Raw genomic sequence first — 55976 nt, forward strand, 5'->3', positions numbered from 1 at the left:
GGCCGGAACCGGCAGAATGGTTGCTCAGCCACTGGTGACCGAGGTCGTCGGCGGTGGCGTTAGCTTTCACTAGTTTGCTGTCGACAATCGAGGATACCGGCGCAGACAGCAGGCTCAGCACAAACGACGGGCTGACATCTGCCGTCCAGCTGATTTTCACATGCTGGTCATCGATTTTAGTCAGGAAGGTATCGACGTTTTTATCGGTCCAGCCCAGTTGCGTCAGGATGAACGATGGTTCGAGATTCAGCTTCACCACGCGTGACAACGAGAAGATCACGTCGTCGGCCGTCAGCGGATTACCGCTGGCAAAGGTGGCTTTCGGTGACAACGTGAAAGTCAGGCTGCGGTTATCTTTGCCGGTTTCCCAGGAGGCCGCCAGCGTCGGTTTTAAATCGATCGGGTTGTTCGGGTCAGACTGCACCAGACGCTGATAAATATTATTGAAAGCCTGAACCGTGGTCAGTTCGAAGCCCTGCGCCGGATCAAAACTGGAAGTGTCATCAATGGATTGTGCGATAACCAGCGTATCCGGCGGCGTGGCAGCCTGGACAGCGAAAGTAGCCGCAATAGCCGTAAACAGGACGGACGGTAATAAAGCTTTCATCAAGACAGACTCTCCAACGTAGCGAAATTGCTAAGATTTTGTTGAGTGTAAAGTTTCTTCAACCTACCAGAAAGTCTGATAAATACTATCGTTATGCGAATTTTGCATAACGTTATCTGATTGGTTATTAAAGAGGCAGGACGGGGGATGGGGGCGGATTGTTACTGTACAAAACAACGGGAAATACCCACTTAACGGGCAGGGAAAAGACAAGCGCTTAAAACGGGGATTTTTAATCAGACGGGCTGTACGCAATACCCGCACAGCCGGTCACACCAGACGAGAATTTAACTCAGTCCCGGGACATCAAAACCGGGAGACACAGACAACAGCAACCGCACCTGTTTAACCAGTTCACTCATGCAGTCGTCACGCATGCCGTAGTTATTCAGCTCTTTTTCCAGGGCAAACAGATATTGCGCATTGGTGCCGAGGGGGCCGCTGGCCTGCGCAATCAGTGGCGCAATAACCTGATAATCGGTATCGGCCTCATATTGCGGATGCGAGGGATCCATAATGAACACCAGCGCCGTCACCTTGCGGCCATCGTCGAGATCCAGTTCGCACCAGGTCGGGCGATAACAGCCGGTCAGCATTTCGCGCTTCCACAGCAGTTCGAGTTCATCGAGAAGTTTGTCTTCCGGCAGACGGAACGCCAGACCGGTGGTTTTTCCGCCATCCCGCAGCGCCAGCATACGGCCGGGTTGCGCATGGGTTCCGCGCCCGGAGGTCAGACGCAAACAGAAAGCACGATGATAACCGTGCAATGTAGCAGGACGCGCCTCTTCCGAATCAAAAACCGGGTTCCACATCAGTGAACCGTAACCAAAAATCCAGACCGGGCTGTTATCGGGGCGACGCGCCAGCGTGCAGCTCAGAGAGGCGGCGCGCTGTTCAGGGGTCAGCAGCATCGATTCATCAATGCTGCCGAATGCTGTTTTGCAATCTGCGTTACGCAGGAAATCTCGAGTTAACATTCATTCCCCCTTCGGTACGACTTACTTTTGAACATGCCATGCTGTTAACGCTGTGTTCTCCGTTATCGTGGGTTTCATCTTGTGAGGTTATCGGACAGTTTTCGCCTGAGCTTCAGGCGGCGGGGAAGATTTATTAGGAAGTTTCGTATACCCCTGCTGGATGAAACCTTATTCGTTTCTTTCGTTGCAATCAAGGTTGAGAGCGATCACAAAACGAAAATAAAGTGATTATTTTATGAACATTGCATGAATGTTGATATTTCAGAAGGGAATACATCAAAAACAGCGGGAAAGCGCGGGGCAGAACGGGCGTTCTGGCAGGTGCGGGATCTCCCTCACCTGCCGTTAACATCAGGATTTCTTAGGATGCCACTTATCGTCATCCCCTTTTTTATATCCGTGTTTCACCGCGGCCCAGGCCACTTTATGCGCCGTTTCCTCCCGGGAGTCATCGCCCTGCCGGTCTTTAGGTTTTTTATACTCATCCCATGCACTGTTAAACGCTTCCTTATAGATGTCCTGCGCATGGGCGGGAAGCACATTGCGCACGGATTCAGGCAACGCTGAGCGGTTCTGATAAGGCATAGTCGTTCCTTTTTCATTGCGTTCATGGCTGTGACAGTCTTTGTGTGCACGTTTGCGCACAGCGTTAAGTCTAGCTGCTACCCTCAAAGGACTCTGCCAGATTATTCTCGTTATCGGGCCGCTGACGACACGCTTTCACGCCAAAATAGTGTGGGTATCATCATTATTTACATAAATTGACGCATAGCCTCCATATTCATACAAACAATAAGTAAGCTCTTGTTTTAAATTGACTTAATATTTTAACAACACGAGTTAATTATGTATTTTTAGCCAGTTAATCAACAACAGGCAGCCATAAACAACAGCTATGATATTATTTATGTCTTAACCACAATATTATTCTGTTAATAGATTATTTTATCTACTATACTTAAAGGGTTACACCTTTATGCTGCTATGCATTTTGCTGACAACTGACAGGCGGTTGTTATTACGTGAGCGTTTATAAGGAGAATAATCATCATGGTGTCTTCACAGGAACATCCAAAAATCAAAACCCGCCATCAGGAATACTCCCTGGTTTTTCCCATCGCAGCCCTTATCGTTCTCGTCCTCTGGGGCAACAGCAGTAACTTTGCCTCGGTTGTCGGCATCAATTTAATTGCGCTGGTCGGTATCCTCGCCAGCGCTTTCAGCGTGGTACGTCATGCCGACGTACTGGCACATCGTCTGGGCGAACCGTACGGGTCGCTGATCCTCAGCCTTTCCGTCGTCATCCTCGAAGTCAGCCTGATTTCGGCCCTGATGGCGACCGGCGACGCCGCTCCCGCGCTGATGCGTGACACCTTGTTCTCGATCATCATGATTGTGACCGCCGGTCTGGTGGGCGTGGCCCTGCTGTTGGGCGGGCGCAAATTTGCCACGCAATATGTGAATCTCGGCGGTATCAAACAGTACCTGATGGCGATATTCCCGCTGGCGGTGATTGTGCTGGTGCTGCCTGCCGCGTTGCCGGCGGGCAATTTCTCGACGCCACAGGCGTTGTTTGTCGCGGTGATTTCCGCCGCCATGTACGGCGTATTTTTGCTTATCCAGACCAAAACCCATCAGAGCCTGTTTATCTACGAGCATGAAGATGAAGGCGAAGAAGATGGTCACGGTAAACCGTCGTCAAAAAGCAACCTGACACACACGCTGTGGCTGATAGTCCATCTGGTGCTGGTTATCGCGGTGACCAAGTTCAACGCCAATCCGCTGGAAAGCCTGCTGACAGAACTGAATGCACCCGCGCAGTTCACCGGTTTTCTGGTCGCGTTACTGATCCTTTCACCGGAAGGTCTGGGCGCACTGAAAGCGGTACTGAAAAATCAGGTACAGCGTGCGATGAATTTATTCTTCGGCTCCGTGCTGGCGACAATTTCACTGACCGTACCGGCGGTGACCGTCATCGCCACCCTGACAGGTCAGGATCTGATTTTCAGCCTTGATCCGGCGAATATTGTGGTGATGCTGGCGGTGCTGATTTTATGTCAGATTTCCTTCTCCACTGGCCGTACCAATGTATTAAACGGTACGGCACATCTGGCCCTTTTCTGCGCCTACATGATGCTGATAATGCTTTAAATCTTCATCCTTCGGGTTGCCGCCTTGATGCAACCCAAATGATTTTGATTTAATGAAGAATGATAAAAGAAAGGCCGCTCAACTGAGCGGCCTTTTGCATTTTGATGGGGGTTTATGAATAAGCGTTCAACGTTCTCTGGCACAGCTCGGAACGGACGCAGTCCTGCTTACCAAACTTAATGATGCCGACCATCTCGTCTTCTTCGAAGCGGGATAGCGCATCGCTGAGCCCCGATACTACGCCACGTGGTAAATCGCACTGGGTAATATCACCGTTAACAATCACCGTCACATTTTCACCGAGACGGGTCAGGAACATTTTCATCTGGCTGGCCGTGACATTCTGAGCTTCGTCCAGAATAACCACTGCATTTTCGAAAGTACGCCCGCGCATATAAGCGAATGGCGCAATTTCAACCTTTCCTATTTCCGGTCGCAAACAATATTGCAGGAATGATGAACCCAGACGACGTAACAGAATGTCGTAGACCGGACGGAAATAAGGGGCAAACTTCTCAGAAATATCACCGGGCAGGAAACCGAGATCTTCATCGGCTTGCAATACCGGGCGCGTCACAATAATCCTGTCGATTTCTTTGTGAATTAATGCCTCTGCCGCTTTCGCAGCGCTGATAAATGTTTTGCCGCAACCGGCTTCACCGGTGGCAAAAATTAACTGCTTATTCTCTATGGCTGATAAGTAATGACCTTGAGCTTCAGTACGCGCTTCGATGACGGACGTATCGCGGGAGTCGCGAGCCATGCCGATCGATTCCAAACCGCCCATCTGTACCAATGACGTCACAGATTCTTCCTCGCGCTGGCGGTGACTACGTGAATCACTACGAATAACACGTTTTGCTTCACGACGAGCTTTGATCACTGCTTTCTGTCTTCCCATAGTGGCACCTTACAGTTTGATTCACTTAACGCTAAGGCATAATGCCCGCACGGTTATGTTTCACTCACAAATGAGGTTTTGGTCTCCTTTTAGACCAAGTGAAGCCAATGAATAACGTGAAGAGGAAAAGAAACCAAAGGGATTAACGGAAAGTCTTTTGGTTTTTTTCTGTTCACGAGGAGGCATTGTCAAAAGTGTCAATAATGACAAACCGCTGACCCATACAATGAAAATTCCAGAATAAAAGCCAGTGATATTCACATCATTTTGGTCAATATTTACGGGGTCAGTTAAAGAACAGGGTTGAGGTTGAGTGGATGAGTTTTTTTGCAGCAAGTGGCAGGAAAAAGCTGATAGTAAAGGTTGAAATATTAGAGAGTCGGAAGCCTGGCCCTCGTTTGCATTTAAGCGACAACAACGAGTGAATGAGAGAAGTGTGTTATTTTCGATCAACAGCCCAAACATGGACTTTACCATTCGCGCTCCCCGCAGTGTTATTAACGGCACCTGCCGTACACCTTGTGAAAACTACCGCTTATAAATGTCAGTATAATGACAGCTGAAACATTTGCGTTACCAAAATGTAAAAAAGTTTGTGGCTGACGTCAATAGGATCATGAGGATCTTTTTCAGATCCTCTTTACCTGTACTGAATTTCTCTCAGCTCAGCAGATTATTTTTCTTTTCATTGAGGAAGTCACTGTTAATGCCTCCCCCTTCGCAGGGGGAGGCGCAGTGTCAGGCTTCTATCAGCGACTGGCCTAGATAATGCTTTTCGTCCGGCACACCCGGCAACGTGAAGAAAAAGCCGCCGCCGTTAGGGCGGATATATTCTTCCAGTGCTTCGCCGTTCAGGCGTTTCTGCACGGTCAGGAAACCTTTTTCCAGGTCGTGCTGATAACAGACAAATACCAGTCCCATTTCCAGTTGCCCGGAATTAGTCACGCCCAGGGAATAGCTATAGCCACGGCGCAACATCAGGCTGTCTTCGGTGGCTTTAGTGCGCGGATTCGCCAGACGGATATGCGCATCGAGGGGGATGGTCTTGCCTTCCGGGTCTTTTTCGTAATCCGGTACATCGTGCTCTTTTTCCATCCCCAGCGGTGCGCCGGTCGCTTTGTTACGCCCGAAAATAGACTGCTGCTCCTGCAGCGGCGTGCGGTCCCAGGATTCCACTTTGAACGGGATCAGACGCGTGACCTGATAGCTGCCGCCGACCGTCCACGCCGGTTCGCCCTGACCGTCTGTCACCCAGATGGCTTTATCCATCAGCGTTTTATCTTTGGCATCCGGATTGGCCGTACCGTCTTTGAAGCCCAGAAGGTTAATCGGCGTTTCTTTACCCTGACTGCGTGCCGCGTGGGACGAAATAAAACCGTCCCGACGCCAGCGTACACTGAGTAAATCGGGGGTGTATTTGATGATGTCACGCAGCGCGTGCACCACGGTATCGCTGTTATTGGCGCAAATTTGCAATGACAGGTCACCGTGACAGAGTTTGGCATCCAGTGAATCATTCGGAAAACGCGTCATGCGTTGTAATTTCAAAGGCTTATGCGGTGCCAGTCCGAAGCGCTCATCAAACAGGGAATCCCCGACGGACAGCGTCATGGTCAGGTTGTCCGGGTAGATTTCTGCGCCCATTACCCCTGAATCCATGGGCGGGAATTTCGGATCCATTGAAGGTGCGGTGCCGCCTTTGGTCAGAAAGGTAAACCGTGAATCAAGCAGACGGAAAAGACGCTCCAGATCAGCTTTGCTGGTGGCCAGCACGTCAAAGGAAACCAGCATCATCGACGCCTGTTGCGGCGTTAAAATCCCTGCCTGATGCTCGCCATAATAAGGTTGTCTGCCCCAGCGTTCATCGGGGGAAACGGTGCCTGGCGTGTATTCTTTCTTTGCTCCGGGTGTTTTCTCAGCCTGCGCCGTGGTTGCGCCGCCCAGGGCAAATGCCCCGCCTAACAATCCCACGCCCTTGAGTAAACTGCGGCGGGAAGAAGAAACGTCGTTCTGATTATCGTTTTTGTTGCTCATTGCCATGCCTCGGTGTGACGCGCCTCCCCCTGCGCAGGGGGAGGCGCTAAAGATATCAATCTAAACCAAGCACACCGCGCAGTTTGGACAAGTCTTCCGCCAGCGTAGTGATAGGACCTTTCATTGCGTTACGGTCCGCATCAGACAGTTTTTCGTAATTCTCGTAACCGTCTTTGGTTTTGTATTTATCCAGCAGCGCATCAACGGTTTTGAAGTTGGCGTCGATTTTATCCAGCAGCGGTTTGTCGGCTTTGACCAGCAACGGACGCAGCAGGTTGACAATTTTCTGTGCGCCATCAAGGTTGGCCCGGAAATCCCACAGATCAGTGCGGCTGTAACGATCTTCTTCGCCGCTTATTTTGCTGGCGGCCACTTCTTCGATCAGGCCCGCTGCGCCGCCGACCACTTTACTTGGCGGGAAGGTCAGGTCTGCGATACGTTTTTGCAAATCAACGGTATCGGTGTACAGCTTGTCAGCAAACGGTCCGGTGCCCTGGGTGGTTTTGTCCGCGAAGAGGATTTTCTCCAGACGGTGGAAACCGGTGAAGTTCGGATCCTCGGCTTTTTTCTCGAAATCATCTTCACGGGCATCGATGCTGCCGTCCAGATCAGAGAACAGCTCGGCAATCGGTTCGATGCGCTCGTAGTAAACGCGGGTCGACGCGTAAAGGGATTGGGCTTTCGCCAGATCGCCCTTCTTCACCGCGTCCGTAAAGGCTTTGGTATGTGCCACCAGTTCAGCCACCTGCTGAGTCACATACACTTTGTATTCCGCAATCGGGCCGACCAGCGCCATGGCGTCAGGCTTGCCGGAAGCGGCCGTACCTTCAGCAGTGACCGTCAGTTTGCCTTTCGGATTGCTCAGCAGGCCGCAGGTCATGTCGTATTCGCCCGGTTCGAGGTTAGCCGTCATTTTCTGCGTGAAGCCCGGCGCCACGTTTTCACGTTCTTCCACCACCATCACGCCTTTCAGAATTTCCCATTCCAGGTTTTTCTGGCTGTTGTTATGGATAACAAACTGGGTTTTACCGGCGGGCACGGTGAGCGCCATCGGTTCACATTGTTTGTCGTTAACAGCAATTTTAACCTGACGAACATCAGCAGCCAGCACACTGGCGCTCAGCGCGAAAGCCGGCAGGGACAACAGTACAGTCTGTAAAGCTTTACGGCGAAAATGTGGCATGTACAACTCCGTGACAAAGGCAAGATGATGAAAGGTTTAAGGATCAACGTTGTGTTTTTTGCCCGGCAGAGGCCGGCGCGACCACAGGCGATTTACCCTGTGGTTTAAAGAACAGGAACAGTGCGGGGATCAGATACAGGAAATACACCGCAACTTCACTGACCGTCGGGGCCTCCTGATAGCCGAACATCCCTTCCAGCAACGTGCCGAATAAAGAGTGTGTGGATAATGTACCGCTCAGATCAAAGGCAATGTCCTGCATACGGTTCCACAATCCGGCTTCGTGGAAAGCGCGGATAGCCCCCGCAGCCAGCCCGGCGGCGACAAACAGAATGAACAGGCTGGTCCATTTGAAGAACTTCGCCAGATGCAGTTTCACCCCGCCGTAGTAGATCAGGAAACCCAGCACAATGGCTGCGCCGAGCCCGAGCATTGCGCCGATCGGCGCTTCGATACCGACGTCTTGCTGGAAGGCTGCCAGCAGGAAAAACACCGATTCCAGCCCTTCACGCGCAACCGCAAAAAACACCATCGCGACCAGCGCCCAGCCCTGACCGCGACCGGAATTCAGCGCATGATCAATCGCCCCTTCCAGATGCACTTTGATAGACCGCGACACTTTGCGCATCCAGAACACCATGTAAGTCAGGATGCACACCGCGACGGCCGCGACGATACCTTCAAACAGCTCCTGCTGTTTTTGCGGAAACTCACCGGTGGTGGCGTTGATGAAAAGACCGAGCGCCAGACACAGTGCGGCGGCGATGAAAACGCCAATCCAGACCACACCGAGCCACTGCCCGCGTTGCGTCCGTTTGAGGTAGCTGGCAATCAGGCTGACGATCAGCGCCGCTTCCAGCCCTTCGCGAAACATAATGAGAAACGGAACGAACATGACGAGCTCCCGAGCCCTCCATTCTGACGAACAACAGAATGTATGAGGCCTCTGTAAAGAAAAGTAAAAAGAAACGATAGTGATTATCATTCTTGCCAAAAGAAATACAAGAGGCAACCGATCCTTTTTTTGAAGGGGGGTTCGGTAAATACACATGAAAAAATCAGGACGGGAAGCTTATGCGGCAGAAAATGCTGAAAACCGGGGCCTGAATGCCCCCGGTCTGAGTGGTATAAAAGTAAACTATCCGTTAAATAGTATTATATTCCGCTTCGGCGGCAGTGAAGCGTTGTTCCACGGCGGCGGAAGGCTTACGCCCCGTCAGGCTGACAATCCAGATAGCCAGTGAAGCGAAAATGAAGCCGGGAATGATTTCGTACAGTTCAGCCCAGCCATATTGTTTCCACAGGATCACCGTCACGGCCCCCACAATCATGCCTGCCAGCGCACCGTTACGGGTCATACGTTTCCACATTACGGAAATCAGGATCACCGGTCCGAATGCCGCGCCGAAACCGGCCCAGGCATAACTGACTAAACCAAGAACACGGTTTTCCGGATTGGCGGCCAGCGCAATCGCGACCAGCGCCACAACCAGCACCATCGCACGACCAATCCATACCAGTTCGCGCTGGCCTGCCCCTTTGCGCAGGAAGGCTTTATACAAATCTTCAGTAATGGCGCTTGAACACACCAGCAACTGACAGCTCAGGGTACTCATCACCGCCGCCAGAATAGCGGACAGCAAGATACCGGCAATCCACGGATTGAACAGTATCTTCGCCAGTTCGATGAACACGCGCTCACCGTTTTGCGTCACGTTGCCCGCTTCGCCCGGATTATTACTGAAGTACGCAATCCCGAAGAAACCGACCGCAATGGTGCCCGCCAGACATAAAATCATCCATGTCATGCTGATACGGCGTGCGCTGCGGATAGTATGGTGGGAGTCGGCCGCCATGAAACGCGCCAGAATGTGCGGCTGGCCGAAATAGCCCAGTCCCCAGCCCAGCAGTGACAGAATCGCCACCAGATTCATGCCCTTGAACATATCGGTGTATTCAGGGTTTTTGGCATTGATCACCATCATGGAGGTATCAATGCCGCCAACGGCGAGGATAACGATAACCGGTGTGAGGATCAGCGCGAAAATCATCAGGGTTGCCTGCACGGTATCGGTCCAGCTGACCGCCAGAAAACCGCCGATGAAGGTATAGAGGATGGTCGCCGCCGCGCCAGCCCACAGCGCCGTCTGGTATGTCATGCCGAAGGTGCTTTCAAACAGACGCGCACCGGCCACAATCCCTGACGCACAATAAATGGTAAAGAACACCAAAATCACCATCGCGGAGATAATGCGCAGCAGCTTGCTGGAGTCTTCAAAACGATGCGTAAAGTAATCTGGCAAGGTCAGCGCGTTATTATTGGCTTCGGTGTGCACACGCAGCCGCCCCGCCACCAGTTTCCAGTTCAGGTACGCCCCGATGGTCAGGCCGATGGCAATCCAGCTTTCCGAAATCCCGGAAATAAAAATCGCCCCCGGCAACCCCATTAACAGCCAGCCGCTCATGTCGGAAGCCCCGGCGGAAAGCGCCGTCACCACGCTGCCTAAACTGCGCCCGCCCAGAATATAATCATCGAAGTTTTTGGTTCGTAGATACGCGATGAGCCCAATCAAAATCATCCCGAAAATATAAACACAAAACGTCACCAGCATCGGTGTGTTCATTGTCATTCTTTTCTCCACTTTCTTATTTTTTGCGATGTTGTCCGGCACCTGTCTGTTCTGAGGCACTCCACCCGAAGTGCTGCCAGAAACCTGCCGGGGCGAGATGATGGCTGAAACCTGGCAAGGTTGCAGCAAGACTCTCCATATTTTTACGTAGTCACTGACTTTGTGTGGTTTTTATTCAAAATTACTGTCGGGCCGGATACTGGTGTAGCCTGATCCACTTTTCAATATTTTTAACAATTCAAATACACAAAATTAACCCTCCATCACAGTTATCCGCAATACCGGTTGTACTTTGCAGGGGGAAAAGTTGCACCCGATACAACCTCCGGTATTGCCGTCTGGAAAATGCAGGCAAGATCCGTGCCGTTATCTTATTGTTAAAAATGCCAGATGAATCACAACGGGCATACTTCATGCATTAACAGGGTTGCACAAGGTTGCAACATAGAAGATATTGCTCGGCATAAAGATAATGAATTCACCTGAAATTTTTCATATGGAGTGTTTGCGCATGGGTATGACCACGATGGGCGTGAAGCTGGACGAAGGCACACGCGACAGGCTGAAAGAAGCGGCTCATAAAATTGACCGCACGCCGCACTGGCTGATCAAGCAAGCGATATTTTCCTATCTGGAACGACTGGAAAATGGCGACGCCCTGCCGGAAATTCCGGCGCTGAATGGCGCTGCGTCTGAAGGTATGGAAGATGCCGCTGCGCAACCGCTTCAGGAAACCCATCAGCCGTTCCTGGATTTCGCCGAGCAGGTCCTGCCACAGTCTGTCAGCCGTTCTGCCATCACCGCCGCCTGTCGCCGCCCTGAACCTGAAGCCGTGTCCATGCTGCTTGAACAGGCGCGTCTGCCTGCCCCGCTCAATGATGCTGCGCTGAAACTGGCTGCTGACATTGCCACCAGACTCAGGAACCAAAAGAGTGCAAACGGCCGCGCCGGTATGGTGCAAAGTCTGTTGCAGGAGTTCTCCCTGTCTTCTCAGGAAGGCGTGGCGCTGATGTGTCTGGCGGAAGCACTGCTGCGTATTCCCGACAAACCGACACGCGATGCGTTAATCCGCGACAAAATCAGCAACGGTAACTGGCATTCGCATCTGGGCCGCAGCCCGTCGCTGTTCGTCAACGCCGCGACCTGGGGTTTGCTGTTCACCGGTAAACTGGTAGCGACCCACAATGAAGCGAGCCTGTCAAAATCCCTGAACCGCATCATCGGCAAAAGCGGCGAACCGCTGATCCGCAAAGGTGTGGACATGGCAATGCGCCTGATGGGCGAGCAGTTCGTGACCGGCGAAACCATCGCCGAAGCGCTGGCCAATGCCCGAAAACATGAAGAAAAAGGCTTCCGCTATTCCTACGATATGCTGGGCGAAGCGGCGCTGACAGAGAAAGACGCGCAGGCCTATTTGCAGTCTTACCAGCAGGCGATCAATGCCATCGGTAAAGCCTCCAACGGTCGCGGCATTTATGAAGGCCCCGGCATTTCTATCAAGCTTTCCGCCCTGCATCCGCGTTACAGTCGTGCGCAATATGAACGGGTAATGGAAGAGTTGTACCCGCGCCTGCTGTCGCTGACCTTGCTGGCACGCAGCTACGATATCGGCATTAACATTGACGCCGAAGAAGCAGACCGTCTGGAAATCTCCCTCGATTTACTGGAAAAACTGTGCTTTGAACCGGAACTGGCGGGCTGGAATGGCATCGGCTTCGTGATTCAGGCCTATCAGAAACGCTGCCCGATGGTGATTGATTACCTGACCAGTCTGGCACAGCGCAGCCGCCGCCGTCTGATGATCCGCCTGGTGAAAGGCGCGTACTGGGACAGCGAAATTAAGCGCGCACAAATGGACGGTCTGGAAGATTATCCGGTTTATACCCGCAAGGTTTACACCGACGTCTCCTATCTGGCCTGCGCCCGTAAACTGCTGGCCGTGCCAAACCTGATTTACCCGCAGTTCGCGACGCACAATGCCCACACCGTGGCGGCGATTTATCAGCTGGCCGGTAATAACTATTATCCCGGTCAGTACGAATTCCAGTGCCTGCACGGCATGGGTGAGCCGCTGTACGAGCAGGTAGTGGGGAAAATTTCTGACGGCAAACTGAACCGCCCGTGCCGTATTTATGCGCCGGTCGGTACGCACGAAACGCTGCTGGCCTATCTGGTGCGTCGCCTGCTGGAAAACGGCGCGAATACTTCCTTTGTTAACCGTATCGCTGATGCCACGTTACCGATCGATGAACTGGTTGCTGATCCGGTTCTGGCGGTCGAAGCGCTGGCCGCCAGCGAAGGCCAGATCGGATTACCGCACCCGCGCATCGCCCTGCCGCGCAATCTGTATGGCGACAAACGCGTGAATTCTTCCGGTCTGGATATGGCCAGCGAGCACCGTCTGGCCTCTCTTTCCAGCGCCCTGCTGCAAAGTGCCAGCCATCCGGTAAAAGCGCAGCCGATAATTGATGCGCCAACGGACGACGGCGAATTCCTGCCGGTGCTCAACCCGTCTGAAAATAGCGATATCGTCGGGTATGTTCGGGAAGCGACAGAGGCGGAAATCAGCCGTGCGCTGGATGCCTCGACCGCTGCCGGTGCGATATGGTTTGCGACGCCTCCCGAAGAACGTGCCGCCATCCTGCAACGCGGTGCAGAACTGATGGAAGCGCAGTTGCAAAACCTGCTTGGTGTGCTGGTGCGTGAGGCAGGAAAAACCTTTAATAACGCCATCGCTGAAGTGCGTGAGGCCGTGGATTTCCTGCATTATTACGCCGGGCAAATTCGCGAAGATTTCGCCAATGACACACACCGTCCGCTGGGGCCGGTGGTCTGTATCAGCCCGTGGAACTTCCCGCTGGCGATCTTTACCGGTCAGATTGCTGCCGCGCTGGCCGCCGGGAACAGCGTGCTGGCAAAACCCGCTGAACAAACGCCGCTGATCGCTGCGCTGGCCGTCGGCATTCTGCATGAAGCCGGGGTTCCGGCTGGCGTATTGCAGTTGCTGCCAGGCCGCGGTGAAACGGTCGGTTCGCAACTGGTCAATGACGAACGCGTGCGCGGCGTGCTGTTTACCGGTTCGACGGATGTCGCGGGTATTCTGCAACGCAACATCGCCGGTCGTCTGGATCCGCAGGGACGTCCGACGCCGCTTATCGCCGAAACCGGCGGACTGAACGCCATGATTGTTGATTCTTCCGCGCTGACCGAACAGGTGGTCATGGACGTGGTGGCCTCGGCCTTTGACAGCGCGGGTCAGCGTTGTTCCGCCCTGCGCGTGTTGTGTATTCAGGACGACGTCGCCGACCATACGCTGCAAATGCTGCGCGGTGCGATGGCGGAATGCCGCATGGGCAATCCGGAACATCTGAGTACCGACATCGGGCCGGTGATCGACGCCGAAGCGAAAGCCGGTATCGAAACACATATCGATGCGATGCGTGCCAAAGGTCGCACCGTATACCAGGCTGCGCAGGAATTTGCCGCTGACCAGCAGGAATGGAGCCATGGCACTTTTGTTAAACCGACGCTGATCGAGCTGGAAAGCTTCGATGAGATGAAGAAAGAAATCTTCGGGCCGGTGCTGCACGTGGTGCGTTATGCGCGTCAGGATCTGGATAAGCTGATCGGTCAGATTAATGCCGCCGGGTATGGCCTGACGCTGGGTATTCATACCCGCATCGACGAAACCATTCATCGCGTTACGCAGCAGGCGCATGTCGGCAATATGTACGTGAACCGCAATATGGTGGGTGCTGTCGTGGGCGTGCAACCGTTTGGTGGCGAAGGCTTATCAGGCACGGGGCCGAAAGCCGGTGGTCCGCTGTATCTGTATCGCCTGCTGAGCAGCCGTCCGCAAGACGCCGTACAGCAAACCCTGTTACGTCAGGATCGCGAACTGCCGCTCGATACCTCCGTGCGCGAAGCCTTGCTGGCACCGCACCGTGCGCTGCAACAATGGGCGGCAGAACAGAAGCACCGCGAGCAGTTTGTCACGGTTTGCGAACGTTTCGCCCAAACCAGTCAGGGCGGCACCTTGCGCACACTGCCGGGGCCAACCGGCGAGCGTAACACTTACGCACTGTTACCGCGCGAGCGTGTTCTGGCACTGGCCGATAATCAGGAAGATGCCCTGATCCAGCTTGCCGCTGTCACCGCGACAGGTTGCCGTATTCTGTGGCCGGAAGCACCGTTGCAACGTGATTTGTTCAACATCCTGCCAGAAGCGGTGCAGGCGCGAGTCGATTTCGCCAAAGACTGGCAGAACGATGCGCAGGTATTTGATGCGGTGATTTATCACGGTGATGCGGATCAGTTGCGCGAGCTTTGTCAGACCATTGCGCAGCGTCCGGGCGCCATTATTTCGGTACAGGGCTTTGCGCGCGGCGAGGACAATATTCTGCTGGAACGCCTGTTGCATGAACGTTCACTGAGTGTGAATACGGCTGCCGCGGGGGGAAATGCGAGTCTGATGACGATCGGGTAAGGGTGTTTTGCTCCTCCCCCTGCGAAGGGGGAGGCTGGGAGGGGGTTTTAAGGGCTGACACCTGATCAAAGCATACTTCAACTTACTGATTTTGCATTAATACCCCACCCCAACCCTCCCCTTCGCAGGGGAGGGAGCGGCCCGGATCACTTGCAGATCTTTCTGTTTCCCTTCGCAGAAAGGGACAGAAATCAATGTGCTAAAAACTTCTCCAGAAACTGTTTCGTCCTCGCATGTTGCGGATTTGAAAACAGCTCTTTCGCCGGTCCCTGCTCGACAATTTTGCCCTGATCCATAAAGATCGCGCGGTCAGCCACGTCACGGGCGAAACTCATTTCGTGGGTCACAATCACCATCGTGCGGTGCTCAAGTGCCAGGGCGCGGATAGTGTTGAGGACTTCGCCGACCAGTTCCGGATCCAGCGCAGACGTGGGTTCATCAAACAAAATCACTTCAGGGTTCATTGCCAGTGCGCGGGCGATGGCAACACGCTGTTGCTGACCACCGGAAAGACGGCGCGGATAGGCATTTTCCTTGCCGTTCAGTCCGACTTTCTCCAGTAACTGACGCGCCGTGGCGATGGCCTTTTCTTTCGGCTCGCCCTTCACAATCACCGGCCCTTCAATGATGTTTTCCAGCACGGAACGGTGCGGGAACAGGTTGAAGTTCTGGAAAACAAACCCCACCTGCTTGCGCAGTTCACGGACGTTATTCTTCTGTTTACTGATAGGTTTACTGGCATCAATTTCGATATTGCCGACTTTGATCGTCCCGCCGTCCGGCTCTTCCAGCAGGTTAATGCTGCGCAATAAGGTGGTTTTACCCGAGCCGCTGGGGCCGATAATCGCCACGACTTCGCCGGAATTCACCTGCAAATCGATACCGTGCAACACCGTTTGTCCGTGGAATTTTTTAGTCAGTTGCTTTACGTCAATAGTGCTCATGAAGGCTCCTGATCCTGACGGTTAACGCGGTCTTCCAGACGGTTTTGCAGGAAGGATAAAACGGTCGCCAGCACCCAATAGATGATGGATGCCGCCAGATACATGGTAAACACTTCCAGCGTGCGCGAGGTGACCAGTTGCGCCTGCCGGAACAGCTCCGGCACCTGAATGGTGGCCGCCAGCGAGGTATCTTTCACCAGTCCGATAAAACTGTTCCCGAGCGGTGGCAGCGCGGTACGGGCCGCCTGCGGTAAAATCACGCGGCGCAGGGTTTGCCACGGGTTCATGCCGATACTGGCCGCCGCTTCCCACTGCCCTTTTTCGATAGACGAAATCGCCGCACGCAGGGTTTCAGAGGTGTACGCCGCCGTATTCAGGGAGAGGCCAATCATCGCCGCCGGGATTGGATCCAGTTCGATGCCAAACTGTGGCAGACCGTAGTAAATCATAAACAACTGGGCGATCAGCGGCGTGCCACGGAAAACGGAGACGTAAAAACGCGATAACCATGACAGTGGCCAGAAATGCGAAAGGCGCATCAGCGCCAGCACGAAGCCCAGAATAAGACCGAACACCATCCCGCCCAGACTGAGCTGGAGCGTAAACAGTGTCCCTTTCAATAAAAATGGTGCTGAATCCAGCACCAGTTGAATACTTTCTTGCATCCGATAAGAACCTTATGGATCAGTTCGTAATGAGCCGGAGCGCCAGTCTGACGCTCCGGTTTTACGGGTATTATTTTGTGACGTCAGCACCAAACCACTTTTCAGAGATCTTCGCGAGTGAACCGTCTTTCTGCATTTCAGCAATCGCTTTGTTGATTGCGGCCAGCAGTTCCGGGTTGTCTTTGCGAATGGCCACGCCAGATTCCAGACGGGAGAACGGTGCACCTGCAACGGCTAAGGTATCACCCGTTTTCTTCACCAGATCCAGTGCTGCCAGACGGTCAACCAGAATGGCGTTGATACGGCCTACGCGCAGATCCTGATATTTAGTCGGGTCATCATCATAAGTACGGATGTCCACGCCCTGCACATTCTCGCGCAGCCATTGCTCGTAGTTGCTGCCCAGACCCACGCCGACTTTTTTGCCTTTCAGATCTTCAGGTTTAGTGATGGTGCCTTCCTGACCTTTTTTGGTCAGCGCCTGAATACCGGAAACCGTATATGGCGTGGAGAAGTCATATTTTTTCTCACGCTCAGGCGAAATGGTCACCTGATTGATCACCACATCAATACGTTTGGATTCCAGCGAAGCCAGCATGCCGTCCCATTTGGTCGGTTGCAGTTTTGCTTTAACGCCCATGTGCTGCGCCAGCGCATCCGCGAACTCGACTTCAAAACCGGTCAGTTTGCCATCTTCACCCTGGAAACTGAACGGAGGATACGTCCCTTCCAGTCCGACGATTAAGGTGCCACGATCTTTGACTTTCTTCAGTAACCCTTCGTCAGCAAAAGTATTGCTGATCATGCCTGCTGTCAGCGTGACCGCAACAGCACCCAGAAGTAAACGACGACGCAGTGTAGAAAAACCCATATTCACCTCAGTTATAGTTAGTTATAGAACGCTATATCCCCTACGAATTTGCGCACAGTAGCACCCGCCGCGCCAGTTATCAGGAATATAATTCTATAATCTTAGCTCAAAAAAGCATAAGCGGATCTTAGAGCATTAAACCTGCGGATGATAAGCAAACAGTGCCGGTGCGCCGCCGGTATGAATAAACAGGATCGGGCCTTCTTCCGGGAATAACCCGCGCTCAATGCCATCGAGTAAACCGGCCATCGCTTTGCCGGTATACACCGGATCCAGTAACATCGCTTCCTGCTCTGCCAGCAATTTCACGGCGGCAGTCCCGGCTTCATTAGGCTCACCGTAACGTGGCGCAAAATAATCATCCCACAAGATAATTGACGGCGTTTTCTCACCCAGTTGCAATTGTGTTGTCACGTCCCGGGCAATGGCTTCCACTTTCGGACGCTGGGCATCGGCACTGCGTGACACCGTCACGCCAATCAGCTGCGTATCCGGCATGAGATGTTGTAAGGCGACCGCCAGACCGGCGTGCGTACCGGCACTGCCCGATGCCACCACCACGGCACTGAAATCGACAAAACCGGCCGAAGACTGCTCGGCGATTTCCAGTGCACACTGCACGTAGCCGAGTGCGCCGAGCGCGTTAGAACCGCCAACCGGCACGACGTAGGGACGAAAACCTTGGGCTTCCAGACGTTCGGCTTGTTCTGCAAGCTGCGCCATCGGGTCATGAAGCGCGTCACACATCACCACTTCTACATTGAAGAGATCCAGCAGCAGACGGTTGCCGTTGCTCAGATAATTGGCTTCGGTGGTGCCGATCGGGTTTTCCAGCAAGGCCACGCATTTCAGGCCCAGTTTCGCGGCTACGGCAGCGGTCTGGCGCACATGATTTGACTGAATGGCACCGGCCGTCACCAGCATATCCGCGCCTTCTGCCAGCGCGGCAGCGGCCAGATATTCGAGTTTGCGCAGTTTGTTGCCGCCCATCGCCAGCGGTGTGATGTCATCGCGTTTGATGTAAATGTCACGCCCTGTGTATTCGGAAAGACGATGCAGTTTTTCCAGCGGCGTGGTGCTGCCCAGTAAATCGAGACGGTCAAAGGCTTCCAGCCGGGTTTTAAGCAAAGAAATTTTAGCAGGCACAATGTTCCCCTGACGCACAGCACAGCGCCGCACGAAGTTGTTATCATTAAAATGGGTGAGATGCAGAGACAGATTATTGAGTCAGTATATAAAGAATTTATAGAAACTGCGGACAGATTCAAGACAAAAAAACAGGCCCCCGGAGGAGCCTGTTTGTGCATTGCATGTCAGTCTGTCTGAGATCCGATTACGCGGATTTCTGCCAGGCCAGATACTGGTCGTATTTGCGCAAGGCAATACGGTAGTTGTCATGACCCGCCACCGGCAAATCACTGATGATCCGCTGGTGGATACTGTCCCCTGAAAGCTTTTCCAGAGGATAGTTGTTTGCAGAGAGGATTTCATCCAGACGGCGGAGGCGGACAACATATTCGCGCACCGTGCTGTGATTCATCTCAGTCTGCTCAAACAGGTATTGCTTAAACGCCATGATGTCAAAATATGACGAATGGCTGTTACAGCTTATCTCACTGCAAAAACGACACAGAGCGGTCAGTTCCTGCGACAGGTTTTGCCACACGTCATCATCAATAGGCTGGTCCATCTTGGCGATGGCCTCTTTATTGATGATTTGCCCGCGAAACACCAGTGCCATCCTGTCGAGTTCTTTTGCACACTGTGAGCAGTGAGTCTGACTGTGTTTAAAATCTTTAAGATAACGGCTTAAAGGCCTTGTTTTGATTCCCGCTGGCATAAATTTATTCCTGATAAGGGATATAAAATGTATAACCGGCCAGGAAAAAGCGGATCAGTGGTCGTTAGCCAGACGCGTTCGCAAACGCTTAATCGCCTGACTGTGGAGCTGGCTTACCCGGGATTCCCCGACGTCCAGCACCGCCCCGATCTCTTTTAAATTCAACTCTTCCTGGTAGTAAAGCGTAAGTACCATCTTTTCCCGTTCTGGTAACGCATCGATAGCTTCCATCACCCGGTGGCGTAGATTGCCTTCCAACAGATGATGTAACGGGTTGGCCTCTTCGTGCCCTTCCATCAATGCCTCGGCAGTATCGCCGTGCTCTTCGCGCCATTCGTCATAAGAAAACAACTGGCTACTGTTCGTATCCATTAATATCTGGCGGTATTCCTCGATGGGAATATCCAGCACCTGCGCCACCTCTCCTTCACTCGGCGGTCGCCCTAATTTTTGTTCTGCGTTATGCATCGCCTGTGACACTTCACGCGCATTACGTCTGACGCTGCGCGGCACCCAGTCGCGGCTACGCAACTCATCAAGCATTGCGCCACGAATACGCTGAACGGCATACGTGGTAAACGCCGTGCCCTGCATCGCATCAAAACGTTCAACCGCATTTAACAGGCCGATCCCCCCCGCTTGCAGTAGATCATCAAGCTCTACGCTGGCGGGAAGCCGCACCTGCAAACGCAGGGCTTCATGGCGCACAAGCGGAACATAGCGCTGCCATAAAGAATTTTTGTCTATCACGCCGTCGGCGGTATACAGATCGCTCACTGTCGTAACCTGGCAAATTAAGGGTCAGTATGATTGTGCCAGTGATAACCGCTGTTCAATCGGCTGAATAAGGCCCGAAAAGCACGGTTATTTTGATTATGTCTCGCACATTCTGTTTGCAGACGTCTGCCGGTAACGCGTCAACGATCGGTTAAAAAAAGATCACAACCTAAAGATTATCCTAAATTATACCAGTGAATGCGTAGCATTAATCCTTAAGAATGGTAAATTTTGGTTAAAAAAAACCCCGCCGGAGCGGGGTTTGTGCTGTTTATAACCGAACTGCGTAATTTGTCGACTAAGACAATTATTGCAGCAGGGACAGTACAGACTGAGGAACCTGGTTAGCTTTCGCCAATACTGAAGTACCGGCCTGCTGCAGGATCTGTGCACGGCTCATGTTGGACACTTCGGTAGAGTAGTCTGCATCCTGAATACGGCTACGTGCAGAGGTCAGGTTGTTAACAGTGTTGCTCAGGTTGCTGATAGTCGATTCAAAACGGTTCTGAGAAGCACCCAGAGAAGAACGTTGAGTATCCACCGCTTTCAGCGCAGCATCGATATCTGCCAAAGGTTTTGTACCCGCAGCTGCACCAGTTTCGTCAACTTTACCTTTTAAAACGTCAAAACCAATTGCGCTTACTGTACGGTTATTACCATTGACGGTGTCAGTGCCTGCAACCATTGCTTTGGTATTCAAAGCGGTACCAGCGGTACTGGTACCACCTGCAGTAATTGCTGAAGCCAGGTTCCAGCCCGCTGCGGAGTTAATATCGATGCCGATTTTTTCGCCATCTTTAGAACCAACCTGGAAATTGTAGGTACTTGCCGCTGCTGTGGTGTTATCGAGAACTTTAATACCGTTAAAATCGGTTTGTCTTGTAACGCGGTCAACTTCCTGCATACGTTGGTTAACTTCAGACTGGATGGAGTCGATGTCTGATGCGGAGTTAGAGCTGTTCTGTGCCTGAACAGTCAGGTCACGAATACGTTGCAAGTTATTGTTGATTTCGCTCAGTGCGCCTTCAGCAGTCTGTGACAGAGAGATACCGTCGTTGGCGTTACGGGAAGCAACAGTCAGGCCATTGATGTTAGACGTGAAACGGTTGGCAATCGCCTGACCCGCTGCATCATCTTTTGCGCTGTTGATACGCAGACTAGAAGACAGACGCTCAATGGCGGTGCCCAGGGATGCTTGAGATTTGTTCAGGTTGTTCTGAGTCATCAGGGACAAGCTGTTAGTGTTGATTACCGCCATAGTATGATTTCCTTAAAGTCTGTTAATTAGGTTTAGGCTTTCGGCCTACGGCTTTATCACCGTCCAAACTTGTATCGGCGCTTACACAGGAACCTTTAGCCAGAATTTAAAAAAAACGAAAAAAAACGTTCCCCCGTTTTTTCTTTCTTATATAGGGCAAACTAAACCCGCAAATTACCCCTCATACAGCCAGCTATTCTTGCCATAGAAATTTAGATGCCCGGTATAAACTTTGTGTCATCTTTGCCGATAACACGAGTAACACCCTTCTATTTAAGGAATATAAAATGGCTAGCGTAAGTTCACTCGGTGCAGGGACCAGTCTTGATCTCACCAGTTTGATGGATTCATTGACCGCGTCAGAAAATGCTCGTCTGACTCCATTCACTACTCAGCAAACCTCCTACAAAGCCAAATTAACCTCCTTTGGTATTTTGCAAACGGCGCTTGATAAGCTGAAAACGGCAACCACCGCATTACAGTCAGCCGGGACCATTGCCGGTACTGCTATCAGCAGCACAAACACCGCTTTCACTGCGACCTTAGCCAGTGGCACAACGGCACCTGCAGGTTCATATAATGTAAAAGTGACACAATTGGCTCAGGCACAATCTTTGCTCACGGGATCAGTCAGTAGCGCCACAACCAATGTGGGTACTGCAGGAACGGCGAGCCGGACAATTACTATCGCGCAAGCAGATAAAACACCGTTAACAGTGACATTGACTGAAGATCAGACCACGCTTACCGGTATTCGCGACGCGATTAATGCTAAACAAAGTGGGGTTACCGCCAGCATCATCAAAGCAAACGATAATAGTTACCATCTGGCATTGACTGCGAACGATACGGGTACAGCGAATGCAATGACAGTCAGCGTCACTGGTGATGATACGTTGAATCAGTTGATCGGGTATGACGCGACATCTTCCACAAATGGTATGACCGTATCGACTAAAGCTCAGGATGCTAAGTTTACCGTTAACGATCTCGAAATCACCCGCAGCAGCAATACCGTCACAGATGCGCTGGAAGGACTGACCATAAACCTAAAATCTGTCTCAGCGAGTACCACGCCAGAGACATTGAGCGTGACAAAAGATACTACGGCAATGAAGGCCGCTATTCAGAATTACGTCGATACTTACAACTCCTTGCAAACGACCATTGCCAATCAGACAGCTTATACGTCCGTAGCTAAAGGGGCTGACTCGCAAGATTCCGGCAATGGCGCATTGTTTGGCAATGGTACTGTTCGCACAATTGCCACACAGGTACGCAGCCAGTTGTCTTCAGTTCAATCCAATTCTGATTACGCCACCCTGGCCAACCTCGGTATTACCCAGGATATCAACGGTAAGTTGCAGGTAGATAGCACCAAACTCAATACGGCGCTGACCACCAAGCCTGACAGCGTAGTGAGTTTTTTCCAGGGCGACGGTAAAACAACCGGCTTTGGTACTCAGGCCACTGCCATGCTGACGAAAATGCTCGATACGACAAACGGCTCCATTCAAAATGCTGAAGACGGTATTAATAAATCGCTGAAAAATATCGCAAATAGCATTACATCGACAACAACCAGTATTAACAATAACCTTGCGCTGTATAAAACTCAGTTTACAAATTTATCAGTACTCGTCAATAAACTGACCAGTACAGGTAATTACCTGACACAGCAATTTGCATCGTCGGGCTCTTCTTCATAAGGAATGTGTATGTACCAAAATTCAGGAGCAAAAGCCTATGCCCAAATTGGGCTCGAAAGTGCGGTGATGAGCGCATCGCCGCACCAGTTGGTAGTCATGCTATTTGACGGGGCGCGAAGCGCCCTTATCCGGGCAGGCATTTTTATGCAACAAGGCGATATTCCCGGTAAAGGGAATGCTTTATCAAAAGCCATCAACATCATAGATAACGGACTGATAGCCGGTTTAAGTCGCGAAAAAGGTGATCCTGAATTAGTGGATAACCTCGAAGCACTTTATTCCTATATGGTCCGCCGTTTATTGCATGCAAATTTACACAACGATCAAGAGGCCATCGCTGAGGTGCTGACCTTGCTTGAAAATATCGCCGATGCCTGGCGGCAAATCGGCCCAAACTACCACCCGTCGCAGGACCAATATAATGGATCAACATCAGTATCTGGTTAATGAATATCAACTGATCCTGTCTTTAAGCGAGCAGATGTTGCGGCTGGCGAGAGAGGAAAAATGGGATGAGCTGGTTGAGCTCGAAGTCAGTTACGTGAAAGCCGTCGAAGCCACCACCTTGTTACCGATGTCAGAACAGACATCGGTAATGATTCAGAATGATATCCGCCGTTATTTGCGCCTTATTCTGGATAATGAAAATACGATTAAAACATTATTACAGGCCCGGATGAATCAACTCACCGAGCTGATTGGTCAGTCGTCCCGACAACAACAAGTGAATACGACTTACGGAAAGATTGACCTCCGTTCGATTGCCTTTGGCGATCGCCAATAATAATTATTTTTTGTTTGTTTTTTTTCCAATATTTCTTGTGCAAAAATAAGCTTTCAGAGGCAGAGAGCGCCTGGCTGCCAGGGCTGGTTCTCTCTGCCTTGTCCCATAATTTATATGCATCAACCGGCAGCCTGTTTGTATTCGCAAAGCGGGAATTTTTTATCAGGCAGCACACCACAGGTTGCCGTCGTCATTTTCGGGCATCATCATCATGGTTCGTAAAATAAAAGTGACTCCAGGGATAGGAACCATTTCTCTGCTTATTCAGCATAGTGAACTTTTTATTCATGATGTTTATATTGATAAGCCACAACTGGTCCTCATTCAGAACGGAAGCCTCTCAATTACGGATCAGACACAGCAAATTACATTGCAGACTGGCGAAATGCTGGTGCTTAACAGCGGGCAAACGCTGAGCCTGACTCACCATTTATCCGGAAATGGCCCTTTCAGCTGTGCCATCATGGCCTGGGATCACCAGTTGCTCAGTGATGCGGGCCTGCACGCTACCGGCTTCAGCCCGCCGCTTATTGCTGTTGATACCCTGCAAGTTATTCCGCACATCCCCGGCGCGTTCAAACAAAGTTTTACCGACACTCACTCCGCCATTCTCTGGCACCACGGCCTGCCCGCACCGATAACCCGTCACCGCATGCTCGAACAGTTACTCTGGCTGTCACAGTTGGGTGTCCGTTATTCCGTACAACGCAGTGAAAGTGTGACAGAGAACGTGCGTGAATTATTAGTCAATAATCTGCATAAATCATTTACCGCCGCCGAAGTGGCAGAAAAGTTGATGATGAATGAAGTGATGCTGCGCAGACGTCTGGCGGGCGAGAATTGTGTGCTGCGAAACCTGATGATCGATGTGCGCATGACCCACGCCCTGCGGCTGCTGCAATGTACCGATCTGGCGATTTCACATATTGCGCATCAGGTGGGCTATGAAAGCGGCTCACGTTTTGCCGAGCGTTTCCGCAAACGTTTTGGATTTGCCCCTACCGCCATTCGCGGCCATTTACGCCCCCTTTCCGCTCCTGCGCCGCTCACAATCGACGACATATAACAACTCACGCCAAACTGACACAATACAAAACCTTGAGTAACATCACACAATATTTGATTACCAGATGTTAACGGAATATCATACACGCCGTTATTTTATTCATGGTCAGAGGTTGGTTGTGCACGTTTGGTGGGAAGTGATTAAAACGATTTACTGGGGCGGACTGGGCATTGCGGTGCTGTTCACCTTACTGGTGAGCCGCGATACAATAAAAATAAGACTGTTAACCTCCGGCATTATCGGATTTACCTGGCCGATGAGTCTGCCGGTCGTCCTTCTCTTCTCTCTGTTCTGAGTTTGCCTATACTCAATGCCCCCGGAATGTAAAAAACCCGGCCTGCTGACCGGGTTTTTTCACTGAAATTCAATGTGTTATTTGCGGGTCTGCACCCAAAATCCGTGGATTAAACCCGGCAGGTAACCACAAAGTGTCAGAATAATGTTCAGCAGAAACGCACCGCCGAAACCGTTACCTATCAATACGCCCAATGGCGGCACAAGAATTGTGATCAATACTCTCCAGAATCCCATCTTACTCTCCCTTTGTTTATCATTGCCTTGTTTATCATAGAGAATGATAGCGCAGGAGAAATGAAACGGGCATCAGATGAAACCTAATTGATCAGCTCCAGCATGATCTCGACATCCCGTCGCGCTTTTTCCAGCATTTCAGTATCGCCATTGCGGTGTTCAGCATCTGACACCTGATGGATCTGCCGCATCTGCCATCTCACCTGAGTCTTTTGTTCTTCCGTCATACTACGACACATCACAATGATAAAGTTTCGCAGCATCATTTGTTGCATGGCAGTTTCTTCGGCGTGCTTGTTGACCGACATGACCAAATCTATAACATGTTTTTCTGCCATTGCAGGTTCCTGCGGGAGTGGGATAGTCAGGCCAGACTAACATGGGCTGGCAACCGCTGATGGCGACAGTTGATAGGATTAACGCCGCTATTTCTGCGCGTAGAATTTACCCGGACATCCAGATTATGTTTTCCATCGATCATGTTTTTAAGCGACTGGCCGCTTCACCTTTCCGTCAGCGTTTCCATCTCGGCGCAAAAGAGTACCGGTACTGTCAGGATAAAGGACCGGAGACGGTCAGCCAGCACGCAGCCGATTTTATTGCCCGGCGCCTGGCCCCGTCAGAACCGGAACAGGACGGAAAACAAACGCCAATGCGCGGTCACCCGGTGTTTATTGCTCAACATGCGACGGCCACCTGCTGTCGCGGCTGTCTGGAAAAATGGCACCACATACCCGCACATACGGCTATGACACCTGAACAGCAGGAATATGCAGTGAGAGTGATTTTGCACTGGCTTCATCAGGAAATGCAGCGTCCCGCTCCGGTCGCTAAAGAACGAAAATCCAATAAAAAAATCTCAGACATCCCGGATGAGGCACAACAGCTGAATTTGTTGTAAGAGGCGCATCACACGCGTTAAAAAATAAAAAGTGATAATCGTCACGTTTTACCTGCTTTTACATACCTAACCGCGATCCTACTCTATAATTTTAGAGAAATAAGAATTGTGCGACGGGTTGCCTTCATCACACCCTTTGAAGTTTTTCTTTTGCAGTCTTTCGGATGAGCTTTTCCAGGTGAAACGAGTATTACACTTGTTGTCAGGATAATTGCCCGTATTGGGAAAAGGAGGATGCATGTCTGAGTATCATTATTTACTGGTTGGCGGAAGCCGCAACGGACAACGGCATGTTGATAAACAACATCAGTTTTCGTTGTGCTTTTGGGAAGACGCAGCACAGAACGCGGAACGCGAGTTTTATGGTAAACGTAACGAACGCTACAAAGTGAATCCGGAAAAGGGCGCAGACGGGAACTGGTATCTCGTGGGCTATTGTGGCAACTGTTCGAAAATTAAAGCCGACGAGTTAACCTCTCAGGCGCTCACCAAGCATGTGAAACCCCTGATGTAAAAATTGTTTTTTGATAGCCATAAACCCCGCCCTTAACGCGGGGTTTTGTTTTCAGGAACAAAGATCCTCAGGCCGCCATCCCCTGAATGTTTCGGGCAAAAAATGCGACATGCCCTCCCAGCGTAAAATGCGCTTCGTGATGCCCAAGACGGCCGAGAGGCGCGATACGCACGATTTCACCTTCAAATTCGCCATCCTGAATACGGGTGATCGCCACATCCAGCTGATAGCTGGCCGGATGCACGCCCACCGGAAACGTGAGCAACTTGATCCTGTCACCCACCTCAAACCGGGTAAGCAGCGGCAGAGGTGCCTGTTCAAATAGGTCCTGATCCATATGTGACTCCTTGTTTTTCAGTGGGATTCATTAGAGGATAGAATATGTTGCCGCGCCCTGCCGGATACCGGCGTGAAGCACTTCTCTCTTTCAACATTTATATTGCGCAAGAGCTGGCATAACTGCCTTTTGCCACCCGAAAATCATAAGGATCCCCCGTGAAAAAATTGACGCCACAGCAATGCATCATACTGACCGGATTTACCGGCATTCTGCATGGCGAATTTGAGTGGTTTCACGAAGATTTGGAGAAGCGACTGGGTCGTGAAGTTCAGACCTCAGAACTGGGATACCCGGAGTTTATGCAAGCATGCCGCCGTCTGTACGAAGAAGAGTTTAACAACCTGATGCCGGACTAAAAAAGAAAAACCGGGCAACAGCATTGCCCGGTTTCCTGAGTTCATCGCTATTGAACACACTGATCACTAAGGCTTCACGATACCTCGGATAAAGTTTTCATTCACTCTGATCACATTACCCGTTTCAACATTAATGACCTGATACTGCACTGGCTTTACCTCATCCAGAACAGTGATAACTTCAAATAAACCTGGTGTAAAAGTAAGCGTGACAAAAACGCCAACAGGATAGACAGCCATAATTTTATCCTTTCAATCAATCTCTTATAATATACTTCCTTTCCCCCGGTGCGATCATACGCAAAGTATTAATCACTTTATGTTATTTCAGTTTATACATTAATCACTCCGGATGAATGTTACATAAAAGAAATACAGACCATGTATAAAATGAAGCGGAGTCGCGTAAAATCAGATAACTCTGACAGACGTCTCAGGAATATAATTAAATTTTACACTCTTCTTACACTACTACGCCTTTCCGGCCACACTTCTGCCTGCCAGTCCCTTGTTTTCGCGGTAATTTACGTTAAAAATATAAATCCATTTTGTTATATTGAGAGCGCGCGCTGTGAGTGCCCAGATTTTTGAAACCGATGCGGCTCATCCGCATCTGACACGACTGATTGCTGAGCTGGATGCTTATCAATACCCGCTCTATCCGCCGGAATCATTTCAGGGAATTAACATCACTGAACTTGATGAAGGTGAGATCACGTGTTTTATGGCGAGAGTCGATGATGACTGGGCCGGTTGCGCCTGTCTGTTTATCACAAAACATGGCCTCGCGGAAATGAAACGGGTTTATGTGAATCCACTGTTTCGCGGTCAGGGCATTGCCTCATCACTGATTGCCGCAATGGAAAAGAAACTGAAAGCGTTGGGGCATAAAGAACTTTTTCTGGAAACGGGTGTGTTTCAGGAAAAAGCGATCACGCTGTATGAAAAACTGGGTTATTGCCGGACAGAGGCGTTTGGCGACTATGCCCTGGCCCCGGATCCGCTGAGTGTTTATATGATGAAAGCGATGAGGTAATACGCGGAAAAGGCAGAAGTGGCAATAAACACCTCCATAACGTTGTCTTCTGACAGGGTTATGGAGATGCAAAAAGCGGTTACATCAGAACGTTGCTTTTTGTTGCAGTCTGGTCGTTCGGTGGAATGACCCATTTTTTAAGTGTGATGATAAAGAAATTTTTACCCTTGGTGATTTTCGCACCGCGGTCACCACATTCCAGCGCAAGTTTAAAAAACTCATCACTGTTAATATTAAAAGCCAGTTCGACTTTTTTCACCATACCGGAATTAAGCAGATCTTCAGCTTCGTGCAAGGATTTGGCCTGAATAACTGACATAACTACCTCGTGAGATCGGAAAGGATTGTGTTAGCTTCCGCATCTTATTTCACTTTTGTTTCGATATTATGACAGTCTTATGAATATTAAGAATTTTGCCATGACAGTGCCCGGAAGTTAACCAATTTGCGTTGCCAGTCACCTCTATGTCAGACGGAAGCGTGGATCCGGCATCGGGGTGTCCGGTAACTGCGTCTGGTTGTTCATTTCAAGCAGGTTAATCTCAATGTTGACACACAGGGCATCCAGCGGCAGATGGTTATTGGCAAGACCAAAAGGCATTTCCAGTTCTTCCGCGAGCGTATCCAGTGACAAAAAACTATAAGAAATAAAACCTGACACCAGCAATGTCATGTAGTGCAAATCCACCACCAGCGCAAACGGCAACAGGCTACAGAACAGGTACACTGTCCGGTGCAGCAACAGACCGTAAGCAAACGGAATCGGCAGGCTGACGATACGTTCACACCCTCCGACCACTTGTGAAAGCTGCAACAGCGTGGAATCCATATGGGTATAGACAATATCTGACAGCTCACCGCTGCGGCGTCGTTCAGCCAGCCAGAGTGACAACTGCAACTGAATCATATTGGTCGGCGCACGACGCGACAGAATATCTTCCGCCTCTTCACCCATCAGACGCCCGAGATCCGGGCGCGGATCGCTATGACGCAACTGATGTTTGAGGCTGTAACAGAACGCCAGCAACAACGTGGTCACGCGCTGCGCCTCTCCCGGACACACAGCCATCACCTGACTTTGCAATGTCCGGCAGGCAATCAGCAAACCACCCCATAACTGGCGCGCCTCAATGTAGCGCGAATACGCAACACTGTTACGAAAGCCGAGGAAGATGGCGATAGAGACACCGAGCAGGCTAAAAGGTGCAAGCGTCAGTTTCACGCCAAGGGTCTCATACCAGGGAAGGATGAGAATGGCGGCAAGTGACATCAGTAAATTGAGACTCAGACGGAACAGAATACTGGGCAGGACAGAGCCGTGCCAGGCGAACAAACGCAAGAACCAGTGACGGGGAGGACGGATTATCATTTTGTGCAGGTGCTTTATGCAGGTGAAGCGATTTTTTTTTGCGATTCTGGCAAATAATCCTGCACATGCAAAGGACAATTTTGTGACACCGGTAACATTTATTTTGAAACTTACGGCTTTGCGTTACAACTCCCCTGCTTTCTCATTCGTAACGCTGATTTATTGACTTCGCAGCCTCAAGTTTATAGCCGTTATGGTCGATAATAGTAACGTGAGGAAAGTAATTAAAATGGCCAGAATTTCCTGACAACCGGTTTCCTGTAACAATCTGATCGGATGCTCCTCAAAGATGACACTACCCCTACTGACGTGAAGGACTGGAGCTATGAACATAATGTTAAGTATTGCGATGGTCACGGGTCTTGCGGCATGGATCTTTATCAGCTCATCAATAAATGATATCCGGAACGATTATTGAGTCATTCACGGAACCCCCGGGCGGCATTCGTCTGGTCGTTTTCAATTATGTGCAGGGTTAATTTCTCTGCCTTTTTCCTCTCTTAATTAAACTTTGTATAACGTAACGTTTTGAAGCAATAATTACCCTTACTTCACGCCGAAACTGATTGTAATTTTATGTCAATCTGAGAGATCATAGTGGAAAGTTTCAGCATGGTGTATTGATGAAAATAATTTTTATTGTACTCATTGTTCTGGCGATCATCGGTTTACTGATCTGGCTGGTACTTCGGTCAGCCGCGAAGGATGCGGATAAAGATTATTAATTTTTTATCTTTCCCTCCCCGCATAAGGATCCCTGTCTTCATAAGGATTACTGTGAAATAAATGCCCGAACATCAAAGTAAATACAAATTAAAATCAATGATGCCCGAATGTAAAAATTTTCATGAAGTAACCTGCATGATGATTAACAAGCTAATTAAAAACCATCGCAGTCAATAACAACACTAAGAATATACTTAGTAGGGTAAACACTGATGCGTCTCTGATATTACTTATTAAATGAAATGCGCAGGAGAAATAATTAGCGGTTATTAATACAAATTAATCAGTGAGTAAATAATATTTCATTGCGTCCAATGGAAGCGGGTAACAGGGCAAACTTTTTGCTCACCCCTGCATTGACTTTATCCGCCAGTTAACCCACCTACACCGACATGTTCATCACATCCTGATACGCCGTCACCAGTTTATTTCTGACCTGGATCCCAAGCTGTAATGAAATCGAGGATTTTTGCAGATCAACCATCACGTCGTTCAGGCTGACGCCCGGAACGCCCATCTCCAGCTTTTCAGATTCCAGTTTTGCGTTGTTCTGGGTCTCGCTGATCTTACCTAATGCTGCTTTTAATTCGCTGGCAAAACCGGCTTCTGACGCGGTATCGGTCTTTGGCGCGGCACCGGCCTGGATTGCCGTGGCCTGCATCTGCTGTAAAACGCTCTCAATGCCTTGAATTGACATGCTTTCTCCGTTTATCGGGGTGTCGATGAACAAATGGCTTCTTTCATGGAATGACACCCTATCACATCAGTTTTTTCCTAAACGCGCTAATTGAACCTAAAAACCATGGCTTATCGGGCCATTAACTTTGCACTAAGCGGCAAATAATGGCTCACCTAGAAAATAGGCCTGCCTGTACGGAGGGCTGAAAAATGTCACGCTTCAACGATTGCGCACTTGGGAGTCTGTTTTGTTAAGAGACAACATGAACACCACCATTCAACAGCTAAATAGGGATCTTGTATGAGTTCCGCAATAGCCGGCGCAGAAACCCCTCCAAGCGGTTTTACTGCGTTGCTTAATCGCCTGCGCGCCAACCCAAAAGTTCCTATCGCCATCGCGGCTGCGGCTGCCGTGGCTATTGTTGTTGTCATGATGCTGTGGGCCAAGCAGCCTACTTATAAGGTGCTCTTCAGTAATCTCGGTGACCAGGATGGCGGTGCCATCGTCACTCAGCTGACCCAAATGAACATCCCTTATCAGTTTTCTGATAACGGCGGTGCGTTGCTGATCCCTGCCGACAAAGTGTATGAAACGCGTCTGAAACTGGCTGCTGCCGGTTTACCTAAAGGTGGCGCGGTCGGTTTCGAATTAATGGATCAGGAAAAATTCGGCATCAGCCAGTTCAGCGAGCAGATTAACTATCAGCGCGCGCTTGAAGGTGAACTCTCACGCACAATCGAAACGCTGGGCCCGGTCAGCAGCGCCCGTGTCCATTTAGCCATTCCCAAGCCTTCCTTATTTGTCCGCGAACAAAAAAATCCTTCAGCTTCTGTGACCCTGAATTTACAACCGGGTCGTGCGCTGGATGACGGCCAGATCAACGCCATCGTTTATATGGTGTCGAGCAGCGTTTCCGGCTTACCGCCTGCGAACGTTACCGTGGTGGATCAGAGCGGTCATCTGCTGACGCAGTCTGATAATAACGGTCGTGACCTGAATGCTTCCCAGCTGAAATATGCCAATGAAGTAGAAGGCCGCCTGCAGCGTCGTATCGAATCCATTCTGCAACCGGTGGTCGGTAACGGTAACGTGCATGCGCAAATCACCGCGCAGATTGATTACGCCAGCCGTGAACAGACAGATGAAAACTATCAGCCAAATGGGTCGGCAGATAAAGCCGCAGTACGTTCCCGTCAGCTGAGCACCAGTGATCAGATTGGCGCGTCATCGGTCGGCGGCGTGCCTGGCGCCCTGAGCAACCAGCCTGCTCCGGCAGCCACTGCTCCGGTCACTACCCCGCCGCCGGCGAACACTGCCAATGGCACACAAAATCAGACCGGCAACACGGCGCAGAATGCAGCGACAAGTGCGAATTCCAACGTGCCGTCTAACCGTCGTCGTGATGAAACCACCAACTATGAAGTTGACCGCACTATCACGCATACCCAGCACAGTGCCGGTGCCGTTCAGCGTCTGTCTGCAGCGGTTGTCGTTAACTATCAGGTCGGGCCGGATGGCAAAGCGAAACCGCTGACCGACGACCAGTTGAAGAAAATTGATGATCTGGTGCGCGAAGCGATGGGCTTCTCTCAGGAACGTGGCGATACGCTGAACGTGGTGAATACACCGTTCAACGAAGCGGCTGACGATGCCGGTGAGCTGCCGTTCTGGAAACAACAGGCGTTCTTCGATCAGTTACTCAATGCAGGTCGCTGGTTACTGGTGCTGATTGTGGCCTGGCTGCTGTGGCGCAAGATGGTTCGTCCGATGCTGCGCAAACAGCAGGCAGAGAAAGAAGCCGCCGCAGCCGCAGCGCTTGCAGCCTCGATGCCGCAGCCTGAAGGCAGTAAACCGGTCAAACTCAGCAATGACGAGCTGGAGAAACGTAAACGTTCACAACAGCGTGTCAGTGTTGAAGTTCAGACCCAACGTGTTCAGGAGCTGGCAGATAAGGATCCACGTATCGTCGCCCTGGTTATCCGCCAATGGATGAGTACCGAACAACCATGACTATGACCGGAACCGAAAAAAGCGCCATTTTGATGATAACCCTGGGTGAAGACCGTGCGGTAGAGGTGTTCAAACACCTCTCCCCTCGCGAAGTGCAGCAAATCAGTGGCGCGATGGCGAATATCCATCAGATTTCTAACAAGCAACTGGCGGAAGTGCTGAACGAGTTCGAGGATGAATCCGAGCAGTACGCCGCGCTGAGCGTCAACACCAGCGAGTACCTGCGTGCCGTACTGACCAAAGCGCTGGGCGAGGAGCGTGCGTCAAGCCTGCTGGAAGACATTCTGGAATCGCGCGAAACCACCAGCGGCATGGAAACATTGAACTTCATGGAACCGCAGATGGCGGCCGATCTTATCCGCGACGAACATCCGCAGATTATTGCGACCATCCTCGTACACCTCAAACGCGGTCAGGCAGCCGATATTCTGGCGTTGTTCGACGAGCGTCTGCGCAACGATGTGATGCTGCGTATCGCCACCTTCGGCGGTGTCCAGCCAGCAGCGCTGGCGGAACTGACCGAAGTGCTGAACAACCTGCTCGACGGCCAGAACCTCAAGCGCGCGAAGATGGGTGGTGTTCGTACGGCGGCGGAAATCATCAACCTGATGAAAACTCAGCAGGAAGAAGCGGTTATCGAAGCGGTACGTGGTTACGACGGCGAACTGGCGCAGAAAATTATCGACGAGATGTTCCTGTTCGAAAACCTGGTGGACGTGGACGACCGCAGTATCCAGCGCCTGTTGCAGGAAATCGAAGGCGAATCGTTACTGGTGGCATTGAAAGGGGCGGAACAACCGCTGCGCGACAAGTTCCTGCGCAACATGTCACAACGTGCAGCCGATATCCTGCGCGACGATCTGGCAAACCGCGGACCGATGCGTATGTCTCTGGTTGAGAACGAACAAAAAGCCATTCTGCAGACGGTTCGCCGCCTGGCAGAGTCCGGCGAGATGATGGTTGGCGGCGGCGAGGATTCTTATGTCTGATTCCCCTCATACTGACTCCCCTGAGTCTGACAAAACGACACCGGAAAAGAAAACGGCAGAAGAACGTCATGCAGAGCGCATCAACGCCCTGCCATGGCAGCGCTGGAGACCCGGCGACCTGAGAATGCCGGTCTTTAGCACGCCCGATGAACCTTTGCTGGCCGAAGGCGAAGAAGAGCAAGACGACGGTCTGCCAAAAGTTCAGGTAGACCAGAACGAATTGCAGAATCTTCAGCGTCGCGCCGAACAACAGGGGTTCCAGCAGGGCCTCGAAGCGGGACAAAAACAAGGTTACGCCGCCGGTTTCCAGCAAGGTCTGGAAGCCGGGCAGCAGCAGAGTTTACAGGAAGGTCAGCAACAGCAGGCCGTTCTGACTGAACACTGGCAGCATTTAGTTTCTGACTTCCAGCAAACACTGGATGCGCTGGACAGCGTCATTGCCTCCCGTCTGATGCAGATGGCGCTGACCGCGGCCAAACAGATTATTGGTCAGGCACCGATTTGTGACGGTTCCGCCCTGCTTAATCAGATCCAACAGCTGATCCAGCAGGAGCCGATGTTCAAGGGCAAACCGCAACTGCGCGTTAATCCGGCAGACTTCGAGCGTGTGGAACTGCAACTGGGTGCCAGTCTGAGCATGAACGGCTGGCGACTGCTGGCCGACAGCCAGATCCACAGCGGTGGCTGTAAAGTCAGTGCTGAAGATGGCGATATGGACGCTTCGCTGGCGACCCGCTGGCATGAACTGTGCCGTCTCGCTGCGCCGGGAGATCTCTGATGACTGCCCGCCTGAGCCGTTTGCTGAAAACGCTGGATGACGCGGAAAAACGCATGGCCCGCACGCCGTCTGTCCGTCGTTATGGCCGTCTGACGCGGGCAACAGGTCTGGTACTGGAAGCCACCGGTTTGCAGTTACCGCTGGGCGCAACCTGCCTGATCGAGCGCCATGACGGGCCGGTCGTGCAGGAAGTCGAAAGTGAAGTGGTTGGCTTCAACGGTCAGAGCCTGTTCCTGATGCCACTGGAAGAAGTGGAAGGGATTTTACCGGGTGCGCGGGTGTATGCCCGTATTGCCGCTGACGGCCAGACCGCTGGTAAGCAACTGCCGCTCGGCCCGCAACTGCTTGGCCGTGTGCTGGATGGCAGCGCCAAGCCACTCGACAGTTTACCGCCGCCGGACACCGGTTATCGCGCCGCGCTCATCACGCCGCCGTTTAACCCGCTGCAACGTACACCGATCACCGATGTGCTGGATGTCGGCGTTCGCGCCATTAACGCCCTGCTGACCGTGGGTCGCGGCCAGCGCATGGGGCTTTTCGCCGGTTCAGGTGTCGGTAAATCCGTCCTGCTCGGCATGATGGCGCGTTACACCAAAGCCGACGTGATCGTGGTCGGGCTGATTGGTGAACGTGGCCGTGAAGTTAAAGATTTTATCGAGAACATTTTGGGCGACGAAGGTCGTGCCCGTTCCGTGGTTATCGCCGCACCGGCTGACGTCTCTCCCCTGTTGCGTATGCAGGGTGCCGCTTACGCCACACGTATCGCCGAAGATTTCCGTGACCGTGGTCAGCACGTATTGCTGATCATGGATTCCCTGACCCGTTATGCCATGGCGCAGCGTGAAATCGCACTGGCGATCGGTGAACCGCCAGCCACCAAAGGCTATCCGCCTTCCGTATTTGCAAAACTGCCCGCGCTGGTTGAACGCGCGGGTAATGGTATCAGCGGCGGCGGATCGATCACCGCCTTCTATACCGTGCTGACCGAAGGGGATGACCAGCAGGATCCGATTGCCGACTCCGCCCGCGCCATTCTTGACGGGCACATCGTGTTGTCGCGCCGTCTGGCGGAATCCGGCCATTATCCGGCCATAGATATAGAAGCGTCGATCAGCCGTGCCATGACATCGCTTATTGACGACGCCCAGTACGGGCGCGTGCGTAATTTCAAACAATTATTGTCCAGCTACCAGCGTAACCGTGACCTGGTCAGCGTCGGCGCATACGCCGCAGGCAGCGATCCGATGCTCGATCGCGCCATCAAGCTGTATCCGCAGATGGAGAACTTTCTGCAGCAGGACATCATGGAACGCAGCACATATGAAGACGCCTGTCTGGAACTCAACATGTTGCTCCCGGGCTAAACCTAGATAAGCAGAGGCATAAATGGAAAGCTCATCGCCGTTAATCACACTTTGCTCGCTGGCGCAAAAAGCGCTGGATCAGGCGACCAGTCATTTGGGCCAAATCCGGCAATCGCACCATCAGGCTAAAGAGCAGCTCACCATGTTGCTCAATTATCAGCGTGAATACCGGGAAAAACTCAATTCCACCATGACCGGGGGGATTGCTGCGAATACCTGGCAAAACTATCAGCAGTTTATCGGGACGCTGGAAGTGGCGATTGAGCAGCACCGCCAACAGCTACAACAATGGGATCAGCGGCTGAATATGGCTGTTAACCAGTGGCAGGACAAGCAGCAACGGCTCAATGCCTACCAGACGTTACAAACCCGCGCCAGTGAGCAGCAACGTTCTCTGGAAAACAAGATTGATCAAAAGCAGAACGATGAGTTCGCCCAGCGCAGCGCACACAGGAAGAAACAACCATGAATCTGAATATTTTGCCTGCAGCCGTGACCACGGCGAAGACCAGCGTGAGCGCGGCGACCGGCAGTTCATCTGCCAGCACGTCGGCGGCGACGGACATCAGTACAACCGCCGGCACCGGCGCAACCAGCCCTGCTGATTTCGCCAGCCAGCTTGAAGCCCAGCTCGGTGAGAAAGTGGATCCTAAAATCACCAGCACGTTAGCCAAACTCGGCCAGCAAATCGCTGACAAAGGTGTAGTCGTCGATAAAACGACACTGACCCAGGCAGTGGCTTCGGGTGAAGAAGACGGCAGCCTGATGCTGGATGAAAGTGATCTGAGCAAAATGATCGCCGCGATTCAGATATTGCCTGCCGGCAATCTGAAAGGCGCAGGCGCCGCGTCGGTTAAAGATGCCGCCCTGAGCGATAAAGATAAAGACAGCGCCGACGCCGGTGCTGATCTTTCTGTTCAGTCCCTGCTCGCTCAGCTGGCGGTTCAGCAACAACCCGCTCAGCAGATCCAGACCACCGCCGTCGCCACGCAAACCCTCCGCAATGATACCCCCGCGACCGCTAAGCAAAGTGCGTTGCTTAGTGGTCTGACGGCGTCTTCATTGCTGACCGGTGAGGGCAAAACGGCCGCCGTCACGGATACCGATCCGAAAGCAGCGGCAGCCTCCGGCAATGCCGCATCGGGTTCCGCACAGCATGCAGCCAGCAATAAAGCGACCACCGGTAACACACCAGATTTCAGCAGCGCACTGGCGTCAATGAGCGCAGCGGCTGGCAATGCCGCGGCCTTACAGCAAAATGACAGCCGCACCACGGATATCAGCAGCCAGGCACTGAATCAGCTGAACACCGCCGCCGTTGCCGTCTCTTCTGCCCCGGTTTCCACCACGCCGACCGCCACCAGTGCGGTAACCGCGCCATCCACGCCGCTGCTTAACGCGCAGCTCGGTACGCCGGAATGGCAGCAACAGCTGAGTCAGCAGGTGATGATGTTCAACCGTCAGGGGCAACAGAGCGCAGAACTTCGTCTGCATCCTGCAGATCTGGGTTCCATTCAGATCAGCATGAAGATTGAAAACAACCAGGCGCAGTTGCACTTTGTGTCCGGTCACAGCGGTGTGCGCTCGGCAATTGAAGCCGCAATGCCGGAGCTTAAAACCGCGCTGGCAGACAACGGCATCAGCCTGGGTCAGAGCAGCGTCGGCAGTGACAGTTCGCAATGGCAGCAGGCCCAGCAGCAAAGTCAGTCCGGCTCGCAACAGGGTAATGCCGCCAGTTGGGCAGCGTTCAGCGCCGGCAGTAACACGACTGCCAGCGATGCCCTGCCGGTTCCGGCATCCCTCGCTTCACGGGTCGGCGGCAACAACAGCGTGGACATTTTTGCGTAGCAGTTTGCATAAAAGTTCGCAGAATTGTTTCAGATAATGACTGACGGTCAGTTCTTCCTTAATTCAAACGGCAGAGCTGACCTTATTTACCCCGCCTATTCTGACTATTGAACAACGGGATAAGCGGGATAATCATTCTCAGAACTGACTCAGCAGTTGGGTGCTTCTACGCCAGACTGCTCATACTTACAGGAAATCGCCTCATCCATGTCTGACTCTGCTCTCTCGGCATCGCGTAAGAAAAAGCGGCCGTTAATGATGATTCTGCTGTTACTGATTGCCATCGGAGCCTGTGGTGCGGCCGGTTACGCCTGGTGGATGTTGCACAAGCAACAATCCGGAAATGGAACACAGACTGCTGAAACGAAAAAGCAAGAACCGGCTGCGGCACCGATCTTCCTGGCGCTGGATACCTTTACCGTTAACCTGCAAACGACGGATAACGATCCTGACCGTGTGCTGTATATCGGCCTGACCCTGCGTCTGCCGGACGAACAAAATCGGGCGACGCTTAATGAATACCTGCCTGAAGTTCGCAGCCGCCTGCTGTTACTGCTCTCCCGTCAGAAGACGACAGATTTAGTCAGCGAAGCCGGTAAACAACAGCTGGTTCAGGACATCAAACAGGTTCTGGACGCGCCACTGGTCAAAGGTCAGCCTCCTCAGGTGATCAACGACGTGCTTTTCACTGCTTTCATACTGCGATAAACAAATTATGGGCGACAGCATACTTTCACAGGCCGAGATCGACGCGCTGCTCAATGGTGACAGTGACAGCGCAAGCGACACTGCCGCTGCAGCAAAGACCGCCGCGTCTGATGACGGTGTAAAACCTTTTGACCCCACGACGCAGCGTCGCGTTGTGCGTGAGCGGTTGCAGGCTCTGGAAATCATTAACGAGCGTTTTGCCCGTCATTTCCGTATGGGCCTGTTCAACCTCTTGCGCCGCAGCCCGGACATCACCGTAGGGGCAATCAAAATTCAGCCCTACCACGAGTTCGCACGCAACTTACCGGTGCCAACCAACCTGAACCTTATCCACCTCAAACCCCTGCGCGGTACGGCGTTGTTTGTATTCGCACCGAGTCTGGTCTTTATCGCCGTAGATAACCTGTTTGGTGGCGATGGCCGTTTCCCGACCAAAGTGGAAGGCCGCGAGTTCACCCACACTGAACAGCGGGTGATTAAACGTATGCTCAGGCTGGCGCTGGATGCCTATGAAGATGCCTGGAGCGGCGTTTACAAGCTGAGTGTGGAATATGTGCGTGCCGAATTGCAGATCAAATTCACCAACATCACCTCTTCGCCGAACGACATCGTGGTGACCACGCCGTTCCATGTGGAAATCGGTGCGCTGAGCGGTGATTTCAACATCTGTATTCCGTTCAGCATGATTGAACCTTTGCGTGAGTTGCTGACCAATCCGCCAGTCGAAAACTCACGTAATGAAGAAAGTCAGTGGCGTGAAAACCTGGTGACGCAGGTTCAGCAGTCTGAGCTGGAACTGGTGGCGAATTTCGTCGAAATCCCGCTGCGCCTGTCTCAGATCCTGAAACTGCAACCGGGTGATGTCCTGCCAATTGAGAAGCCGGATCGCCTGATCGCCCACGTCGATGGCGTGCCTGTGCTGACCAGCCAGTATGGCACTTTAAACGAACAATACGCCCTGCGCGTTGAACATTTGATCAACCCAATTTTAAATTCTCTAGATGAGGAACAGCCCCATGAGTGACACCAATAAACCGTCTGACGCCGGATCGGATAACGTTGACGATTTATGGGCTGATGCGTTCAACGAACAACAGTCTGCGGGCGGCGCAAAAGCGTCAACTGACGGTGTTTTCGCCGCGCTGGGTGCCCAGGACGGAACCGGCAGTTTGCAAGATATCGACATGATCCTCGATATTCCGGTGAAACTGACCGTGGAATTAGGTCGCACCAAGATGACTATCAAAGAGCTGCTGCGTCTTTCACAGGGGTCCGTGGTGTCGCTCGACGGTCTGGCCGGTGAGCCGCTGGATATCCTGATCAACGGTTATCTGATTGCTCAGGGTGAAGTGGTGGTGGTTGCGGATAAATATGGCGTGCGTATCACCGATATCATTACCCCGTCCGAACGTATGCGTCGCCTGAGCCGCTGATGAGCCAGAATGCCGCGACGGATTCTCCGTACATTTCCGGCCCGGTCAATCACGCCACCACCCAGGTACCTCCTCAGGCCATGCCTGCCGGTTCCGTGCTGACGCAAGTCAGCACCGTGCTTGGCGGCATCCTGTTGCTTATCCTGTTTATCGGCTGGGTGGTGAAGCGCGCCGGTTTCGCGCCGCAGTCTAAAAATAACAAACTGCTGAAAGTGACCGCCAGTGTACAGGTCGGTCGCAGTGAAAAAGTGGTGATTGTGGAAGTCGACAATACCTGGCTGGTGCTGGGCGTGACGGCGCAAAACATCACCCCGCTGCATACACTGAGCGCGCCGCCGGCTGAACAGACGCCGGACTCAGGCAATCCCCATAACCCGCCAGCTGATTTCCGTCAGCTGATGCAGAAAATGTTGAAACGTCCGGGAAAGCAGGCATGACCCTCTTGAAATCCGCCCTTACCGCTGCCCGTCAGCGCCCTGTTCGCCTGCTCACTCACCTGTGTCTGCCGCTGTTACTGCTCGTCAGCCCGGCGGCTTTTGCACAGTTACCGGGGATCATCAGCCAGCAGATGTCTAACGGGGCACAAAACTGGTCGCTGCCGATCCAGACGCTGGTATTCATCACCACACTGACGCTGTTACCGGCGATGCTGCTGATGTGTACCAGTTTTACCCGCATCATTATCGTGCTGGGTTTACTGCGAAATGCGCTGGGGACGCCTTCCGCGCCGCCAAACCAGGTACTGCTCGGCCTTGGCCTGTTCCTGACCTTCTTCGTAATGGCACCGGTATTCGACAAAATTTACAGCGATGCGTATCAGCCGTTCAGCGAAAACAAAATCACCATGCAGGAAGCAATGGACAAAGGCGCTCAGCCGTTACGCCAGTTTATGCTGCGCCAGACCCGCGAAAGCGATCTGGCTTTGTATGCGCGGCTGGCCAACATCCCGCCTCTTGCAGGCCCGGAAGCCGTGCCGATGCGTATTTTGTTACCGGCTTACGTCACCAGCGAACTGAAAACCGCGTTCCAGATCGGCTTCACCGTGTTCATTCCGTTCATGATTATCGACCTGGTGGTCGCCAGCGTACTGATGGCGCTGGGGATGATGATGGTGCCACCGGCCACTATCTCGCTGCCTTTCAAGCTGATGCTGTTCGTGCTGGTCGATGGCTGGCAATTGCTACTCGGCTCTCTGGCGCAGAGTTTTTACAGTTAATTCAAAACGCCAAACTCAATGGGCGTTTTTTGCTCCTCCCCTGCGAAGGGGGAGGCCGGGAGGGGGTTTTACAGGCAACTTCAAATTCTGAGCTGCTATTCATACCCCACCCCAACCCTCCCCTTCGCAGGGGAGGGAGTTGACCGTCTTCTTTTACGAGAATCTTATGACTCCTGAATCGGTAATGGCACTGGGTAACGAGGCAATGAAAGTGGCGCTGGCCGTTGCTGCGCCTTTGTTGCTGGCCGCGCTGGTGACCGGGCTTATCGTCAGCCTGTTGCAGGCGGCGACCCAGATCAACGAACAAACGCTGTCCTTCATTCCTAAAATTCTGGCCGTTGTGGCGACTATCGTGATCGCCGGGCCGTGGATGCTGAATCTGCTGCTCGATTACATCCGCACGTTGTTTACCAACCTGCCTTACATCATCGGTTAATCTATGGTTTCCTTCGACAGCACCCAGTTAGCCGGCTGGCTGAGCATGTATTTCTGGCCATTGCTGCGAATTCTGGCGCTGATCAGCACCGCGCCGATCACCAGTGAAAAATCAGTACCCATCCGCGTGAAACTCGGTCTGGGGATGATGATTACCTTCCTGATCGCGCCTTCCCTGCCGCCGGTGGACACGCCGATTTTCTCCACGCCTGCCCTGTGGCTGGCGATGCAGCAGATTATGATTGGCACCGCGCTGGGGATCACCATGCAACTGGCGTTTGCCGCCATCCGTATGGCCGGTGAAATTATGGGTTTGCAGATGGGGATTTCTTTTGCGACCTTTTATGATCCGAGTAACCGTCTCAATACCCCGCTGCTGGCGCAGTTTTTAAACCTGCTGGCGGTATTGCTGTTTCTGAGCTTCAACGCGCACCTGTGGCTGATTTCCCTGCTGGCCGACAGTTTTCACACCCTGCCCATCAGCCATAATCCGGTAAATGCGGAAGGTTTTATGGCTGTCGCCAAAGCGGGCAGCATTGTGTTCAGCGGCGGGATGATGCTGGCGTTACCGATTGTGACGTTGTTGCTGACGCTGAATATGGCGCTCGGTTTGTTAAACCGTGTGACGCCACAGCTTTCCGTGTTCGTCATCGGTTTCCCGCTGACGCTCAGCATCGGCATTCTGGCGATCAGCCTGATGATGCCGATGCTCGCCCCGTTCAGCGAGCATCTGTTCAGTGAGATCCTCGATAAGATCGTACTCATCATGAATCAGCTGGCGGCTGACTGAATGGCTTAACGCCGCACCAGCAGCGCCATCACTTCGTAATGCGCGGTATGCGGGAACATGTCGAAAAGCTGGACACGAAGAATGTGATAGTCCGGCAGTAATGCCAGATCCTGCGCCATAGTTTGGGCGTTACAGCTTGAATAGAGAATCGTATCCGGCGCCATGCGGCTGAGATACTCACATAACGCTTTGCCGATGCCGCGACGTGGCGGATTCACCAGCACCAGATCCGGCACCTCGCCTTTGCCGGTCGCAAAACCGGTGGAATCGAGCGCCTGAAACTCAACGTTTTGCAGGCCCAGACGCGCCGCCGATTCTTTCGCACAGGAAATCGCTTCCGCACTGATTTCGATACCGGTCAGTTTCATCTGCGGTGTTGCGCAGTGCAGACCAAAGCCGCCCACGCCACAGAATAAATCCCACATGCTTCGGATATCACCACGCGCCCTCACCCAGTCACGCGCCGTGGCATAAAGCTTTTCGGCCACCCCAGGGTTAGTCTGGAAAAAGCTCTGCGGGCGGATAAACAGCGGCACATGGTTAAAATCTTCTTCCAGCCGCTGGACGTCGGTCAGCGGAATTTCGGTATCCCCTTCGAGGATCGCCATATGCACCGGCTGGAGGTTGGCGGAAATCACTTTCAGCTGCGGCAACTGCTGTTGCAGCCACGGCAGCGCCGCGCGCAGTTGCGCCAGTTTGGCGTCTGAGCGCAACACAAAGCGCAGCATCATGCCACCGTCTTTCCGGCTTTCAGTCAGTAACAGGAATTTCAGCTCGCCGCGTTTGCGCGCGACGTTGTAAGGCGTCAGTCCGGCGCGGGCAATAAAGGTTTTGAGCAGGGGAAAGACGGCGGGAAAACTGGCCGGATACAGCGGGCAGTCACACAAATCGACCGGCGTACCGTCGCGGTGCAACATGCCGAGTAAAGGACGTTCCACGCTGCCGCTGACCACCATTTTGGCTTTATTACGAAATGCACTTTCCGCACCCGTCACCGGTTCACCCCATTCGTCCACCGGTAAATCTGACAGCAAATCCCTGAGATCCTGCTGCTTGTCGGCTAACTGTTGTAAATAAGGTTTGTCAAGCCACTGGCAGGAGCGGCAGGTTCCGGCGGTATAAAGTGCGCAATGCATGAAAAAATTTCCGGTCATCAGATGCAGAAAAAACTGGCGCGCAGTTTATCACTGCGCGGCGGGAAAGACTCACTGACATCGAGGCTATTTTCGACGGGAAAAGTATCTGCGGCTGCTGGCAGGCACATACAACAACAGCAGCACCAACATATCGGGGATTTTTTGCATCAGCAGCGCATAAAGAAATTCGCCCTGTGTTTCGACGTTAAAACGAAAGATGCGTGGCCCGAACCCGTCAAATGACGCCAGCAGCATGTAACTCACCACGATCACCTGACAGCCAATAAACGCCCAGCGCCCCCAGCGGCGGCCACGCATCATGGCATACGCGGCACGGCATTCGATCAATACAATCAGCAGACTGGCCAGCATGAGGAAGCAGTTCAGCCAGGACTCTGCGCTGACTTCAATAAAGCTCATCAACCCTGAAAAGCCCATGGCATCGAACAGTAAAACGAATTCGAGTAAGCGCGTCGCGACAATCGCCGACGCACCGATCATGACGGGAACAGGGATAAATGCCAGTTTCATAAATCCGTTTGGGCTCTCCATTTATCTTCAGGGCGGAAAAATCCGCCCTGAAAATTATCTTAAATTTAAGTACGCTGTGCGCGCTGTATTTCCCGCCGCCGCAGCTTTTCGGCTCTGGACATAAACCACCAGGCGATCATACCGATGATGCCGACCACCAGCAGGATAAGCGTCGCCAGTGCGTTGATTTCAGGGTTAACGCCCATACGCACGCTGGCAAACACCAGCATCGGTAACGTGGTCGCGCCCGGCCCGGCGACAAAACTGGCGATAACCAGATCGTCGAGCGACAGCGTAAACGCCAGCAACCAGCCCGAAATCAGCGCAGGCAGGATCATCGGCAGCGTAATAATAAAGAACACTTTCAGCGGCGCAGCGCCTAAATCCATCGCCGCTTCTTCGATGGAGCGGTCCAGTTCACGCAAACGCGCCGAGACCACAACCGCAACATACGCACTGCAAAACGTGACGTGCGCCAGCCAGATAGTGAACATGCCGCGTTCAGCCGGCCAGCCAAACGCGTGCCCCATCGCCACAAACAACAGCAACAGCGCCAGACCGGTGATGACATCAGGCATAACCAGCGGTGCGGTCAGCATAAAGGCAAAACCGGTTGAACCGCGAAATCGCCTGAAACGCACCATCACCACGGCGGCCAGTGTACCGACCACTACTGCCATGGTGGCGGCAGCGGTCGCGATCGACAGGCTCATGCCAACGGCGCTTATCATCGCCGAATCATGGAAAAGCTGAGTATACCAGCGGGTAGACCAGCCAGCCCAGACCGTTACCAGCTTGGAGCTGTTGAATGAGTAAATAACCAGCATCAGCATCGGGGCGTACAAAAACGTAAAGCCGAGCACCAGAATAAGAATTCGCCACGGCGAACGGACAACCGGTAACTGATTCATTCTTTCTCTCCCAGCTCTTTGTTTTGGTATTTCTGGAACCACAGGATGGGCATGATCAGCAGCAACAGCATAACCACCGCCACCGCCGAGGCCACCGGCCAGTCGCGGTTGTTGAAGAATTCCTGCCACAGAACGCGGCCAATCATATTACTGTCCGGCCCGCCCAGCAGTTCCGGGATCACGTACTCGCCCACCGCCGGGATAAAGACCAGCATCGAACCGGCGATAATTCCACCTTTAGTCAGCGGCATAATGATCCTGAAGAAGGTTTTCATCGGCCGCGCACCGAGATCCTGCGCAGCTTCCACCAGCGAGTAATCCATGCGGGTCAGCGCGGTGTAAATCGGCAGCACCATAAACGGCAGATACGAATACACAATGCCGATATACACCGCCAGATTGGTATGCAGGATCACCAGCGGCTGGTCAATAACATGCAGCCAGAGCAGCACGTTATTCAGCACCCCGTTGTCTTTGAGAATGCCCATCCAGGCATAAACGCGGATCAGGAATGACGTCCATGACGGCAGGATCACCAGCAACAGCAGAATATTGCGCGTCGAGGTGCGGCTGTGCGCAACTGCCCACGCCAGCGGGTAACCAATCAGCAGACACAGCAGCGTGGAAATCGCCGCCACTTGCAGCGATTGCAAATACGCATCGATATACAGCGGGTCCTGGGTCAGGCCGATGTAGTTGGCGATATTGAGTGCAATATCCAGCATGCCGTCTGACCAGGTGATCAGATCGGTATACGGGGGAATGGCACGCGCCATTTCTGCAAAACTTATTTTGAAAACGATCAGGAACGGCAGTAAAAACAGCAGCAGGAACCACACCAGCGGCAACAGGATCACCAGCTTGCGGCCATGACGCTGTTGCAGGCGACCGGTGAAGGCTTTAAATCCGCCCGGAGGTTTGCTGGCCGGAGCGTCGGAGATTACAGACATTTTCATCCCCCTTAAACAGTCAGCACGACACAACTGTCGGCTTCCCAGCACAGGCGCACTTCGTCGCCCCAGGTTGGCATACCTTTGCGGAAACGGTGACCGTTTTGCAATTGTGCAGTGATCATCTGCCCGCTGTGCAGCCTGACGTGATAAATCGACAGGTCGCCAAGATAGGCAATATTCACCACTTCACCCACTGCAAAGTTACAGCCATCCTGCGGCACCTCTTCGCACAGCATGATTTTTTCCGGGCGCAACGCGATGTACACCGGCACGCCGTCCACCACCGACACATCCGGATCGACTTTCAGCGGGTGCATCAGGCCGGGCGAGGTCAGCAGCAGCGCATCGTCGAGACGCTCTTTCAGCACGCCTTCAAACACATTCACTGAGCCGATAAATTCGGCGCTGAAACGGCTGGTCGGATGCTCATAAATTTCTTCCGGTTCGCCGATTTGCACGAATTTGCCACGGTTCATGATGGCAATGCGCCCCGCCATGGTCATCGCTTCTTCCTGATCGTGCGTCACCATCACGCAGGTCGCGCCAACGCGCTCAAGAATATCCACCACTTCCAGTTGCATGCGGTCACGTAGCTTTTTATCCAGCGCACCCATCGGCTCATCAAGCAGCAATAATTTGGGCCTTTTCGCCAGGCTGCGCGCCAGCGCCACACGCTGACGCTGGCCGCCGGAAAGCTGGTGCGGCTTACGTTTGGCGTATTCCTGCATATGCACCAGCGTCAGCATTTCGGCCACGCGGCTTTTGATTTCCGCCGACGGCAGTTTGTCCTGCTTCAGGCCAAACGCGATGTTCTGTTCCACCGTCATGTGCGGGAACAGCGCGTAGGATTGAAACATCATATTGATCGGGCGCTGATAGGGCGGCACCTGCGAGAGGTCAACGCCATCAAGCACGATTTGTCCCTGCGTGGGGGGTTCAAAACCAGCCAGCATACGCAACAGCGTGGATTTCCCGCAGCCGGACGCGCCGAGCAGTGCGAAAATTTCGCCTTTATAGATAGTCAGACTCACATCATCGACGGCAGCCTGGCCGTCAAAAGATTTGGTCAGATTGCGGATTTCCAGCAAAGGCGTGAAACCTTTCTGGGTCTTAGGCTGCGGGCGGGGGATAGCGTCGTTCACTCAGAGAAATCTCCGGTATCAGAATAAAGCAGTTCAAATAAGCATAACAGTCAGGGGGGAAAGTGCCTGATCGGTATACCCAAAATACAGCCGGAAGCAAAACGTCAGCGGCCCCGCCATCAATAAGCGGAGCCGCGTTAACGATACTCAAAATCATTCTGGTTGCATCAAGGCGGCAAGTGAGCAAGTCCCCGGGAGCTGACACACGTCAGTGACCGGGGCGCGTTCACGCAGCCAACGCAGAGGCAGCCTGAAGGATGAAGAGTATTACTTGCCGGTTTTAACCTTGGTCCACGAACGGGTGATCACACGGTCAATCTTCGGATCCTGAACTTTCAGGGTGAAGAGTTTCGCCTGAACATCTGCCGGTGGATAAATGCCCGGATTGTTACGCACATCTTCGTTCACCAGTGGCGTCGCGGCTTTGTTTCCGCTGGCGTAGTAAACAGTGTTACTGATTTGCGCGATAACTTTTGGTTCCATCAGGTAATTGAGGAACTGATAGGCTTCGTCGAGATTTTTGGCATCCGCCGGAATAGCAAACACGTCGAAGAAGGCCAGCGCCCCTTCTTTCGGAATGCTGTACGCCACGTTCACGCCGTTTTTCGCTTCTTTGGCACGGTTAGCCGCCTGCATCACATCACCAGCCCAGCCGATTGCCACACAAATGTCGCCGTTTGCCAGGTCGTTAATGTATTGAGAAGAATGGAAATAACGGATGTTCGGGCGCAGTTTCAGCAGCAGATCGTTCGCCGCACCGGTGTAATCGGATGCCTTGGTGCTGTTCGGATCCAGATGCAGATAATTCAGGACCGTTGCGTAGATTTCGGCAGGGGCATCGAGGAATGAAACGCCGCAGCTTTTCAGTTTTTCGAGATTTTCAGGCTTGAGCACCAGATCCCAGCTGTCTACCGGCGCATCTTTACCCAGAACGGCTTTCACTTTATCGACGTTATAGCCGATACCGGTCGTCGCCCACAGATAAGGGATCGCGTATTTGTTACCTGGATCATGCTGTGCCACCATTTTCAGCAGCTCAGGATCCATATTTTTATAGTTTGGCAGTTTGCTTTTATCCAGAGGCTGGAACACGCCAGCCGCCAGCTGACGCTCAAGGAAACTGGCCGACGGCACCACCAGATCGAAACCGGTGCTGCCTGCCATAAGTTTGCCTTCCAGCACTTCGTTGGAGTCAAACACGTCGTAAACCACTTTAATGCCGGTTTCCTTCTGGAAATCAGGCACGGTCGTTGGCGCGATATAATCAGACCAGTTATAGATATGCAGCGTTTTTTCATCCGCAGACGCTGTGACGGACGCCGCCATAATCAGGCTGGCGACAACACCCGATAACCACTTTTTACGCAGGGTGAACATCCGTTACTACCTCCAAGACAGGGAATATAAATTGAATTTGTATCATTGAGACTGATACAAAACCTTTCACACAACTGCCAACCGACACCCATGAAATATGCATAGGCATTCAGCATTGGCGCATACGCTGCCTGCGAATTAACCGTTTGGTTTTACGACGTAATCACGCTTGATGCAGAGTCAGAAGCATAGCGCCTGCAACCCCTGTGTACCAGCCTCCTGAGACAAAACCGCCGTTTATCGATTAATTATGCAGATTTAGTCTATACCGTCTGGCATTTTGCCTTTTAACAAAGTGAAATATCTGGCAACAACAGCACAAAGGCAGCATAACATATGCCGAAAGCGGATAAAGGCAGCGGAGCCGCAATAAGCACGGCTCGCAGGAAAGGATCTTCAGAGGGGAAAATGAAAGTCTGGAAAGAGAAAATTAGTGCAGCAAAGGCAGATTCACGGAAGTGACCGGCGTGCCTTCTTCTTCATCACCAATGAACAGCAGGTCATTGGCATGCGCTTCGAGAATAATCATCGACATCTGCTCCTCGGCCTGTTGCAGGAAGAACGCAAATTGCTCTTCCGTGACACCCACGGCAATCGTCAGTGACTGGCAGACAATCAGTTTCGGCAGATTGTCGTCCTGAATATCCACGAACGCTTTAATGGTCAGTGAGCTGGCATTAATCGAGCTCAGATCGGCCACCAGCGGGATCAACGCCGTCGGTTTGACTTCGGCCAGTGCAGAAAACAAAATCACATTATCTACGATATCGAGTTTGGCATCAAAAATGCCGTCAAAATTCTGCATATGCGGCAAATGGAGAGCCTGACAGGAATCACACTCGAAAAAAGAGATGCCCAGCTGATCCAGCCAGCGCCGCAGCAGCGCTAAATCAGGGACGATGAGCGAATCCATAGAATGCCTCACGAGTTCAACACAACGAAAAAAACAACCCCTTCGTAACGCCGGCGGCATTACGAAGGGGCCATAGCTTACGGAATATTGCCGGTCAGCGCTACGATCATTACCGGATTGATGGACATTAACGCGCTGAGGTAAGAATCAGCCACCGGATTTCAGACGGAATCCCGGCCGCGCTCTTTGCTCAATGTAGTCAATCATCATACCGGCGATATCCAGGCCGGTAGTGGCTTCAATCCCTTCAAGTCCCGGCGACGCATTCACTTCCATCACCAGCGGCCCGCGGTTTGAACGTAAAATATCGACACCGGCAACATCCAGCCCCAGTGTCTGCGCGGCTTTGACAGCAATATCTTTCTCCTGCGGCGTGATTTTGACATTGGTGGCCGTCCCGCCGCGATGCAGATTCGAGCGGAAATCACCCGGTTTGGCCTGACGCTCAATCGCCCCCACCACTTTTTTACCCACCACCAGACAACGAATGTCGCGCCCTTCTGCTTCGCGGATATATTCCTGCACCAGAATATGCGCATTCAGGCCGCGAAATGCATCAATGACGCTTTCTGCCGCCTGACGGGTTTCTGCCAGCACCACACCAATCCCCTGCGTTCCTTCAACCAGCTTCACCACCAGCGGCGCACCGCCGACCAGCGCAATCAAATCGGCGGTATCATCCGGCGCATTAGCAAAACCGGTCGTCGGCAGATCAATGCCTTCACGCGCCAGAATCTGCATTGAACGCAATTTATCGCGCGCCCGGGTGATCGCCACCGATTCATTAAGCGGGAAACTGCCCAGCATTTCAAACTGACGCAACACCGCCGTGCCGTAAAAGGTAATCGCAGAGCCGATGCGTGGGATCACCGCATGGTACTTATCCAGCTGATGCCCGCGGTAATGCACGCTGGGCGCAGCCGGATTGATATTCATGTAGCAGGACAGCGGGTCGATAATGTCGATCTCATGTCCGCGTGCTTCAGCCGCTTCCTTCAGGCGTTTACACGAATACAGCGACCCGTCACGGGAAAGAATTGCAATTTTCATCCGACACTCCGTCGCCGTTTAGCGAGTTGCCCAACCTTGCTTATGCAATGCGTCCAGCATAAACGGACGTTGTTCCTTTTTAAGGGTACGGATAATCAAATCACTCCAGGTATCGCGTCGCGCATTGCTGTCGCGTTGCAAATAATACGCCGATAACGCCTCGTCATATTGCGCCAGTTGCTGTTTATCTACCGGCTGATAGCTGTTTTCATGCACCAGCAGAGACTGCGGCATGCGCGGCTTGACCTGATGATCCTGAGCGGGTGTTCCGAGACATAAGCCAAACAAAGGCATCACAAATTTAGGCAGTTTCAACAGATTCACCACATCCTCCACCTGATTACGGATACCGCCGATAAACACGCCACCCAGCCCGAGTGATTCGGCAGCGGTCATGGCATTCTGCGCCATCAGCGCGGTGTCCACACACCCCAGTAACAACTGTTCGGCCAGCCCGAGTTCCGCTTCAGGGTTGATCTGCAAATTACGATTGAAATCAGCACAGAAGACCCAAAATTCTGCGGCGCTGGCCACATATTTCTGGCCGCCGGTGTACTGCACCAGAATCTCACGCAGCGCAGGATCGGTAATGCGGATAATCGAATAACATTGCAGGAAGCTTGAAGTCGAAGCAGCCTGAGCGGCGGCAATAATGGCTTCGCGTTGCTCGTCCGTTACCGGCTTATCGGTAAACGCACGGATAGAGCGGTGTGAGCGCAGAAGATCAATGGTCGGCGTCATTAAAAAATTCCTGAACGGGATGAAAAGATAAAAAAGGTTTCACCAATCATTCATGCTGTGAACACGGTTTGCAAGGCTTGCGGCATGAATTGATGCAACAATCTGTGGGGGCTAAAAATTGCTGCCGGTTCATTCAGATAGGCCAAAGGTATCGGACTGACAGGTAATTCCTGCTTTTTTTTATGGTTTGCAACAGGCATAGTAGCGACATCAAAAAGGTGATGTGGCTAACAAAAACAGACATTCCCCTTTCATTTATCTTGTTGGCATTAACAAAGGAGTCTCCATGTTTGCAGTAATTTTCGGACGTCCTGGCTGTCCTTATTGTGTACGCGCTAAAGAGTTGGCTGAAAAACTGACTGAAGAACGTGATGATTTCAACTTCCGCTACATTGATATTCACGCAGAAGGCATCACTAAAGCCGACCTGGAAAAAACCGTGGGTAAACCGGTTGAAACCGTTCCGCAAATTTTCCTCGATCAGAAACACATCGGCGGCTGCACTGATTTCGAAGCCTATGCCAAAGAACATCTGGCACTGTTCAGTAACTGAATCGAAAATACAAAGATATACACCCGGCAAAAAGGCGCTCACTGAGCGCCTTTTTTATGGCTTTACATTCCAGGTTTTAATTTTGCCTGAACTGCCGGTAAGCCATCACCAGCAGCTGAACCAGCATTGCACCCAAAACACACCAGAATATTGCACTGGTGGCATACGCGAGTTCCTGAATCAGCGGACGAACGCGCGGGTAAAAAATCATACGCAATAAGAAACACACAGGGACGGAAACCAGCCCTCCCACAAAGGATGAAAATATCGCCGAATCACGGGAAATCAGAGCGGTAATCACACCTGGCAGGAGAAATAATAACAGGCCATATTCTGGACCCGGCGCGACATTTCTAACAATCACCCAACCATTTTTTAATAAAATAAATATAACTAAGAAAATTATGCAACAAATTACAGGAGCCAATACGTTTCGCCAAAGGGCCATTTCTTCCTCCTTAAAGCTGGCGAGATTTCACAGGTTAACTGCAGCACAAATGCCTTCTTTATTACCTGTCAGAGCCTTCTGGCTCACTTCCCTGATGCGTCACGCACTCCTGCGAAACACAAAAAAAGCTTTCAGAACATTTATACGGGCTTTTCTCTGGCTGAACCGGCGTTCTATGACTAAAATGACGCCCGAAACCCACTTTTCCGCTCCACTGACCTCAGTGAAAGGCGGTGTTAGTTTGAGCAGGAATATTCCGTTTCTGAATTTATCCTTTACATTCTCCTATATCAAGAATTTGTTGGTAAACAATAAGTTATCCTTGTGAATATAAACGTCGCTAGTTTGTTAAACGGGAATTACATCCTGTTATTATTTGTGGTTTTGGCACTGGGTCTGTGCCTGGGGAAAATTCGCCTGGGTTCCGTTCAGCTCGGAAATTCTATTGGCGTATTAGTGGTTTCGCTGCTTTTGGGTCAGCAGCATTTCAGTATTAATACTGAAGCGCTCAACCTCGGCTTTATGCTGTTTATTTTCTGCGTAGGCGTCGAAGCCGGACCAAACTTTTTTTCCATTTTCTTCCGTGACGGCAAAAATTATTTCATGCTGGCACTGGTGATGGTCGGAAGCGCCATGTTGCTGGCACTCGGACTCGGACGTTTGTTCGGCTGGGACATCGGCCTCACCGCCGGGATGCTCGCCGGGTCGATGACCTCAACCCCGGTTCTGGTCGGTGCCGGAGACACGCTGCGTAATACCATGGGCGGCAACAAACTGCTCGGGCCTGAACTGGATAACCTGAGCCTCGGCTACGCCCTGACCTATCTCATCGGTCTGGTCAGCCTGATTTTCGGCGCACGTTATCTGCCGAAGCTGCAACATCAGGATTTGCCCACCAGTGCCCAGCAAATCGCGCGCGAGCGTGGCCTGGATACGGACAGTAAACGCAAAGTGTATCTGCCGGTGATCCGCGCCTATCGCGTGGGACAGGAGCTGGTGGCCTGGGCCGATGGCAAAAACCTGCGCGAACTGGGGATCTATCGCCAGACTGGCTGTTATATCGAGCGTATCCGCCGTAATGGCATTCTGGCGACACCGGATGGCGACGCGGTATTGCAGGTGGGCGATGAAATCTCACTGGTCGGTTATCCGGACGCACATTCACGCCTCGACCCGAGTTTCCGTAACGGCAAGGAAGTTTTCGACCGTGACCTGCTCGACATGCGTATCGTGACTGAAGAAGTGGTGGTCAAAAATAACCACGCGGTTGGCAAGCGTCTGAGTCAGCTGAACCTCACCGATCAGGGTTGTTTCCTTAACCGCGTGATCCGCAGCCAGATTGAAATGCCGATCGATGACAGCATCGTGCTGAATAAAGGCGATGTGTTGCAGGTCAGCGGCGACGCCAAACGCGTGAAAAGCGTGGCAGAACGCATCGGGTTTATCTCGGTTCACAGTCAGCTCACGGATTTGCTGGCCTTCTGCGCCTTCTTTATTGTTGGCCTGATGATCGGGCTTATCACCTTCCAGTTTAAAAACTTCAGCTTTGGCATCGGTAACGCCGCCGGGCTGCTGTTCGCCGGGATCATGCTCGGCTTCCTGCGAGCCAACCACCCTACTTTCGGTTATATCCCGCAGGGCGCACTGAACATGGTGAAAGAGTTTGGCCTGATGGTGTTTATGGCGGGTGTCGGTCTGAGCGCAGGCGCAGGTATCAATAACGGTCTTGGTGCGGTAGGCGGCCAGATGCTGCTGTCCGGCCTGATAGTCAGCCTGGTGCCGGTGGTGATTTGCTTTATCTTCGGGGCGTATGTTCTGCGCATGAACCGCGCGTTGCTGTTCGGAGCCATCATGGGCGCACGAACCTGCGCCCCGGCGATGGAAATCATCAGCGACACGGCACGCAGTAATATTCCGGCTCTCGGTTATGCAGGCACCTACGCCATTGCTAACGTATTACTGACACTGGCCGGTACGCTTATCGTCATCATCTGGCCCGGAGCATGACGTAACTCACTGAACTGTAATGTGGCAAAAAAAAATCAATATTTTTTTTAAATTTTTGCCACATCGCACGAACTTTTAACGTTAGCCAGAGTCTTAATTAGTGCCACTGCTTTTCTTTGAAGTCCCCAAATTTGGAGAGCCCGTCAATCCCGCCTCGTTAGGTTCAAGATTGCCGGGTTTTTTCTTTTCTGCTTTACAAAACAAACCTTTACCGATTATTTCTCATTCTCAATCACCCGCACCAGCGTGCCGTCGATATCGATCATTGCGCCCATTCTCAGCCCGAAGGACTGCATTTTTGGCAGATGAATGCACGGATGAGATTTCTTATCCTGCCCTATTCCGGCGGCAATAAACGCATCGAAAAACTCATCGGCATTATCGACACGCAGACAGCAGCTGAACCAGCTGGTGAGCGGATCCAGATCGGTATGCAGGAAGAATTCCAGGGTAATGGAACCGCGGGTCATGATAAGCCAGCCGTCATCAACGTAAGTGGTGATGAATCCAAAGCTGCTATAAAAACATTGGGTTTCTTCGAAATTACGGGAAGGAAGATTGGGTGTGGCGTAATCGGTCATCGTGGCCTCAGTCATCGGTAGGGGGGAGAATGTTACGCCATGGTTGCTGATACCCCCTGAAACGGGGGCCGCAGGGGATTATTCGCAAGAATGGTTATTACATAATCCGTTCGAGGTGCTGATCTTTACCCCCCAAACGTCCGTCGGTCTGATTCCATTCCTTTTCGTACGCCTGATAGGCATATATAAATGCATGATGACCGTCTTCAAATAACTGATCGGGACGTTTATGCCAGCCGGAATAAGCATCGTAGCGCAAAATCTCATAGCCACCGTCAGCCGGATGGAAAAGGTAGGTGTAGTGTTCACAAAATTCCGGTGCATAAGGAATATCTTCCCCCGCTTCCAGTGTGATAAACAGACCGCCGAGGCGTAATTTAATCATTGATATCCTTTTTCATGATCCACAACTTGGTGGTTTGGGTGGCTGTGATATAAGCCGTCTCAGCCACCCGATGCATCCCCTGACGCTGATAAAAACCGATGGCGGACACATTACTTTGCAACACATCCAGCCAGAGAACGGGCTGATGACGCGCTCTTGCCACACGTTCAGCGAAGGCGAAAACTTCGGCTCCCAGACCGCGCGAACGGTTCTGCGCAGTGAAGTACAGTTTGCATAACTTCGCCCCCTGGCCTTCTGCCACTTCCAGCGGCGTATTAAAATTCAGTCTGGCGAAACCGACCGCCTCGCCTTTATCCTGTGCAACCAGCCAGCAGCAATCTG

The 55976-nt window shown here is 52.2% G+C and carries 62 protein-coding genes (2 of these 62 running past the window's edge); 26 read left to right on the plus strand and 36 right to left on the minus strand.

Translation table 11 applies throughout. The annotated features are described in order from the left end of the window. The 3 genes from RAHAQ2_RS12180 to chaB all read right to left on the minus strand — a co-directional run. Nucleotides 1-607, minus strand: partial view of an ABC transporter substrate-binding protein gene (locus RAHAQ2_RS12180; protein ID WP_015697524.1) — the beginning only. Its footprint begins 962 nt before the window's first position; 607 of the gene's 1569 nt are visible here — the first part of the coding sequence; it begins with the start codon at nucleotides 605-607; its stop codon lies beyond the left edge, outside the window. 287 nt (nucleotides 608-894) lie between these two features. Then, nucleotides 895-1584, minus strand: coding sequence for a gamma-glutamylcyclotransferase (locus RAHAQ2_RS12185; protein ID WP_015697525.1), 690 nt, complete (start codon nucleotides 1582-1584; stop codon nucleotides 895-897). Between the two features lie 351 nt (nucleotides 1585-1935). Continuing rightward, nucleotides 1936-2169 (minus strand): putative cation transport regulator ChaB, encoded by a 234-nt coding sequence (gene chaB / locus RAHAQ2_RS12190; protein ID WP_013575762.1) that lies wholly within the window; start codon nucleotides 2167-2169, stop codon nucleotides 1936-1938. A 465-nt stretch (nucleotides 2170-2634) separates the two neighbouring features. On the opposite strand from chaB, the gene chaA reads away from it, so the two are divergent. After that, nucleotides 2635-3735 carry a sodium-potassium/proton antiporter ChaA gene (chaA, locus tag RAHAQ2_RS12195; RefSeq protein ID WP_015697526.1) on the plus strand — a complete coding sequence of 367 codons (1101 nt, stop codon included), beginning with the start codon at nucleotides 2635-2637 and terminating at the stop codon, nucleotides 3733-3735. A gap of 112 nt (nucleotides 3736-3847) precedes the next feature. Here the strand turns inward: chaA and phoH are convergent, their stop codons facing one another. The 6 genes from phoH to putP form a co-directional block, all read right to left on the minus strand. Further along, on the minus strand, nucleotides 3848-4636 hold the full coding sequence (gene phoH / locus RAHAQ2_RS12200) for a phosphate starvation-inducible protein PhoH (protein ID WP_015697527.1): 789 nt from the start codon (nucleotides 4634-4636) through the stop codon (nucleotides 3848-3850). A 60-nt stretch (nucleotides 4637-4696) separates the two neighbouring features. Then, a complete protein-coding gene (locus RAHAQ2_RS24935) occupies nucleotides 4697-5113 on the minus strand; it encodes a hypothetical protein (protein ID WP_015697528.1) in 417 nt (138 codons plus the stop codon). Between the two features lie 261 nt (nucleotides 5114-5374). Further along, nucleotides 5375-6670, minus strand: a complete 1296-nt coding sequence (gene efeB / locus RAHAQ2_RS12205; RefSeq protein WP_015697529.1) for an iron uptake transporter deferrochelatase/peroxidase subunit — start codon at nucleotides 6668-6670, stop codon at nucleotides 5375-5377. A gap of 55 nt (nucleotides 6671-6725) precedes the next feature. Next, a complete protein-coding gene (gene efeO / locus RAHAQ2_RS12210) occupies nucleotides 6726-7853 on the minus strand; it encodes an iron uptake system protein EfeO (RefSeq protein WP_015697530.1) in 1128 nt (375 codons plus the stop codon). 43 nt (nucleotides 7854-7896) lie between these two features. After that, complete coding sequence (efeU, locus tag RAHAQ2_RS12215; RefSeq protein ID WP_015697531.1) at nucleotides 7897-8748, minus strand: iron uptake transporter permease EfeU; 852 nt, start codon at nucleotides 8746-8748, stop codon at nucleotides 7897-7899. Nucleotides 8749-8998: 250 nt separating this feature from the next. Further along, entirely contained in the window at nucleotides 8999-10483 is a 1485-nt protein-coding gene (putP, locus tag RAHAQ2_RS12220) for a sodium/proline symporter PutP (protein ID WP_015697532.1), read from the minus strand. A gap of 511 nt (nucleotides 10484-10994) precedes the next feature. On the opposite strand from putP, the gene putA reads away from it, so the two are divergent. Beyond that, nucleotides 10995-14969, plus strand: coding sequence for a trifunctional transcriptional regulator/proline dehydrogenase/L-glutamate gamma-semialdehyde dehydrogenase (gene putA, locus RAHAQ2_RS12225; RefSeq protein WP_015697533.1), 3975 nt, complete (start codon nucleotides 10995-10997; stop codon nucleotides 14967-14969). Between the two features lie 191 nt (nucleotides 14970-15160). Here putA and tcyN read toward each other — a convergent pair whose 3' ends face one another. The 7 genes from tcyN to RAHAQ2_RS12260 all read right to left on the minus strand — a co-directional run bounded on the left by tcyN (nucleotide 15161) and on the right by RAHAQ2_RS12260 (nucleotide 21324). After that, nucleotides 15161-15913: an L-cystine ABC transporter ATP-binding protein TcyN gene (gene tcyN, locus RAHAQ2_RS12230; protein ID WP_015697534.1), complete on the minus strand. Its 753-nt coding sequence runs from the start codon at nucleotides 15911-15913 to the stop codon at nucleotides 15161-15163. Beyond that, nucleotides 15910-16578, minus strand: a complete 669-nt coding sequence (gene tcyL / locus RAHAQ2_RS12235; RefSeq protein WP_015697535.1) for a cystine ABC transporter permease — start codon at nucleotides 16576-16578, stop codon at nucleotides 15910-15912. Before tcyL ends, tcyN begins: the two co-directional genes overlap by 4 nt. Before the next feature lie 70 nt (nucleotides 16579-16648). Then, nucleotides 16649-17449, minus strand: a complete 801-nt coding sequence (gene tcyJ, locus RAHAQ2_RS12240; RefSeq protein WP_015697536.1) for a cystine ABC transporter substrate-binding protein — start codon at nucleotides 17447-17449, stop codon at nucleotides 16649-16651. A 135-nt stretch (nucleotides 17450-17584) separates the two neighbouring features. Next, on the minus strand, nucleotides 17585-18595 hold the full coding sequence (locus RAHAQ2_RS12245) for a D-cysteine desulfhydrase (RefSeq protein WP_015697537.1): 1011 nt from the start codon (nucleotides 18593-18595) through the stop codon (nucleotides 17585-17587). A 187-nt stretch (nucleotides 18596-18782) separates the two neighbouring features. After that, nucleotides 18783-19289, minus strand: coding sequence for a flagella biosynthesis regulatory protein FliZ (fliZ, locus tag RAHAQ2_RS12250; protein WP_015697538.1), 507 nt, complete (start codon nucleotides 19287-19289; stop codon nucleotides 18783-18785). Between the two features lie 54 nt (nucleotides 19290-19343). Continuing rightward, entirely contained in the window at nucleotides 19344-20066 is a 723-nt protein-coding gene (locus RAHAQ2_RS12255) for an RNA polymerase sigma factor FliA (protein WP_015697539.1), read from the minus strand. 307 nt (nucleotides 20067-20373) lie between these two features. After that, nucleotides 20374-21324, minus strand: coding sequence for a flagellin N-terminal helical domain-containing protein (locus RAHAQ2_RS12260; protein ID WP_015697540.1), 951 nt, complete (start codon nucleotides 21322-21324; stop codon nucleotides 20374-20376). A 287-nt stretch (nucleotides 21325-21611) separates the two neighbouring features. On the opposite strand from RAHAQ2_RS12260, the gene fliD reads away from it, so the two are divergent. From fliD to RAHAQ2_RS12285, 5 genes are all read left to right on the plus strand, one after another. Further along, nucleotides 21612-23033 carry a flagellar filament capping protein FliD gene (gene fliD / locus RAHAQ2_RS12265; protein WP_015697541.1) on the plus strand — a complete coding sequence of 474 codons (1422 nt, stop codon included), beginning with the start codon at nucleotides 21612-21614 and terminating at the stop codon, nucleotides 23031-23033. Between the two features lie 9 nt (nucleotides 23034-23042). Next, nucleotides 23043-23480, plus strand: a complete 438-nt coding sequence (fliS, locus tag RAHAQ2_RS12270; protein ID WP_015697542.1) for a flagellar export chaperone FliS — start codon at nucleotides 23043-23045, stop codon at nucleotides 23478-23480. Then, nucleotides 23455-23817, plus strand: a complete 363-nt coding sequence (gene fliT, locus RAHAQ2_RS12275; protein ID WP_015697543.1) for a flagella biosynthesis regulatory protein FliT — start codon at nucleotides 23455-23457, stop codon at nucleotides 23815-23817. Before fliS ends, fliT begins: the two co-directional genes overlap by 26 nt. A 370-nt stretch (nucleotides 23818-24187) precedes the next feature. Next, a complete protein-coding gene (locus RAHAQ2_RS12280) occupies nucleotides 24188-24883 on the plus strand; it encodes a helix-turn-helix transcriptional regulator (protein ID WP_231572424.1) in 696 nt (231 codons plus the stop codon). A gap of 118 nt (nucleotides 24884-25001) precedes the next feature. Beyond that, on the plus strand, nucleotides 25002-25178 hold the full coding sequence (locus RAHAQ2_RS12285; RefSeq protein ID WP_013575783.1) for a GhoT/OrtT family toxin: 177 nt from the start codon (nucleotides 25002-25004) through the stop codon (nucleotides 25176-25178). 77 nt (nucleotides 25179-25255) lie between these two features. On the opposite strand, the gene RAHAQ2_RS24940 is transcribed toward RAHAQ2_RS12285, so the two are convergent. Further along, entirely contained in the window at nucleotides 25256-25414 is a 159-nt protein-coding gene (locus RAHAQ2_RS24940; RefSeq protein ID WP_015690040.1) for a YqaE/Pmp3 family membrane protein, read from the minus strand. Nucleotides 25415-25497: 83 nt separating this feature from the next. Further along, a complete protein-coding gene (locus tag RAHAQ2_RS12295; RefSeq protein ID WP_015697545.1) occupies nucleotides 25498-25752 on the minus strand; it encodes a hypothetical protein in 255 nt (84 codons plus the stop codon). 41 nt (nucleotides 25753-25793) lie between these two features. Between RAHAQ2_RS12295 and RAHAQ2_RS12300 the strand changes: the two genes are divergently transcribed. Next, entirely contained in the window at nucleotides 25794-26315 is a 522-nt protein-coding gene (locus RAHAQ2_RS12300) for a DUF4186 domain-containing protein (protein ID WP_015697546.1), read from the plus strand. Between the two features lie 238 nt (nucleotides 26316-26553). Beyond that, a complete protein-coding gene (locus RAHAQ2_RS12305) occupies nucleotides 26554-26829 on the plus strand; it encodes a hypothetical protein (RefSeq protein WP_015697547.1) in 276 nt (91 codons plus the stop codon). A 67-nt stretch (nucleotides 26830-26896) separates the two neighbouring features. Here the strand turns inward: RAHAQ2_RS12305 and RAHAQ2_RS12310 are convergent, their stop codons facing one another. Further along, a complete protein-coding gene (locus RAHAQ2_RS12310; RefSeq protein ID WP_015697548.1) occupies nucleotides 26897-27166 on the minus strand; it encodes a hypothetical protein in 270 nt (89 codons plus the stop codon). Between the two features lie 158 nt (nucleotides 27167-27324). Here RAHAQ2_RS12310 and RAHAQ2_RS12315 point away from each other — a divergent pair, with 158 nt between their 5' ends. Continuing rightward, nucleotides 27325-27525 (plus strand): DUF7736 domain-containing protein, encoded by a 201-nt coding sequence (locus tag RAHAQ2_RS12315; RefSeq protein WP_015697549.1) that lies wholly within the window; start codon nucleotides 27325-27327, stop codon nucleotides 27523-27525. Between the two features lie 66 nt (nucleotides 27526-27591). Here the strand turns inward: RAHAQ2_RS12315 and RAHAQ2_RS25805 are convergent, their stop codons facing one another. Then, a complete protein-coding gene (locus tag RAHAQ2_RS25805) occupies nucleotides 27592-27765 on the minus strand; it encodes a hypothetical protein (protein WP_015697550.1) in 174 nt (57 codons plus the stop codon). Between the two features lie 331 nt (nucleotides 27766-28096). Between RAHAQ2_RS25805 and RAHAQ2_RS12320 the strand changes: the two genes are divergently transcribed. Further along, nucleotides 28097-28561: a GNAT family N-acetyltransferase gene (locus tag RAHAQ2_RS12320; protein ID WP_015697551.1), complete on the plus strand. Its 465-nt coding sequence runs from the start codon at nucleotides 28097-28099 to the stop codon at nucleotides 28559-28561. 79 nt (nucleotides 28562-28640) lie between these two features. Here the strand turns inward: RAHAQ2_RS12320 and RAHAQ2_RS12325 are convergent, their stop codons facing one another. The 3 genes from RAHAQ2_RS12325 to fliE all read right to left on the minus strand — a co-directional run bounded on the left by RAHAQ2_RS12325 (nucleotide 28641) and on the right by fliE (nucleotide 31353). Further along, nucleotides 28641-28880 carry a hypothetical protein gene (locus RAHAQ2_RS12325; RefSeq protein ID WP_015697552.1) on the minus strand — a complete coding sequence of 80 codons (240 nt, stop codon included), beginning with the start codon at nucleotides 28878-28880 and terminating at the stop codon, nucleotides 28641-28643. 144 nt (nucleotides 28881-29024) lie between these two features. Further along, complete coding sequence (locus RAHAQ2_RS12330) at nucleotides 29025-29930, minus strand: bestrophin family protein (RefSeq protein WP_015697553.1); 906 nt, start codon at nucleotides 29928-29930, stop codon at nucleotides 29025-29027. Nucleotides 29931-31038: 1108 nt separating this feature from the next. Further along, nucleotides 31039-31353: a flagellar hook-basal body complex protein FliE gene (fliE, locus tag RAHAQ2_RS12340; RefSeq protein WP_015697555.1), complete on the minus strand. Its 315-nt coding sequence runs from the start codon at nucleotides 31351-31353 to the stop codon at nucleotides 31039-31041. A gap of 282 nt (nucleotides 31354-31635) precedes the next feature. On the opposite strand from fliE, the gene fliF reads away from it, so the two are divergent. From fliF to fliR, 13 genes are all read left to right on the plus strand, one after another. Beyond that, complete coding sequence (fliF, locus tag RAHAQ2_RS12345; protein WP_015697556.1) at nucleotides 31636-33345, plus strand: flagellar basal-body MS-ring/collar protein FliF; 1710 nt, start codon at nucleotides 31636-31638, stop codon at nucleotides 33343-33345. Beyond that, complete coding sequence (gene fliG / locus RAHAQ2_RS12350) at nucleotides 33342-34334, plus strand: flagellar motor switch protein FliG (RefSeq protein ID WP_015697557.1); 993 nt, start codon at nucleotides 33342-33344, stop codon at nucleotides 34332-34334. The genes fliF and fliG overlap by 4 nt, the downstream gene beginning before the upstream one ends. A 124-nt stretch (nucleotides 34335-34458) precedes the next feature. Beyond that, on the plus strand, nucleotides 34459-35112 hold the full coding sequence (fliH, locus tag RAHAQ2_RS12355; RefSeq protein ID WP_377432823.1) for a flagellar assembly protein FliH: 654 nt from the start codon (nucleotides 34459-34461) through the stop codon (nucleotides 35110-35112). Then, entirely contained in the window at nucleotides 35112-36476 is a 1365-nt protein-coding gene (gene fliI / locus RAHAQ2_RS12360) for a flagellar protein export ATPase FliI (RefSeq protein ID WP_015697559.1), read from the plus strand. The genes fliH and fliI overlap by 1 nt, the downstream gene beginning before the upstream one ends. Before the next feature lie 22 nt (nucleotides 36477-36498). Further along, a complete protein-coding gene (fliJ, locus tag RAHAQ2_RS12365) occupies nucleotides 36499-36945 on the plus strand; it encodes a flagellar export protein FliJ (RefSeq protein WP_015697560.1) in 447 nt (148 codons plus the stop codon). Beyond that, on the plus strand, nucleotides 36942-38324 hold the full coding sequence (locus RAHAQ2_RS12370; protein ID WP_015697561.1) for a flagellar hook-length control protein FliK: 1383 nt from the start codon (nucleotides 36942-36944) through the stop codon (nucleotides 38322-38324). Before fliJ ends, RAHAQ2_RS12370 begins: the two co-directional genes overlap by 4 nt. Before the next feature lie 207 nt (nucleotides 38325-38531). After that, the gene (gene fliL / locus RAHAQ2_RS12375; protein WP_015697562.1) at nucleotides 38532-39032 is read left to right on the plus strand and encodes a flagellar basal body-associated protein FliL; all 501 of its coding nucleotides are present in this window, start codon (nucleotides 38532-38534) and stop codon (nucleotides 39030-39032) included. A gap of 7 nt (nucleotides 39033-39039) precedes the next feature. Further along, nucleotides 39040-40056, plus strand: coding sequence for a flagellar motor switch protein FliM (gene fliM / locus RAHAQ2_RS12380; RefSeq protein ID WP_015697563.1), 1017 nt, complete (start codon nucleotides 39040-39042; stop codon nucleotides 40054-40056). Then, entirely contained in the window at nucleotides 40049-40465 is a 417-nt protein-coding gene (gene fliN / locus RAHAQ2_RS12385; RefSeq protein ID WP_013575804.1) for a flagellar motor switch protein FliN, read from the plus strand. Before fliM ends, fliN begins: the two co-directional genes overlap by 8 nt. Beyond that, nucleotides 40465-40902, plus strand: a complete 438-nt coding sequence (gene fliO / locus RAHAQ2_RS12390) for a flagellar biosynthetic protein FliO (RefSeq protein WP_015697564.1) — start codon at nucleotides 40465-40467, stop codon at nucleotides 40900-40902. Before fliN ends, fliO begins: the two co-directional genes overlap by 1 nt. Further along, nucleotides 40899-41681, plus strand: a complete 783-nt coding sequence (fliP, locus tag RAHAQ2_RS12395; protein WP_015697565.1) for a flagellar type III secretion system pore protein FliP — start codon at nucleotides 40899-40901, stop codon at nucleotides 41679-41681. Before fliO ends, fliP begins: the two co-directional genes overlap by 4 nt. 166 nt (nucleotides 41682-41847) lie before the next feature. Beyond that, nucleotides 41848-42117, plus strand: a complete 270-nt coding sequence (fliQ, locus tag RAHAQ2_RS12400) for a flagellar biosynthesis protein FliQ (protein WP_015697566.1) — start codon at nucleotides 41848-41850, stop codon at nucleotides 42115-42117. Between the two features lie 3 nt (nucleotides 42118-42120). Continuing rightward, nucleotides 42121-42906 carry a flagellar biosynthetic protein FliR gene (fliR, locus tag RAHAQ2_RS12405; RefSeq protein WP_015697567.1) on the plus strand — a complete coding sequence of 262 codons (786 nt, stop codon included), beginning with the start codon at nucleotides 42121-42123 and terminating at the stop codon, nucleotides 42904-42906. Nucleotides 42907-42911: 5 nt separating this feature from the next. Here fliR and rlmC read toward each other — a convergent pair whose 3' ends face one another. From rlmC to nfsA, 9 genes are all read right to left on the minus strand, one after another. Beyond that, nucleotides 42912-44042, minus strand: coding sequence for a 23S rRNA (uracil(747)-C(5))-methyltransferase RlmC (gene rlmC / locus RAHAQ2_RS12410; protein ID WP_015697568.1), 1131 nt, complete (start codon nucleotides 44040-44042; stop codon nucleotides 42912-42914). A gap of 84 nt (nucleotides 44043-44126) precedes the next feature. Next, nucleotides 44127-44573 (minus strand): YbjO family protein, encoded by a 447-nt coding sequence (locus tag RAHAQ2_RS12415; RefSeq protein ID WP_015697569.1) that lies wholly within the window; start codon nucleotides 44571-44573, stop codon nucleotides 44127-44129. 65 nt (nucleotides 44574-44638) lie between these two features. Beyond that, entirely contained in the window at nucleotides 44639-45484 is an 846-nt protein-coding gene (potI, locus tag RAHAQ2_RS12420) for a putrescine ABC transporter permease PotI (protein WP_015697570.1), read from the minus strand. Continuing rightward, a complete protein-coding gene (gene potH / locus RAHAQ2_RS12425; protein ID WP_015697571.1) occupies nucleotides 45481-46434 on the minus strand; it encodes a putrescine ABC transporter permease PotH in 954 nt (317 codons plus the stop codon). Before potH ends, potI begins: the two co-directional genes overlap by 4 nt. An 11-nt stretch (nucleotides 46435-46445) precedes the next feature. Then, on the minus strand, nucleotides 46446-47579 hold the full coding sequence (gene potG, locus RAHAQ2_RS12430; RefSeq protein ID WP_015697572.1) for a putrescine ABC transporter ATP-binding subunit PotG: 1134 nt from the start codon (nucleotides 47577-47579) through the stop codon (nucleotides 46446-46448). 267 nt (nucleotides 47580-47846) lie between these two features. After that, nucleotides 47847-48956 carry a spermidine/putrescine ABC transporter substrate-binding protein PotF gene (gene potF, locus RAHAQ2_RS12435; protein WP_015697573.1) on the minus strand — a complete coding sequence of 370 codons (1110 nt, stop codon included), beginning with the start codon at nucleotides 48954-48956 and terminating at the stop codon, nucleotides 47847-47849. 430 nt (nucleotides 48957-49386) lie between these two features. Continuing rightward, nucleotides 49387-49869: a type III secretion system chaperone family protein gene (locus tag RAHAQ2_RS12440; RefSeq protein WP_015697574.1), complete on the minus strand. Its 483-nt coding sequence runs from the start codon at nucleotides 49867-49869 to the stop codon at nucleotides 49387-49389. Between the two features lie 147 nt (nucleotides 49870-50016). Next, on the minus strand, nucleotides 50017-50919 hold the full coding sequence (rimK, locus tag RAHAQ2_RS12445) for a 30S ribosomal protein S6--L-glutamate ligase (RefSeq protein ID WP_013575816.1): 903 nt from the start codon (nucleotides 50917-50919) through the stop codon (nucleotides 50017-50019). An 18-nt stretch (nucleotides 50920-50937) separates the two neighbouring features. Further along, a complete protein-coding gene (nfsA, locus tag RAHAQ2_RS12450) occupies nucleotides 50938-51660 on the minus strand; it encodes an oxygen-insensitive NADPH nitroreductase (protein ID WP_015697575.1) in 723 nt (240 codons plus the stop codon). Between the two features lie 286 nt (nucleotides 51661-51946). Between nfsA and RAHAQ2_RS12455 the strand changes: the two genes are divergently transcribed. After that, entirely contained in the window at nucleotides 51947-52213 is a 267-nt protein-coding gene (locus tag RAHAQ2_RS12455) for a GrxA family glutaredoxin (RefSeq protein ID WP_013575818.1), read from the plus strand. Nucleotides 52214-52289: 76 nt separating this feature from the next. Here the strand turns inward: RAHAQ2_RS12455 and ybjM are convergent, their stop codons facing one another. Beyond that, nucleotides 52290-52661: an inner membrane protein YbjM gene (ybjM, locus tag RAHAQ2_RS12460; protein ID WP_015697576.1), complete on the minus strand. Its 372-nt coding sequence runs from the start codon at nucleotides 52659-52661 to the stop codon at nucleotides 52290-52292. 324 nt (nucleotides 52662-52985) lie between these two features. Between ybjM and RAHAQ2_RS12465 the strand changes: the two genes are divergently transcribed. Next, on the plus strand, nucleotides 52986-54668 hold the full coding sequence (locus tag RAHAQ2_RS12465; RefSeq protein ID WP_015697577.1) for an aspartate:alanine antiporter: 1683 nt from the start codon (nucleotides 52986-52988) through the stop codon (nucleotides 54666-54668). 215 nt (nucleotides 54669-54883) lie between these two features. Here RAHAQ2_RS12465 and RAHAQ2_RS12470 read toward each other — a convergent pair whose 3' ends face one another. From RAHAQ2_RS12470 to RAHAQ2_RS12480, 3 genes are all read right to left on the minus strand, one after another. After that, nucleotides 54884-55249 carry a bleomycin resistance protein gene (locus tag RAHAQ2_RS12470; RefSeq protein WP_015697578.1) on the minus strand — a complete coding sequence of 122 codons (366 nt, stop codon included), beginning with the start codon at nucleotides 55247-55249 and terminating at the stop codon, nucleotides 54884-54886. 97 nt (nucleotides 55250-55346) lie between these two features. Further along, nucleotides 55347-55634, minus strand: a complete 288-nt coding sequence (locus RAHAQ2_RS12475) for a hypothetical protein (RefSeq protein WP_015697579.1) — start codon at nucleotides 55632-55634, stop codon at nucleotides 55347-55349. Next, nucleotides 55627-55976, minus strand: partial view of a GNAT family N-acetyltransferase gene (locus tag RAHAQ2_RS12480; protein ID WP_015697580.1) — the 3' portion only. Its footprint extends 166 nt past the window's final position; the window shows 350 of its 516 coding nt (coding positions 167-516); its start codon lies beyond the right edge, outside the window; its stop codon occupies nucleotides 55627-55629. Before RAHAQ2_RS12480 ends, RAHAQ2_RS12475 begins: the two co-directional genes overlap by 8 nt.

Origin of the sequence: Rahnella aquatilis CIP 78.65 = ATCC 33071, from assembly GCF_000241955.1 — a bacterium.
Lineage (GTDB): Bacteria > Pseudomonadota > Gammaproteobacteria > Enterobacterales > Enterobacteriaceae > Rahnella > Rahnella aquatilis.

Excerpts from the sequence above, each read along its gene's own strand:
- fliI (WP_015697559.1), top strand. The coding sequence starts at position 35,112 with ATGACTGCCCGCCTGAGCCGTTTGCTGAAAACGCTGGATGACGCGGAA.
- fliR (WP_015697567.1), top strand. The coding sequence starts at position 42,121 with ATGGTTTCCTTCGACAGCACCCAGTTAGCCGGCTGGCTGAGCATGTAT.
- RAHAQ2_RS12260 (WP_015697540.1), bottom strand. The coding sequence starts at position 21,324 with ATGGCGGTAATCAACACTAACAGCTTGTCCCTGATGACTCAGAACAAC.
- RAHAQ2_RS12330 (WP_015697553.1), bottom strand. The coding sequence starts at position 29,930 with ATGATAATCCGTCCTCCCCGTCACTGGTTCTTGCGTTTGTTCGCCTGG.
- fliJ (WP_015697560.1), top strand. The coding sequence starts at position 36,499 with ATGGAAAGCTCATCGCCGTTAATCACACTTTGCTCGCTGGCGCAAAAA.
- RAHAQ2_RS24935 (WP_015697528.1), bottom strand. The coding sequence starts at position 5,113 with ATGGTAAAGTCCATGTTTGGGCTGTTGATCGAAAATAACACACTTCTC.
- fliN (WP_013575804.1), top strand. The coding sequence starts at position 40,049 with ATGAGTGACACCAATAAACCGTCTGACGCCGGATCGGATAACGTTGAC.
- fliT (WP_015697543.1), top strand. The coding sequence starts at position 23,455 with ATGGATCAACATCAGTATCTGGTTAATGAATATCAACTGATCCTGTCT.
- tcyN (WP_015697534.1), bottom strand. The coding sequence starts at position 15,913 with ATGAGCACTATTGACGTAAAGCAACTGACTAAAAAATTCCACGGACAA.
- ybjM (WP_015697576.1), bottom strand. The coding sequence starts at position 52,661 with ATGGCCCTTTGGCGAAACGTATTGGCTCCTGTAATTTGTTGCATAATT.
- RAHAQ2_RS12475 (WP_015697579.1), bottom strand. The coding sequence starts at position 55,634 with ATGATTAAATTACGCCTCGGCGGTCTGTTTATCACACTGGAAGCGGGG.
- RAHAQ2_RS12300 (WP_015697546.1), top strand. The coding sequence starts at position 25,794 with ATGGGCTGGCAACCGCTGATGGCGACAGTTGATAGGATTAACGCCGCT.
- RAHAQ2_RS12310 (WP_015697548.1), bottom strand. The coding sequence starts at position 27,166 with ATGGATCAGGACCTATTTGAACAGGCACCTCTGCCGCTGCTTACCCGG.
- efeU (WP_015697531.1), bottom strand. The coding sequence starts at position 8,748 with ATGTTCGTTCCGTTTCTCATTATGTTTCGCGAAGGGCTGGAAGCGGCG.
- fliQ (WP_015697566.1), top strand. The coding sequence starts at position 41,848 with ATGACTCCTGAATCGGTAATGGCACTGGGTAACGAGGCAATGAAAGTG.
- fliS (WP_015697542.1), top strand. The coding sequence starts at position 23,043 with ATGTACCAAAATTCAGGAGCAAAAGCCTATGCCCAAATTGGGCTCGAA.
- fliM (WP_015697563.1), top strand. The coding sequence starts at position 39,040 with ATGGGCGACAGCATACTTTCACAGGCCGAGATCGACGCGCTGCTCAAT.
- chaA (WP_015697526.1), top strand. The coding sequence starts at position 2,635 with ATGGTGTCTTCACAGGAACATCCAAAAATCAAAACCCGCCATCAGGAA.
- RAHAQ2_RS12185 (WP_015697525.1), bottom strand. The coding sequence starts at position 1,584 with ATGTTAACTCGAGATTTCCTGCGTAACGCAGATTGCAAAACAGCATTC.
- efeO (WP_015697530.1), bottom strand. The coding sequence starts at position 7,853 with ATGCCACATTTTCGCCGTAAAGCTTTACAGACTGTACTGTTGTCCCTG.
- RAHAQ2_RS25805 (WP_015697550.1), bottom strand. The coding sequence starts at position 27,765 with ATGGCTGTCTATCCTGTTGGCGTTTTTGTCACGCTTACTTTTACACCA.
- rimK (WP_013575816.1), bottom strand. The coding sequence starts at position 50,919 with ATGAAAATTGCAATTCTTTCCCGTGACGGGTCGCTGTATTCGTGTAAA.
- fliE (WP_015697555.1), bottom strand. The coding sequence starts at position 31,353 with ATGTCAATTCAAGGCATTGAGAGCGTTTTACAGCAGATGCAGGCCACG.
- fliP (WP_015697565.1), top strand. The coding sequence starts at position 40,899 with ATGACCCTCTTGAAATCCGCCCTTACCGCTGCCCGTCAGCGCCCTGTT.
- potH (WP_015697571.1), bottom strand. The coding sequence starts at position 46,434 with ATGTCTGTAATCTCCGACGCTCCGGCCAGCAAACCTCCGGGCGGATTT.
- RAHAQ2_RS12295 (WP_015697545.1), bottom strand. The coding sequence starts at position 25,752 with ATGGCAGAAAAACATGTTATAGATTTGGTCATGTCGGTCAACAAGCAC.
- nfsA (WP_015697575.1), bottom strand. The coding sequence starts at position 51,660 with ATGACGCCGACCATTGATCTTCTGCGCTCACACCGCTCTATCCGTGCG.
- putP (WP_015697532.1), bottom strand. The coding sequence starts at position 10,483 with ATGACAATGAACACACCGATGCTGGTGACGTTTTGTGTTTATATTTTC.
- fliF (WP_015697556.1), top strand. The coding sequence starts at position 31,636 with ATGAGTTCCGCAATAGCCGGCGCAGAAACCCCTCCAAGCGGTTTTACT.
- tcyJ (WP_015697536.1), bottom strand. The coding sequence starts at position 17,449 with ATGGGTTTTTCTACACTGCGTCGTCGTTTACTTCTGGGTGCTGTTGCG.
- fliL (WP_015697562.1), top strand. The coding sequence starts at position 38,532 with ATGTCTGACTCTGCTCTCTCGGCATCGCGTAAGAAAAAGCGGCCGTTA.
- potI (WP_015697570.1), bottom strand. The coding sequence starts at position 45,484 with ATGAATCAGTTACCGGTTGTCCGTTCGCCGTGGCGAATTCTTATTCTG.
- RAHAQ2_RS12305 (WP_015697547.1), top strand. The coding sequence starts at position 26,554 with ATGTCTGAGTATCATTATTTACTGGTTGGCGGAAGCCGCAACGGACAA.
- RAHAQ2_RS12370 (WP_015697561.1), top strand. The coding sequence starts at position 36,942 with ATGAATCTGAATATTTTGCCTGCAGCCGTGACCACGGCGAAGACCAGC.
- potF (WP_015697573.1), bottom strand. The coding sequence starts at position 48,956 with ATGTTCACCCTGCGTAAAAAGTGGTTATCGGGTGTTGTCGCCAGCCTG.
- efeB (WP_015697529.1), bottom strand. The coding sequence starts at position 6,670 with ATGAGCAACAAAAACGATAATCAGAACGACGTTTCTTCTTCCCGCCGC.
- rlmC (WP_015697568.1), bottom strand. The coding sequence starts at position 44,042 with ATGCATTGCGCACTTTATACCGCCGGAACCTGCCGCTCCTGCCAGTGG.
- RAHAQ2_RS12455 (WP_013575818.1), top strand. The coding sequence starts at position 51,947 with ATGTTTGCAGTAATTTTCGGACGTCCTGGCTGTCCTTATTGTGTACGC.
- chaB (WP_013575762.1), bottom strand. The coding sequence starts at position 2,169 with ATGCCTTATCAGAACCGCTCAGCGTTGCCTGAATCCGTGCGCAATGTG.
- fliD (WP_015697541.1), top strand. The coding sequence starts at position 21,612 with ATGGCTAGCGTAAGTTCACTCGGTGCAGGGACCAGTCTTGATCTCACC.
- tcyL (WP_015697535.1), bottom strand. The coding sequence starts at position 16,578 with ATGCAAGAAAGTATTCAACTGGTGCTGGATTCAGCACCATTTTTATTG.
- fliZ (WP_015697538.1), bottom strand. The coding sequence starts at position 19,289 with ATGCCAGCGGGAATCAAAACAAGGCCTTTAAGCCGTTATCTTAAAGAT.
- RAHAQ2_RS12470 (WP_015697578.1), bottom strand. The coding sequence starts at position 55,249 with ATGACCGATTACGCCACACCCAATCTTCCTTCCCGTAATTTCGAAGAA.
- RAHAQ2_RS12415 (WP_015697569.1), bottom strand. The coding sequence starts at position 44,573 with ATGAAACTGGCATTTATCCCTGTTCCCGTCATGATCGGTGCGTCGGCG.
- fliG (WP_015697557.1), top strand. The coding sequence starts at position 33,342 with ATGACTATGACCGGAACCGAAAAAAGCGCCATTTTGATGATAACCCTG.
- fliH (WP_377432823.1), top strand. The coding sequence starts at position 34,459 with ATGCCGGTCTTTAGCACGCCCGATGAACCTTTGCTGGCCGAAGGCGAA.
- RAHAQ2_RS24940 (WP_015690040.1), bottom strand. The coding sequence starts at position 25,414 with ATGGGATTCTGGAGAGTATTGATCACAATTCTTGTGCCGCCATTGGGC.
- putA (WP_015697533.1), top strand. The coding sequence starts at position 10,995 with ATGGGTATGACCACGATGGGCGTGAAGCTGGACGAAGGCACACGCGAC.
- fliO (WP_015697564.1), top strand. The coding sequence starts at position 40,465 with ATGAGCCAGAATGCCGCGACGGATTCTCCGTACATTTCCGGCCCGGTC.
- RAHAQ2_RS12325 (WP_015697552.1), bottom strand. The coding sequence starts at position 28,880 with ATGTCAGTTATTCAGGCCAAATCCTTGCACGAAGCTGAAGATCTGCTT.
- RAHAQ2_RS12440 (WP_015697574.1), bottom strand. The coding sequence starts at position 49,869 with ATGGATTCGCTCATCGTCCCTGATTTAGCGCTGCTGCGGCGCTGGCTG.
- phoH (WP_015697527.1), bottom strand. The coding sequence starts at position 4,636 with ATGGGAAGACAGAAAGCAGTGATCAAAGCTCGTCGTGAAGCAAAACGT.